Annotated in this window: 46 protein-coding genes and 1 tRNA gene; 10 read left to right on the top strand and 37 right to left on the bottom strand. The window is 60.7% G+C overall.

Going from position 1 to position 43,405, the window contains the following annotated elements:
* The first annotated feature begins 120 nt into the window (after positions 1–120).
* Positions 121–1,053, top strand: a complete 933-nt coding sequence (locus J4E53_RS13040; RefSeq protein ID WP_103307972.1) for an AraC family transcriptional regulator — start codon at positions 121–123, stop codon at positions 1,051–1,053.
* A 21-nt stretch (positions 1,054–1,074) separates the two neighbouring features.
* Here J4E53_RS13040 and J4E53_RS13035 read toward each other — a convergent pair whose 3' ends face one another.
* The 4 genes from J4E53_RS13035 to J4E53_RS13020 all read right to left on the bottom strand — a co-directional run bounded on the left by J4E53_RS13035 (position 1,075) and on the right by J4E53_RS13020 (position 2,626).
* Entirely contained in the window at positions 1,075–1,302 is a 228-nt protein-coding gene (locus J4E53_RS13035; protein ID WP_060741313.1) for a hypothetical protein, read from the bottom strand.
* A 141-nt stretch (positions 1,303–1,443) separates the two neighbouring features.
* Positions 1,444–1,926 (bottom strand): nuclear transport factor 2 family protein, encoded by a 483-nt coding sequence (locus J4E53_RS13030; RefSeq protein ID WP_060741312.1) that lies wholly within the window; start codon positions 1,924–1,926, stop codon positions 1,444–1,446.
* A 257-nt stretch (positions 1,927–2,183) separates the two neighbouring features.
* The gene (locus J4E53_RS13025) at positions 2,184–2,417 is read right to left on the bottom strand and encodes a hypothetical protein (protein ID WP_237140765.1); all 234 of its coding nucleotides are present in this window, start codon (positions 2,415–2,417) and stop codon (positions 2,184–2,186) included.
* A gap of 119 nt (positions 2,418–2,536) precedes the next feature.
* A tRNA-Ser gene (locus J4E53_RS13020) sits at positions 2,537–2,626 on the bottom strand.
* Between the two features lie 307 nt (positions 2,627–2,933).
* Between J4E53_RS13020 and J4E53_RS13015 the strand changes: the two genes are divergently transcribed.
* The 3 genes from J4E53_RS13015 (at position 2,934) to J4E53_RS13005 (ending at position 5,767) form a co-directional block, all read left to right on the top strand.
* Entirely contained in the window at positions 2,934–3,623 is a 690-nt protein-coding gene (locus J4E53_RS13015) for a crotonase/enoyl-CoA hydratase family protein (RefSeq protein ID WP_060741273.1), read from the top strand.
* A gap of 315 nt (positions 3,624–3,938) precedes the next feature.
* On the top strand, positions 3,939–4,661 hold the full coding sequence (locus J4E53_RS13010) for a 1-acylglycerol-3-phosphate O-acyltransferase (RefSeq protein WP_103307973.1): 723 nt from the start codon (positions 3,939–3,941) through the stop codon (positions 4,659–4,661).
* Positions 4,662–4,795: 134 nt separating this feature from the next.
* Positions 4,796–5,767: a magnesium and cobalt transport protein CorA gene (locus J4E53_RS13005; protein ID WP_060741271.1), complete on the top strand. Its 972-nt coding sequence runs from the start codon at positions 4,796–4,798 to the stop codon at positions 5,765–5,767.
* Between the two features lie 131 nt (positions 5,768–5,898).
* Here J4E53_RS13005 and J4E53_RS13000 read toward each other — a convergent pair whose 3' ends face one another.
* From J4E53_RS13000 to J4E53_RS12990, 3 genes are all read right to left on the bottom strand, one after another.
* Positions 5,899–6,633, bottom strand: coding sequence for an amidotransferase (locus J4E53_RS13000; protein WP_060741270.1), 735 nt, complete (start codon positions 6,631–6,633; stop codon positions 5,899–5,901).
* An 88-nt stretch (positions 6,634–6,721) separates the two neighbouring features.
* Positions 6,722–8,866, bottom strand: coding sequence for a 3-hydroxyacyl-CoA dehydrogenase NAD-binding domain-containing protein (locus tag J4E53_RS12995; protein WP_103307974.1), 2,145 nt, complete (start codon positions 8,864–8,866; stop codon positions 6,722–6,724).
* A gap of 24 nt (positions 8,867–8,890) precedes the next feature.
* Complete coding sequence (locus J4E53_RS12990; RefSeq protein WP_103307975.1) at positions 8,891–10,096, bottom strand: acetyl-CoA C-acetyltransferase; 1,206 nt, start codon at positions 10,094–10,096, stop codon at positions 8,891–8,893.
* Positions 10,097–10,705: 609 nt separating this feature from the next.
* Between J4E53_RS12990 and J4E53_RS12985 the strand changes: the two genes are divergently transcribed.
* The gene (locus J4E53_RS12985) at positions 10,706–11,518 is read left to right on the top strand and encodes a cytochrome c (protein ID WP_103307976.1); all 813 of its coding nucleotides are present in this window, start codon (positions 10,706–10,708) and stop codon (positions 11,516–11,518) included.
* Between the two features lie 126 nt (positions 11,519–11,644).
* Here the strand turns inward: J4E53_RS12985 and J4E53_RS12980 are convergent, their stop codons facing one another.
* From J4E53_RS12980 to J4E53_RS12915, 14 genes are all read right to left on the bottom strand, one after another.
* Positions 11,645–12,451 carry a transglutaminase family protein gene (locus J4E53_RS12980; RefSeq protein WP_103307977.1) on the bottom strand — a complete coding sequence of 269 codons (807 nt, stop codon included), beginning with the start codon at positions 12,449–12,451 and terminating at the stop codon, positions 11,645–11,647.
* The gene (locus J4E53_RS12975) at positions 12,448–13,398 is read right to left on the bottom strand and encodes an alpha-E domain-containing protein (RefSeq protein WP_060741265.1); all 951 of its coding nucleotides are present in this window, start codon (positions 13,396–13,398) and stop codon (positions 12,448–12,450) included. Before J4E53_RS12975 ends, J4E53_RS12980 begins: the two co-directional genes overlap by 4 nt.
* A 9-nt stretch (positions 13,399–13,407) precedes the next feature.
* Positions 13,408–14,817, bottom strand: a complete 1,410-nt coding sequence (locus tag J4E53_RS12970) for a circularly permuted type 2 ATP-grasp protein (protein ID WP_060741264.1) — start codon at positions 14,815–14,817, stop codon at positions 13,408–13,410.
* A gap of 388 nt (positions 14,818–15,205) precedes the next feature.
* Positions 15,206–15,547, bottom strand: a complete 342-nt coding sequence (locus J4E53_RS12965) for a ribonuclease E inhibitor RraB (RefSeq protein WP_003179463.1) — start codon at positions 15,545–15,547, stop codon at positions 15,206–15,208.
* Between the two features lie 201 nt (positions 15,548–15,748).
* Positions 15,749–15,985 (bottom strand): hypothetical protein, encoded by a 237-nt coding sequence (locus tag J4E53_RS12960; protein WP_060741263.1) that lies wholly within the window; start codon positions 15,983–15,985, stop codon positions 15,749–15,751.
* 140 nt (positions 15,986–16,125) lie between these two features.
* On the bottom strand, positions 16,126–16,734 hold the full coding sequence (locus J4E53_RS12955) for an START domain-containing protein (RefSeq protein ID WP_060741262.1): 609 nt from the start codon (positions 16,732–16,734) through the stop codon (positions 16,126–16,128).
* Between the two features lie 53 nt (positions 16,735–16,787).
* Complete coding sequence (locus J4E53_RS12950) at positions 16,788–17,042, bottom strand: YkgJ family cysteine cluster protein (protein WP_060741261.1); 255 nt, start codon at positions 17,040–17,042, stop codon at positions 16,788–16,790.
* Between the two features lie 149 nt (positions 17,043–17,191).
* The gene (locus J4E53_RS12945) at positions 17,192–17,671 is read right to left on the bottom strand and encodes a hypothetical protein (protein ID WP_060743158.1); all 480 of its coding nucleotides are present in this window, start codon (positions 17,669–17,671) and stop codon (positions 17,192–17,194) included.
* 85 nt (positions 17,672–17,756) lie between these two features.
* Positions 17,757–19,199 (bottom strand): PLP-dependent aminotransferase family protein, encoded by a 1,443-nt coding sequence (locus J4E53_RS12940; RefSeq protein ID WP_060741260.1) that lies wholly within the window; start codon positions 19,197–19,199, stop codon positions 17,757–17,759.
* Positions 19,200–19,399: 200 nt separating this feature from the next.
* Entirely contained in the window at positions 19,400–20,209 is an 810-nt protein-coding gene (locus J4E53_RS12935; protein ID WP_103307978.1) for an OmpA family protein, read from the bottom strand.
* Positions 20,206–20,565, bottom strand: a complete 360-nt coding sequence (locus tag J4E53_RS12930; protein ID WP_003204190.1) for a DUF4398 domain-containing protein — start codon at positions 20,563–20,565, stop codon at positions 20,206–20,208. The genes J4E53_RS12935 and J4E53_RS12930 overlap by 4 nt, the downstream gene beginning before the upstream one ends.
* Positions 20,566–20,574: 9 nt before the next feature.
* Complete coding sequence (locus J4E53_RS12925) at positions 20,575–21,399, bottom strand: ABC transporter substrate-binding protein (RefSeq protein ID WP_060741259.1); 825 nt, start codon at positions 21,397–21,399, stop codon at positions 20,575–20,577.
* 92 nt (positions 21,400–21,491) lie between these two features.
* Positions 21,492–22,421 carry an electron transfer flavoprotein subunit alpha/FixB family protein gene (locus J4E53_RS12920; protein WP_103307979.1) on the bottom strand — a complete coding sequence of 310 codons (930 nt, stop codon included), beginning with the start codon at positions 22,419–22,421 and terminating at the stop codon, positions 21,492–21,494.
* 2 nt (positions 22,422–22,423) lie between these two features.
* A complete protein-coding gene (locus J4E53_RS12915) occupies positions 22,424–23,173 on the bottom strand; it encodes an electron transfer flavoprotein subunit beta/FixA family protein (RefSeq protein ID WP_014339477.1) in 750 nt (249 codons plus the stop codon).
* A gap of 544 nt (positions 23,174–23,717) precedes the next feature.
* Between J4E53_RS12915 and J4E53_RS12910 the strand changes: the two genes are divergently transcribed.
* Complete coding sequence (locus J4E53_RS12910) at positions 23,718–25,382, top strand: electron transfer flavoprotein-ubiquinone oxidoreductase (RefSeq protein WP_103307980.1); 1,665 nt, start codon at positions 23,718–23,720, stop codon at positions 25,380–25,382.
* Between the two features lie 183 nt (positions 25,383–25,565).
* On the opposite strand, the gene J4E53_RS12905 is transcribed toward J4E53_RS12910, so the two are convergent.
* Complete coding sequence (locus J4E53_RS12905) at positions 25,566–26,456, bottom strand: AraC family transcriptional regulator (protein WP_103307981.1); 891 nt, start codon at positions 26,454–26,456, stop codon at positions 25,566–25,568.
* Positions 26,457–26,633: 177 nt separating this feature from the next.
* Between J4E53_RS12905 and J4E53_RS12900 the strand changes: the two genes are divergently transcribed.
* A complete protein-coding gene (locus tag J4E53_RS12900) occupies positions 26,634–27,686 on the top strand; it encodes an NAD(P)-dependent alcohol dehydrogenase (protein WP_103307982.1) in 1,053 nt (350 codons plus the stop codon).
* A gap of 6 nt (positions 27,687–27,692) precedes the next feature.
* Here the strand turns inward: J4E53_RS12900 and J4E53_RS12895 are convergent, their stop codons facing one another.
* The 5 genes from J4E53_RS12895 to J4E53_RS12875 all read right to left on the bottom strand — a co-directional run bounded on the left by J4E53_RS12895 (position 27,693) and on the right by J4E53_RS12875 (position 32,863).
* Complete coding sequence (locus tag J4E53_RS12895; protein WP_060741254.1) at positions 27,693–28,496, bottom strand: IclR family transcriptional regulator; 804 nt, start codon at positions 28,494–28,496, stop codon at positions 27,693–27,695.
* A 59-nt stretch (positions 28,497–28,555) separates the two neighbouring features.
* Positions 28,556–29,866: an MFS transporter gene (locus J4E53_RS12890; RefSeq protein ID WP_060741253.1), complete on the bottom strand. Its 1,311-nt coding sequence runs from the start codon at positions 29,864–29,866 to the stop codon at positions 28,556–28,558.
* A 178-nt stretch (positions 29,867–30,044) separates the two neighbouring features.
* The gene (dgoD, locus tag J4E53_RS12885; protein ID WP_003179439.1) at positions 30,045–31,193 is read right to left on the bottom strand and encodes a galactonate dehydratase; all 1,149 of its coding nucleotides are present in this window, start codon (positions 31,191–31,193) and stop codon (positions 30,045–30,047) included.
* A gap of 49 nt (positions 31,194–31,242) precedes the next feature.
* Complete coding sequence (locus tag J4E53_RS12880; protein WP_003204208.1) at positions 31,243–31,863, bottom strand: 2-dehydro-3-deoxy-6-phosphogalactonate aldolase; 621 nt, start codon at positions 31,861–31,863, stop codon at positions 31,243–31,245.
* 19 nt (positions 31,864–31,882) lie between these two features.
* Entirely contained in the window at positions 31,883–32,863 is a 981-nt protein-coding gene (locus J4E53_RS12875) for a 2-dehydro-3-deoxygalactonokinase (RefSeq protein WP_060741252.1), read from the bottom strand.
* Between the two features lie 189 nt (positions 32,864–33,052).
* Here J4E53_RS12875 and J4E53_RS12870 point away from each other — a divergent pair, with 189 nt between their 5' ends.
* Positions 33,053–33,685 carry a glutathione S-transferase family protein gene (locus J4E53_RS12870; protein ID WP_092255838.1) on the top strand — a complete coding sequence of 211 codons (633 nt, stop codon included), beginning with the start codon at positions 33,053–33,055 and terminating at the stop codon, positions 33,683–33,685.
* 5 nt (positions 33,686–33,690) lie between these two features.
* Here the strand turns inward: J4E53_RS12870 and J4E53_RS12865 are convergent, their stop codons facing one another.
* Positions 33,691–34,173 carry a GNAT family N-acetyltransferase gene (locus tag J4E53_RS12865; RefSeq protein WP_060741250.1) on the bottom strand — a complete coding sequence of 161 codons (483 nt, stop codon included), beginning with the start codon at positions 34,171–34,173 and terminating at the stop codon, positions 33,691–33,693.
* 189 nt (positions 34,174–34,362) lie between these two features.
* On the opposite strand from J4E53_RS12865, the gene J4E53_RS12860 reads away from it, so the two are divergent.
* The gene (locus J4E53_RS12860) at positions 34,363–34,707 is read left to right on the top strand and encodes a hypothetical protein (RefSeq protein ID WP_060741249.1); all 345 of its coding nucleotides are present in this window, start codon (positions 34,363–34,365) and stop codon (positions 34,705–34,707) included.
* 36 nt (positions 34,708–34,743) lie between these two features.
* Positions 34,744–35,124 (top strand): Rho termination factor N-terminal domain-containing protein, encoded by a 381-nt coding sequence (locus tag J4E53_RS12855; protein ID WP_060741248.1) that lies wholly within the window; start codon positions 34,744–34,746, stop codon positions 35,122–35,124.
* Between the two features lie 245 nt (positions 35,125–35,369).
* Here J4E53_RS12855 and araH read toward each other — a convergent pair whose 3' ends face one another.
* From araH to J4E53_RS12815, 9 genes are all read right to left on the bottom strand, one after another.
* Positions 35,370–36,338 (bottom strand): L-arabinose ABC transporter permease AraH, encoded by a 969-nt coding sequence (araH, locus tag J4E53_RS12850; protein ID WP_060741247.1) that lies wholly within the window; start codon positions 36,336–36,338, stop codon positions 35,370–35,372.
* Between the two features lie 10 nt (positions 36,339–36,348).
* Positions 36,349–37,893: an L-arabinose ABC transporter ATP-binding protein AraG gene (gene araG, locus J4E53_RS12845; protein WP_103307984.1), complete on the bottom strand. Its 1,545-nt coding sequence runs from the start codon at positions 37,891–37,893 to the stop codon at positions 36,349–36,351.
* A 75-nt stretch (positions 37,894–37,968) separates the two neighbouring features.
* The gene (locus tag J4E53_RS12840; RefSeq protein ID WP_060741245.1) at positions 37,969–38,973 is read right to left on the bottom strand and encodes a substrate-binding domain-containing protein; all 1,005 of its coding nucleotides are present in this window, start codon (positions 38,971–38,973) and stop codon (positions 37,969–37,971) included.
* Between the two features lie 174 nt (positions 38,974–39,147).
* A complete protein-coding gene (locus J4E53_RS12835; RefSeq protein WP_103307985.1) occupies positions 39,148–39,966 on the bottom strand; it encodes an SDR family oxidoreductase in 819 nt (272 codons plus the stop codon).
* The gene (locus J4E53_RS30765; protein WP_256587133.1) at positions 39,959–40,090 is read right to left on the bottom strand and encodes a hypothetical protein; all 132 of its coding nucleotides are present in this window, start codon (positions 40,088–40,090) and stop codon (positions 39,959–39,961) included. The genes J4E53_RS12835 and J4E53_RS30765 overlap by 8 nt, the downstream gene beginning before the upstream one ends.
* A gap of 112 nt (positions 40,091–40,202) precedes the next feature.
* Complete coding sequence (locus J4E53_RS12830) at positions 40,203–41,078, bottom strand: SMP-30/gluconolactonase/LRE family protein (RefSeq protein WP_060741243.1); 876 nt, start codon at positions 41,076–41,078, stop codon at positions 40,203–40,205.
* Complete coding sequence (locus tag J4E53_RS12825; protein WP_060741242.1) at positions 41,075–41,821, bottom strand: FadR/GntR family transcriptional regulator; 747 nt, start codon at positions 41,819–41,821, stop codon at positions 41,075–41,077. Before J4E53_RS12825 ends, J4E53_RS12830 begins: the two co-directional genes overlap by 4 nt.
* A gap of 292 nt (positions 41,822–42,113) precedes the next feature.
* On the bottom strand, positions 42,114–42,674 hold the full coding sequence (locus J4E53_RS12820; RefSeq protein WP_060741241.1) for a DUF1285 domain-containing protein: 561 nt from the start codon (positions 42,672–42,674) through the stop codon (positions 42,114–42,116).
* A gap of 15 nt (positions 42,675–42,689) precedes the next feature.
* Positions 42,690–43,295, bottom strand: coding sequence for a DUF4823 domain-containing protein (locus J4E53_RS12815; RefSeq protein ID WP_060741240.1), 606 nt, complete (start codon positions 43,293–43,295; stop codon positions 42,690–42,692).
* Positions 43,296–43,405: the final 110 nt, after the last annotated feature.

Genomic DNA, 43,405 nt, shown 5'->3' with positions numbered 1-43,405 from the left:
ATCCTCGGGCTCCAGAAAATTCAGTCTCGGCACCCCGTCATCGTATAACGCCTTGAAAATCGGCCAGATGCACCGTCACAATCGTCGTCACCGCCATGCCCCGCAGAGGATTCCCAGGAGATGTCGTCACCGAGCCGAGTCCCCACCTATGTCATGCAGCAACGCAGCGAATTGACGGACTTCTACATCCGCGACAAAAAGGGCCGGCGCGCCGAAACCAGCCCGCATCGCCATGAGTACTTCCAGATCCAGATCAACCTCGGTGGTGACACCGTGCAACACATTGGCAACGTCGAGCGTCCGTTTCCACGCAACACCCTGGCCTTCATCCTGCCCCACCGCGTGCATGTGATTCCGCACCCGGCGGACAGCAACTTCATGGTGATCAACTTTTCCCAGACGTTCCTGTTGCCACATTTGCAGTGCGACCCGATGGACCTGGAAGAAGTCTCGATTCTGCTGGCGCCGGAACTCTCGCCGTTTCGTTTCCAGGAGCACCTGGACTTCATTCTCGGCGACGACGATTTCGCCAAGGTATGCGCGTTGATCACGCAAATGCGCGCACTGGACGAGAATCGACAATTCGGCACCCGCGAGATGCTCAAGGGCTTGTTACTGCAACTGATCGGCAGCGTCTGCGCCTTGTACGCCGAGCCGCTCAAGCGCTTGGCCGAAGAAAACGCCGCCGAAGTCAGCCGACGCGATGCGCTGGGCCGAATGTCCGAATACCTGCGCAAGAACATCGCCGACCCGGACCTCAACCTGATCAAAGTGGCGGCGGCGACCTACCTGTCGCCGACCTACCTGACCCACTGGCTGCGCAAGGAAATCGGCAAGACCTTTACCGAACTGGTGCTCGAACGTCGAATGCATGCGGCGCGCAATTACTTGCTCAATGGCACACGGCCTGTGGGCGAAGTGGCGAGATTGTGCGGGTTTGCCGACGAGGCTTATTTTTCCAGGCGTTTTCGCCAGATACATGGACAGCCGCCGGGGCAGTTCAGGCGCCAGCAGTTGAATCCGGACAGTCCGCAGTTGCCGTTGAATACATAAGCCGACAATCGCGAATACGGCTCACCGCAGGATCAACACCGCCGCCACCGCAATCACCGCCACCACGCCAAAGACCATTCGCGCGATCCACGGCGCGGTGAGCCAGACGCCGGTCACCCCGGCAATCTGCCCCACGTTCTTCTCGGTCAGACGGAAACTCGGCTCCCGGAAAGGATTGCCGCAATGTGGGCAGGCGTAGGCCTTGTCGGAGACTCGGGAAGCGCATTCAGGGCAATCGATCAGACTCATTGTGCGACCTCAGGGAGAGACGAACTTGGGGTACTGACAAAGACCACGCATTTCCGGTTTTTGTTCTGAATCGAGTAAACCTTTTGGAGAGCACGCTATGGAAAAGCGAACTGCTTCACAGCCAACAAGATAGCCCAGCCACTACTGCGGGGGTTTTACGCGCCGGATAAGATCGTTCAGCACGTAGGTGTCCAGAAAGGCTGTGACTTCAATGATCTGACCATTCTTGAGGGTCATGTGCCACAGGTAGGTGTTGTTGTAGGGTTTGTGATCAAGCGCCGTCGCTGTCCCTTCCCACAGAACAACCACGACATCATTCTGAGCAACGATGCTCTGCACCGAGGGGACGATCGGTGTTGCCAGTCTCGCGGTAATCGGCCGCACGACTTGGGCCAGCTCAGCCTTGCTGTTATAGACACCTGAAACAGGACTCGTCCCGGCCACGGTCCATTTCGCATTGGGCGCCAGCAGATCGAACACCGTGCCTTTGCCCTGCTGCCAGTTAGTGAACGCCTGGCGGACCAGAGTCGCATTCGCATGTTGGGTGTTTTCCGAAGCCCAGACGTTGTTCGTAAAAAATATTAAAGACAGTGCAAGAGCCTGGACGCGCCAAGCGAAATTCATCCATCTGGTCATGATGTTCTCTCACAGCAATGCAGTTGATAAGACGCTCTTCCAGGAGAACCTTAACGGCATGTGCCCAGAAACCTTTGCCTGATACTGCTGTGAAGTTGCCTGATGCTATTCAGTGGCGAGGCTGCACAAGCAGCCGCTCATCAAGCAATTTGCCGTGCCTTTCTACCTTCAGTCTTAGCGACCTTCTTGAACCTGTGCTCAAACTCCCCACACCGGGAAGCTATCGCACACCAGGGGAAATTTTTTCATTCCGAAAGAGAGGCTGATTTCCAGAATCGCCCGGCCAGCCAGCGACTGACACTCAAGACCCAGGCAAACAGAGCGATCAATCCGACACTAAGCAGCATCCCCTTCACGCCCGTGCTGCTGATGAGCTTTCCGGTGATAAAGGGAAACCCGAATACACCAATGAAGTAGGACAGGCTGAAAAGCGGCAGTGCTTGTGCGGTCAGTCCAAAACTCAGACTGGAAATTCGCACCTTTAGCGCTGACGGCGTATCACCTGGGTGCCATTGCCCCTATCGTCATTTTTCAGACAGCAGAAACCACAAAGCCCCTGGTTTTCTTGGAAAACCAGGGGCTTTGTGTGTATCGAATTTGGCGGTGAAGGAGAGATTCGAACTCTCGATACAGTTTCCTGTATACACACTTTCCAGGCGTGCTCCTTAAGCCACTCGGACACTTCACCGTATCTCGGCAAACTGTTCAGTCTGTCGAGGCGCGCTAATGTAGTCGAAAGCTTTTCCGATGGCAAAGGTTTTTTCAGAATTTTCATGCGGTTAAGCTTGGTTGGGCATTTCAAACCCGTCTGGGCAGGGCAAACCGGCCAATCTTCGGGGCTGTATAGGCAAGGCTCTATAGATGAAGGCTTGGCTGGATGGGCGAGCCAGGCTGTTTACGGGGCTTGGGGCTGACCGGTGAGTCAGTCACGGTGCTTTACCTGGCCTGCGGCGGTGGGTAACGTCTGCGACACTTCTCTTACAAGGAATAGCGTCATGAGCGACTTGATTGCCTACCATCTCGAAGACGGTATCGCGACCCTGACCTTGAACAACGGCAAGGTCAATGCCATCTCGCCGGACGTGATTGCCGCGTTCAACGCTGCGCTGGACCAGGCGACGGCGGATCGGGCGGTGGTGATCATTACCGGGCAGCCGGGGATTCTGTCGGGTGGCTACGATCTGAAGGTGATGACCGCCGGCCCCAAGGAAGCGGTAAGCCTGGTTACGGCCGGCTCGACGCTGGCCCGTCGCCTGTTGTCGCACCCCTTCCCTGTCGTTGTCGCTTGCCCGGGGCATGCGGTGGCCAAGGGTGCGTTCCTGCTGTTGTCGGCGGATTACCGCATTGGTGTGGAAGGGCCGTTCAGCATCGGCCTGAACGAAGTGCAGATCGGCATGACCATGCACCACGCCGGTATCGAGCTGGCTCGTGATCGCCTGCGCAAGTCGGCGTTTCACCGTTCGGTGATCAATGCCGAGATGTTCAATCCCCAGAGCGCTGTGGATGCGGGTTTCCTCGACAAGGTGGTGTCGGCCGAGGAACTGCAAGGCGCGGCCCTGGAAGCAGCGCGCCAGTTGAAGAAAATCAACATGTCCGCCCACAAGAACACCAAGCTGAAAGTTCGCAAGGCCCTGCTGGAGACGCTGGACACTGCGATTTTGCTGGATCAGGAGCATATGGGCTGACGCTTGTAGGAGCTGTCGAGCGGAGCAAGGCTGCGATCTTTTGATCTTTCGCTCCGGACTCAATTGCTAAGGGAAAGATCGCAGCCTCGCTCCGCTCGTCAGCTTCTACGGGCCCACAGATGTCCCCCTCCCCTAGAGCAGGGCTTTTTCCTACGCGCATCGTTTAAAAGTCCGCAACCGCTCTAGGCCGCTTCCGTCACGCCATGTGGAAACATGCGCTTAAACATCGTCCATTTCCTACCTCTATAGGGGCAATTGCCGAAAACAGTGCACATCCGTACACTGCGCCACCTTTTGTCCCGATGGGGCCCGTAGATGCTGTTTGTATTGCGTATGTTGTTGATGGGCCTGCACTTTGTCCTGGCGGGTGTGCTCGGGGTGATTCTGGGCCTGTGCAGACCGTTCAATCCGGACAACAGCCGTTTATGCGCAAGGCTGTACGCATTGCCGGCCATGTGCATCTTGCGCCTGCGGGTCCGGACGCAGGTCGACACGCTAGTGGATAAACCCAACGGCTGCGTCATCATCGCCAACCATCAGTCCAATTATGACTTGTTCATGTTCGGCAACGTGGTGCCGCGCCGCACCGTGTGCATCGGCAAGAAGAGCCTGAAATGGGTGCCGCTGTTCGGGCAATTGTTCTGGCTGGCAGGCAATGTGTTGATCGACCGTGGCAACGCGATCAAGGCGCGACAGTCAATGCTGACCACCACCCATACGTTGCAGCACGAGGACACCTCGATCTGGGTTTTTCCGGAAGGCACGCGCAATCTGGGCGAGGACCTGCTGCCGTTCAAGAAAGGCGCATTCCAGATGGCAATTGCCGCCGGAGTCCCGATTATTCCGGTGTGCGTCAGCAGCTACATCAAGCACATGCACCTCAATCGCTGGCGCAGCGGTGAAATCCTCATACGCTCGTTGCCGGCGATTCCTACGGCCGGATTGAGCATGGATGACATGCCCCGGCTCATCGCCCAATGCCGTGAACAAATGCGTGAATGCATTGCAACAATGGACCGGCAGTTACAAGCCGCGTAATGGAAAACCCGCCCCTTGGCGGGTTTTCTTTTGCCGCCGAACTCCGCAGATTTTGCTGACTCTCAAGCTACAGGGCGCGCTAAGCTGGACGTTGCCTGCCACTGCCATTTTCCAATAAGAAGTGAACCACCATTATGGGTAGAGTCGTTGCTGCTGCGGTTTACAGCGCCGGTAAGAAAATCACCAACATCACCCTCGACGAAGGCAGCGCCTGGGCTGCCAAACCTGGTCATTTTGTGTGGATCGGTCTTGAAGAGCCCAGTGCCCTGGAGCTGACCAACCTGCAACGTCAATTCAACCTGCACGAATTGGCCATCGAAGACGCCATGGAGAAACACAGCCGGCCCAAGTTGGAAACCTTTGGCGATGCGCTGTTTATCGTCACGTATTCGCCAATACGCAAGGACGGCAAGCTGCAGTTCATCGAAACCCATATCTTTGCCGGCAAGGGCTACATCATCACCGCTCGCAACGGTCATTCAGCCTCCTACGCCCACGTCCGACAGCGCTGTGAGGCTCGACCTATCCTGCTGGAGCACGGCGAAGATTTCGTGCTCTACGCCATCCTCGATTTCGTGATCGAAAACTACCAGCCTGTGGGTGAAGCCATTCACGCCGAGATCGATGAGCTGGAGCGCAACGTGCTGTGCAGCGCCCTGAATGAGCGAGACATCCAGAACCTGCACAGCCTGCGCCGCGATGTATTGCGCCTGCGTCGTTACGCGGCGCCCATGGTGGAGATCAGCGAGGAACTGCAGCGGCTGGACTTCCCCTTTATCGACAAGAATATGGGGCCGTACTTCCGCGACGTACAGATCCACGTCACGCGGCAAATGGAAGACTTGGCCACCCTGGCGGACATCGCCAGCCAGACCATTGAAATCGGGGTGCTGCTGGAAGCCTCGCGCCAGAGCGTGGTGCAGCGCAAATTTGCAGCGTGGGCGGCGATTCTGGCATTCCCCACCGCGGTGGCCGGGATCTATGGGATGAACTTCGAGAACATGCCGGAGTTGACCTGGCACTACGGCTACTTTCTGGTGCTCGGATTCATCGGGGTGGGATGTACGGCTTTGTGGGCGAGTTTCAAGCGGTCGGGATGGTTGTAGGCCCGCTCCCCACCGCTCATCCTCTGTGGGAGCGAGCTTGCTCGCGATGACAGCGGCACCTCCGACATCAACGCCAGCTGATCCACCGCTATCGCGAGCAAGCTCGCTCTCACATTGGAGAGTGGTGATCTTTAGCCTTGGGTGGTTTCGGCCTGCGGCTTGTGTGCAACGAAACGCATCATCCACTCCGCCACCGTGGTGCCGTGGTGCTCGTGGGCCAGGCTCGCCATGCCCTGGCTGTAGATCTGTTCGCCGAGGTGTTGCTGACGAATCTCCAGCAAGGCCCGGGAATAATCGTGGATGAACTCCGGGTGGCCCTGGAAGCACAGCACCTGGTCGTTGATATGATAGGCGGCGAACGGGCAGAAATCGCTGGAGGCGATGACGGTCGCGCTTTCGGGCAGTTGGGTGACCTGGTCCTGATGGCTGATCAGCAAGGTCAGCTCTTCCATCACCGGGCTCATCCACGGCGCCTTGGCGGCGAGTTTGTAGCGATGGGTGCCGACACCCCAGCCTTGGGTGGCGCGTTCGGTCTTGCCGCCCAGCAACAACGCCAAGAGCTGATGGCCAAAGCACACACCGAGCAATTTATCGCCCCGCTGGTAGCGCTCCAGCAGGTAGGTCTTGAGGGTTTGAATCCAAGGGTCGGTGCCGAAGGAGTCAGCCTTGCTGCCAGTCACCAGGTAAGCGTCGAACTGCTCGTCATCGCTGGGGTAATGCCCCTCCATCACGTTGTACACGATGAATTCGGCCGCGATGGGCTGCTGTGAAAACAGGCGCTGGAACATCTGCCCGTAACCCTGATATTGGTCGACCAGTTCCGGACGCAGGATATCGGTTTCCAGAATGCAGATGCGTAGTGACATAAAAAATACCTGACACGATGATGGGAATATTGCACACCCCAGAGCCTGCCCTGAAACACGGTTCCAAGGCAAGCCCCTCCCCAGTCTGTCAGAACAGTTCGTGCCGGGCGGCTTTCTCCAGCAACAAGGCCGGCGGTGAGAAACGCTCACCGTATTGCTCGGCCAGATACTGGGCGCGACCGACAAAGTCCTGCAGGCCATACTGGTTGATGAACTGCAACGCACCGCCGGTCCAGGCCGCGAAACCAATGCCAAAGATCGAGCCGATGTTGGCATCGGCCGTCGACGTCAGCACCCCCTCCTCCACGCAGCGCACGGTCTCCAAGGCCTGGATGAACAGCAGGCGATCACGGATATCCTGGGGCGAAATCTGCCCATCGGCTTGCTCGAAGCGGCTCTTCAGTTGCGGCCACAGGTACTTCTGCCCGTTGGCCGGGTATTCATAAAAACCGGCGCCGGCAGCCTTGCCCGGCCGCTTGTATTCGTTGAGCAGCAAGTCAATCACGGCGAATGCCGGGTGCTCAATCGGCGTTTTCCCTTCTGCGTGCAGGTCCTTGGCAGTTTGCGCGCGGATATGGCTCATCAGGCTGAGGGAAACTTCGTCAGAGATCGCCAGAGGCCCGACCGGCATCCCGGCCTTGCGCGCTTCGGTCTCGATCATCGGCGCACTCACGCCCTCGCCGAGCATGGCGATGCCCTCATTGGTAAAGGTACCGAACACCCGCGACGTGAAGAAACCGCGACTGTCGTTGACCACAATCGGCGTCTTGTTGATCTGCAGGACAAAATCGAAACCCCGAGCCAAAGTCGCGTCACTGGTACGCGCCCCCTTGATGATCTCCACCAGCGGCATTTTTTCCACCGGGCTGAAGAAGTGCAGGCCGATGAACTTCGTCGGGTCCGGCACGGCCATGGCCAGGCCGGTGATGGGCAAGGTCGAGGTGTTGGAAGCGATCACCGCGTCGTCCCCCGCCACCGCCTGGGCCGCAGCCGACACGCTGGCTTTCAGGACGCGATCCTCAAACACCGCTTCGATGATCAGGTCGCAACCGGCCAGGTCAGCATCGCTGTCGGTGGCTTGAATCCGCGCCAGCGTGGCTTCGCGCTGCTCGGCCGTGAGCTGGCCGCGGGCGACCTTTTTATCCAGCAACGCCGCCGAGCGGGCCTTGCCCTTCTCGGCTGCCGTCAGGTCGACGTCCTTGAGGACCACGGCAATGCCGGCCACGGCGCTGACATAGGCGATTCCCGCCCCCATCATGCCCGCACCGAGCACGCCGACTTTTTTCGTCAGATAAGGCGCCACACCTTGTGGGCGAGAGCCACCGGCCTTGATCTCGTTGAGTTGGAACCAGAGGGTGCCGATCAGGTTCTTCGCCACTTGGCCGGTGGTCAGTTCGGTGAAGTAGCGGGTTTCGATCAGGTGCGCGGTGTCGAAATCCACCTGGGCCCCCTCCACCGCCGCGCAGAGGATTTTCTCCGGTGCCGGCAGGCAGCCCTGGGTCTTGTTGCGCAGGATCGAGGGAGCGATCGCCAACATCTGCCCGACTTTCGGGTCGGACGGCGTGCCGCCCGGGAGCCGATAGCCCTTTGCATCCCAGGGTTGCACGACGCTGGGGTTGGCCAGAATCCAGGCCCGGGACTTGGCCAGCAATTCCTCACGATCCTTGGCCAGCTCATCGATCAACCCGGCCTGCAGCGCTTGCTTTGCACTGACCTTCTTACCTTCGAGCAGATACGGCAGGGCCTTTTCCAAACCGAGCAGGCGCACCATCCGCACCACCCCACCGCCCCCCGGCAGCAGCCCGAGAGTGACCTCCGGCAAGCCGAGCTGCACCGATGGCTGCTCCAGCGCCACGCGATGATGACAAGCCAGGCAGATCTCCCAACCACCGCCGAGGGCCGCGCCATTGATGGCCGCCACCACGGGCTTGCCCAGGGTCTCCAAGGCTCGCAGTTGCGCTTTAAGCAGCAGGACCATGTCGTAGAACGCCTTGGCATCGGGCTTGCCGACCTTGACCAGTTCATTGAGATCACCACCGGCGAAGAACGTCTGCTTGGCCGAGGTGATGATCACACCGGCAATCGCGTCCTTTTCAGCCTTCAAACGGGTAACGCAAGCGGCCATGGCCTCGCGGTAGCGCGCATTCATGGTGTTGGCGCTCTGGCCCGGCATGTCCAGGGTCAGGACGACGATCCGGTCCTGGCCGGTTTCGTAACGGATGGCAGCGGTCATGAAAAATGTTCCTTGAAGTCGGGCTCAGAGGCGTTCGATGACGGTGGCAATGCCCATGCCGCCGCCGACACAGAGGGTCGCCAGGCCATAGCGCAGGCGACGCGCCTCCAACTCGTCGAGCAACGTGCCAAGGATTGCGCAGCCGGTAGCCCCCAAGGGATGCCCCAGGGCGATGGAACCACCGTTGACGTTGACCTTGGCGGGGTCGATGGCCATGTCCCGGATGAACTTGAGCACCACCGAGGCGAAGGCTTCGTTGACTTCGAACAGGTCGATGTCCTCCACCCGCAGCCCGGCCTTGGCCAGGGCCTTGCGGGTGGCCGGCGCCGGGCCGGTGAGCATGATGGTCGGGTCGGTACTGGTGACGGCCGTGGCGACGATCCGGGCCCGGGGTTGCAGGCCCATGGCGCGTCCCTTGGCTTCGGAACCGATCAACATCAGCGCCGCGCCGTCGACGATGCCGGAACTGTTGCCCGGCGTGTGCACATGATGGATGCGTTCGACATGGCTGTAGACCCGCAGCGCCGTGCCGTCGAAGCCCATCTGGCCCATGGCTTCGAAACTCGGCTTGAGCTTGCCCAGGCCTTCGAGCGTGGAGTCGGCGCGGATGAATTCGTCGTGGTCCAGCAACACGATGCCATTCTGGTCCCGCACGGCGACCAGGGATTTATCGAACGAACCGTCGGCCCGGGCGCGTGCCGCTTTTTGCTGGGAGTGCAGTGCGTAGCGGTCGACGTCCTCGCGGCTAAAGCCTTCCAGGGTGGCGATCAGGTCGGCGCCGATGCCCTGGGGAATGAAGTGACCCTGCAGGTTGGATTGCGGGTCCAGCGCCCATGCACCGCCATCGCTGCCCATGGGCACCCGGGACATGGATTCGACGCCGCCGGCCACCACCAGGTCTTCGAACCCGGAACGCACCTTCATCGCCGCCAGGTTCACCGCTTCCAGGCCCGAGGCGCAAAAACGATTGAGTTGCACCCCCGCCACGCTGATATCCCAATTGGCCACCAACGCAGCAGTCTTGGCGATATCGGCACCCTGCTCGCCCACGGGCGTCACGCAACCGAGCACGATGTCGTCGACCTGGCTGGTGTCCAAATCCATGCGCTGGCGCAAGGCACTGAGCAGGCCCCCCATCAGGTTCACCGGCTTGACGCTGTGCAGGGCGCCATCAGCCTTGCCCTTGCCACGAGGCGTGCGTAATGCGTCGAAAATCAAAGCTTGGGTCATGACATCCTCGAAACCACGGGGTAATGCGACGCCTCCAACCATAAGCCCAGCGGCGCCGGATTCAATGACCACAGCGCTCAATGGCGTTGACGGCCACGCTCAGACGAACGGTAGCGAGCTATCGGGTTAACCGATTCAGGAGGGCAAGCTGTCTAGCAAAAGGGCCGGCAGGAAGGTGGCAATAGGCCTCATGCCGTTTTAATAGCGATAAATACCCAGTTGATACGAATTGGATCTAAGCCAAGGCGGCCGCGGCCCCTAATGTAATCCTTGTACAAGTTAGTCGTCGGGTTTTGCCGAGGCGCTTGTCGGAACAGGAAGTGCAACGCCAGCCATCATGGATATGCAGGCTGGTTTTCAGGACATAACAAAAAAGGCGGATCAGCCATGTTCAAACATTCGAAAGTTCGTCAAGCCGGACTCATTCTCTTTGCCACGACGCTGCTGTTGATTTTGCCGAATATCACCAAGGTGATTGGCTGAATCCTGCGCGGGGGCACCTGCTTCATCCAATACGTTGTGTCGCCAAAAAATGTGATGGGTCACTGTTCGAGCAGCGATGGCTGTGCCAACCTTTGCGGCCACCCCTCGACATGGAAAGCGATCGACTTGAAAGCTCTCATTGTGTTCGGGGCGTTGCTGCTCAGCACGCCCCTTTATGCCGCGCAACTGGTGCTGGAGTTGGGCGCGAGCACGCGCACCTGGCAAACCGAAGAACTGCTCAAGCATCCGGACGCTCAAACGGTCGAGATTGCTGAGGATGTTTCCTACAAGAAACCCATGAGTTATCGAGCCGTGCCGCTGACCTCCCTGTTGACGGGCATCCAGCCGGACGACCACCTGCAGGCCGTTGCACTGGACGGCTTCGCTGCCGAGATGCCCGCGGCGCCATTACTCAACAAGAGCGGGGCCCGGGCCTGGCTGGCGATCGAGGACCCGGCCAAGCCGTGGCCGTCGCTGGGGGAAGGCAAGTCCAGTGCCGGGCCTTTCTATCTGGTCTGGACCGACCCGCAGGCAGGCCGCATCAGCCCGGAACAATGGCCCTATGCGGTGGCGAGCATCAAGCGCCTGTCGGCGGTGGCTGAACGCTTCCCGGCCCTGCTACCAGCGCCCAACCTGGCCAAGGACGACCCGATCAATAAAGGTTTCGCGCTGTTCCAGAAGAACTGCCTGGCGTGTCATCGGCTCAATGGCGCTGGCGATGCACAGTTCGGCCCTGACCTGAACATTCCTTTCAATCCCACCGAATACTTCTCCGGGGATTTCCTCAAGCGCTACATTCGCGACCCGCAAGGCCTGCGACGCTGGCCCCAGGGCAAGATGCCCGGGTTCTCGGCGGCGGTGTTGCCGGATTCGGAGCTGGATTTGCTGGTGGGTTACTTGAAGCATATGGCGGGGCGCAAGCAGCCGCTGACTCCATGAGATCGCTTTTGTGGCGAGGGAGCTTGCTCCCGCCGGGCTGCACAGCAGCCCCTTGACGAGCTTGCGAGCGCTTCGCACTCGAGCGGGAGCAAGCTCCCTCACCACAAAAGCTTGTTCGCCAGGCGGTTACTGGAGTTGCACAGTGATCACTGGGGTGCCGGCGGTCTCGATCATCCTGGCATGCATCTGCTCGCCACCACCGCCACGACGCATGCCTCGCACCGGGCAGGCGTCCAGGTAATCCAGGCCCACGGCCAGTTTCAGGTGGCGCTCCGGGCGGGCCAGTTGGTTGGTCACATCGAAGCTGTACCAGGCGTCGTCCAGCCAGGCCTCTGCCCAGGCATGGCTCGCCAGGTGCTCGCTCTCTCCGCTGAACAGATAACCCGACACATACCGTGCTGGCACGCCCAGGCTACGAGCACAGGCCAGAAAGGCGTGGGTATGGTCCTGGCACACCCCGCTACGACCAGCGAACGCCTGGGCTGCACTGGTCTCGACTGCCGTGGTGCCAGGGGTGTAGATCATGTGCTGGTTCAACCCATGCATCAGGTCGATCAACGCGGTGCGGTCGCGACGCTGCTGGCATTGCTGCGCGGCGAAGGCTCGAAGGGCCTCGTCCGCCTCGGTCAGCCGGGTGAAGCGCAGGAATGGCAGCGCCGACTGGCTCTCGTGTTCGGCTTCGCGCAACGGATCGATATCCACCTGTCCACGGGCGCCGATGATGACCGTTTCGTGGGGCTCATCCAGGGTCAGCACGTGCAGGATGTTGCCAAACGGATCCAGTTGCGCCCGCACCGGCCGAGGCAAATCAAGCTGCCAGCTCAGCACATGCTGGCGTTCGCTGTCGTGGGGCGTCAGGCGCAGGTACTGGATGCTGGCGCGAACCTGATCTTCATAGTGGTAGGCCGTTTCGTGGCTGATCGAGAGTCTCATATGACCTCCAGGTAGGAACTGTGAATGGTGTTGCCCAGTTCACGGACCAGTGGGATGAATTCGGTGAGCCAGGCATGCAGGCCCCCGTCGAGGATTTCGTTGATGCCGGTGTAGCGCAGGCGTGCGTCCATTTCCGCCGCCAGCCGTTGCGCCTGCCGACCGTTGGTGCCCGGCAGGCTTGCGAGGATCTGGTCAATTTCTTCGGTACAGGCACGCAGCGAGCGCGGCACGTCGGCGCGCAACAGCAGCAACTCAGCCACATGGCGAGCACCCGGGGCCTCACGGTAGATCTCGGTGTAGGCCTCGAAGGACGACAAGGCCCGCAACAAGGCGCTCCATTGGTAGTAGGCGTGGGCCGTGCCGTCGCTGACTGCGTCGGCCTGGTCGCCGGCCATTTCGTAGCGGGCATCGAGCAAGCGCAGGGTGTTGTCGGCCCTTTCGATAAAGGTCCCCAGGCGAATGAACCGGAACGCGTCGTTACGCATGATGGTGCCGTAGGTCGCGCCACGAAACAGGTGCGAGCGCTCCTTGATCCACTCGCAGAAACGGCTCATGCCGTAGCGATTCAAGCCTTGCTCGCCGATACCGCGAATTTCCAGCCAGGTGGCGTTGATGTTTTCCCACATGTCGGCGGTGATTCGGCCACGTACCGCATGGGCACTGGCTCGCGCGGAACCGAGACAGCTGTAGATGCTGGCCGGGTTGGCCGCTTCCAGGGCAAAGAAATGCAGCAGGCGCTCGGCGTGCAGATCGCCGTGTCGCTCCCGGTAATCGTCCAGCGTGCCAGTGATCAGCAATGGCATGGCCAGTTCGTGCAGGCCGTCGCCACGCCCATCCTGGGGCATCAGTGACAACGAATAACTGACGTCGAGCATCCGCGCGAGGTTTTCCGCCCGCTCCAGGTAGCGCGACATCCAGTACAGGTCCGAGGCGGTTCTACTCAGCATGGCAGTTCCTCAATCCTCGACCACCCAAGTGTCCTTGGTACCGCCGCCCTGGGATGAGTTCACCACCAGGGAGCCTTCGCGCAGCGCCACCCGTGTCAGCCCGCCAGGGACCACGCGGGTCTCGCGACCGGCCAGCACAAACGGGCGCAAGTCGATGTGGCGCGGGGCGATGCCGTTTTCGACAAAGGTCGGGCACGTCGAGAGCGACAGCGTCGGCTGGGCGATGTAGGCGTGCGGCTTGGCCTTGATCCGCTCGCGAAAGGCATCGATTTGCGCCGTCGTCGCGGCCGGCCCCACCAGCATTCCATACCCGCCGGAGCCCTGGGTTTCCTTGACCACCAGGTCGGGAAGATTCGCCAGCACATGGGAGAGCTCTGCAGGATTACGGCACTGCCAGGTGGGAACGTTCTTCAGGATCGGCTCTTCGTCCAGGTAAAAACGGATCATGTCGGTGACGAACGGGTACACCGACTTGTCGTCCGCCACCCCCGTGCCGATGGCATTGGCCAGCACCACGTTGCCGGAGCGGTAGGAGGACAACAACCCCGGTACGCCGAGCATCGAATCCGGATTGAAGGCCAGTGGATCGAGGAACGCGTCGTCGAGTCGACGGTAGATCACATCCACCGCCTTCGGCCCGTCGGTGGTGCGCATGAACACTTTGTCATCTCGTACGAACAGGTCAGCGCCTTCCACCAACTCCACGCCCATCTCCCGGGCCAGGAAGGCGTGCTCGAAGAATGCACTGTTGAAACGCCCTGGCGTCAGTACCACGACGCTGGGGTCGTCCAGCGGACTGGAGCTTTTCAGAGTGTCGAGCAGCAGGTTCGGATAATGATCGATGGGGGCGATGCGCTGGGCGGCGAACAGCTCGGGAAACAGGCGCATCATCATCTTGCGGTCTTCGAGCATGTAGCTGACGCCGCTGGGCGTACGCAGATTGTCTTCAAGCACGTAATAGGTGCCGTCACCGTCGCGTACCAGGTCGACACCGCAAATGTGTGCGTAGATGTCACGGTGCAGATCGAGCCCTTGCATCGCCAGTTGGTATTGCTCGTTGGCCAGCACCTGTTCGGCGGGGATGATGCCGGCCCGGATGATCCGTTGTTCGTGGTAGAGGTCGGCCAGGAACATGTTCAGTGCCTTGACCCGTTGGATGCAGCCACGTTCGACCACCCGCCATTCGCTGGCCGGGATGCTGCGCGGGATCGTGTCGAACGGGATCAGGCGCTCGGTCCCCTGCTCGTCCCCATAGAGCGTGAACGTAATGCCGGCACGGTGAAACAACAGGTCGGCTTCGCGCCTGCGCTGCGCCAGAAGCTCGTCAGGCGTGTCGGCCAGCCAGCGGGCAAACGCCTGGTAGTGCGGGCGGACCTGGCCGTCGGCGTCGTACATTTCATCAAAACCGCTGCGGATCATGCCGTGCTCCTTGTCACCCTGGCAGCAAGGCTTCGCAAGCCCCGTGCCATCGGCATAAACGCTTTATGATCAACGGGTTGGAATCTCCATTGAGAGGCCGCGCACTTTTATAGTGCGGCAAATGCCCCCAACCCGCTGCCCCCGCTTCATTGCGACGCAGGGGCGTCGCTTTCCTGAGCATAGTCATGGAAAAACGAAGCGGCCTGGTCTGGATACAGTTAGGTACAAAACCTGGGGAAGTGATTGTGGTGTGTCAGCGGGTAAGATGTTGATCGTGCAGCCGCCATCGCGAGCAAGCTCGGCTCCCACAGGGACCCTCGGTTAGCTCACAGACATGAAAACGGCCGACACAAAGGTCAGCCGTTGCTGTGGTTGCGGTGAGTGACTGTCAGGCCTGCAGGCGCCGGATCTCTTGCTTGACGCCCCAACCCTCGATAACACCCCCCAAGGGTTCGACAACTGCCTCGAAGTCTTGCTCGAAGTCGCCAATATCATCGTAAGTGGCGTACATCACCCGGCTCAGTTCCAATGACCAAGCCCCGTCGTCCCGTGCACTGATCTGCGCGTTCAACGATTCGCCCCGAAAATGACCTGCCGCCCTGCGCGCCCGCTCCTCGTCCGGGAAAATGGCGTAGAACTCAATGGGATGGAATCGGGAAAAATCGAAACCGCCTTCTTTCATGCGGCGCAATACGCTGGTGCTGATGTCTTCTTGATAGGCTGTGCTCATGAAACGTCCTCCTAAAACCGATGGATAGACTTTCCGTCTTCCCGTGCGTGAAGCCTTCAGGCTGCAAGCGATACGGCATCAAATGGCCGTCGGGACACAAGCATGTAGCTGACAAGACCGGACCTTGGCGATCCTTTCGCTGATCTCAATTGCAGAGTAGCCGCAAGTGGTGGCCACTGCCAAGCGAGACCAGCCACCGTTTCATGAAATCGCTGTAATGCTGAGAATTTCGATACTGTTTTGGGACTTGAGGTTCTTGACTGTCGGGTCTTCGGTGCGGTCAACCAAGTCGTTGAGGTCCAATTGGCTGAGCACGGGTAGCAACCTTTCGCGGATCAGTTGGGCGGCCTGCTCCATGGTGGGTTTGTGGTCATAGTCGAACTGCTCGACGGTGGTTTCACCGTGATCGTCAATGAAAGTGATTTCCCACTTTTGCATCAGTGTCTCCTTGATCAATTCAGGGCAGGGCTTACCTTCATCTCGACATTGAGGGGCGGACAATCGTTCCGCTGGGTGCTTGGACGGCACACATGAAAAGACCGCCTCGGGGGCGGTCTCTCTTGTGCAGCCTTGGCCGATCACTTTTCGGCGCGTTCCTTCAGGGCCTTGAGCGTGTTGAACGGCGCATCCACCACGAACTTGTTCGCCAGCCAGGACGGCACGTCACCACCCGGTTCGGTGTGGACCTGATAAACGACCTCAATCTGGTCCGCACCCTTTGGCGTGAATTTCCAGAAGCCGTCGACCTGGGCCACCCGTACGAAACCTTGCTCCTCAGGCTGGTATGTCGGCACGCCCTTGAGCTTGCGGGTCAGGCTGCCGTCGGCCCCCTCCTCGGTGGTAACTTCCAGCACCGAGTCCCGGGGCGTCACCGGCCAGGGCGTATTGAACTGGGTATAAGTCCAGCTCTTGTCGCCTTCGTGCTTGAGCAGTTTCTGGCTCTTGCACTCATGAATCCAGGCGCAGGCACCGGGAACGTCTTCCTGCAGGGCCCGCAGCTTGGCCATGGTGGTTTTCATCACCGTCACGCCGCGATAGGCCTTGTACTTGGAGCCCGCCACTTCACTGAGGGAAACCTTGATACCCTCCTTCTCCTTGGCAACCTGCCAGTCCTCTGCCTGGGCGGTGGCCGTCGCCAGCAACACGGTCAACCCACACAACACAGCCATACGATGCAGCGAACCCATAGTTTTTTCCTTATTGTCCAAGTTCGTTCATTTCGGATCTGTTCATTGACCCATTACGCTGCCGTGACTTGCTCCCACCAACCGATCAAGCGGATGGCCTCTTCACGGCTGCCGCCGCACACCTCGATGTCGGCTTCGAACGCCGAGCACACCGCCGGACGCTCCGGCTGGCCGAAGATCCGGCACAGGTTATCGACCGACAGTTGCACACAACGTTCTCCCGCCGGTTTGCCTTGGGGCATGCCAGGGATAGGTGAGCTGATGGAAGGGGCGATGCAACAGGCGCCACAGCCTTCACGGCACTTCATGACGACAACATCCTCGCGGCGGGTAATGATGAGTAACAGAAGACAGAGTAACGGCTAAAACACTCGTTTTAAATTACCGTCTGCGTGTTTTTTTGCCGTTGGCCAAATGACCGAATGGTCAGCGACGAGCTGCATGCCCTATGGAAGGCTTACTGCTTGAATTCAAAATCCAGCGCTGCGCCTTCCACCTCGTTGCGCTCCTGATTGCGCAGCGGCAGTTGCATTTCATTGCTCAACAACCGGCCATTGAGCTGGAACGGTCCGGGTTTCTCTCCGAACATTGACGGCAAGAGCGGTTCGCGCTTGGGCGGCGCTACCTTACCTGGTGGCTGCAGTTGCTCGACCATGTCGTGGGGCAGGCTGAGGTCCAGCTTGGCCGGCGGCAATGGAGTCTTGGCGACCTCGTGGGCTGATTTGCTTTTGGAAGCAATGGGCGCACGCTTTTTTTTCTTCGCCGCAACCGCCTTTTTAGCGGACGGCTTCTTGGCCACTGCGGTTTTTTTCGGCGCATTCTTCGTGGCACTGACGGCCGGTTTTTCCTGCGCCGGAGCCGCCACGACGACGCCTCCCATTTGGAAGACACTGAACAGGCCGATCAAAACCCAGGCAACAGGAACATTGGCTCTCATAGACACAACGGCACTGACGGCAGAAAAGCCCATGCTCGCCTGATAATGAGGCGCTGACAAGCACATCAAGCTAAGCCGCTGATTCCTATAGAAACCCGTTGGCCGTTTCTTGGCACAATTGAGTCGCCAACAACCCCAGCGTCATCAAGGCCCGCTCTGCCTCACGGTTCCAGGGGGTACCGCAGTTCAAGCGAATGCAGTGGTTGAACTGCTCGGTGTTACTGAAAATCAGCCCTGGCGCGATACTGATGCCTTGTTGCAACGCCCGCACATGCAACTCCTGGGTATTGACCCGTCCCGGCAGGCTGACCCACAGGATGAAACCGCCGTTGGGACGGCTCATTTGCGTGCCTTCGGGGAAGTGCTGTTGCACCGCCAGCTGAAAGGCGCTGAGGTTCTTGCGATACTCCTGGCGGATATAGCGCAGGTGCCGGTCATAGCCACCGTTTTCCAGGTACGCGGCAATGCCCATCTGCGTAACGCTGCACGCCGAGTGAGTGCTGAAGGTCTGGAGCCGCTGGATTTCCTGCTGGAATTTCCCCGCGATCATCCAACCGATGCGCACACCCGGCGACAACGTCTTGGAAAAACTCGAACAGTAGATGACCCGGTCCAGCCGATCGTAGGCCTTGAGGGCCTTGGTGCGCCCCTGCTCGAACATCAGCTCGCCATAGATATCGTCTTCGACGACCTGGATGTCGAAGTCCGACGCCAGGCGCAGCAGTTGCTTTTGCCGCTCCTCGGGCATGGTGCCGCCGAGGGGATTGCTCAGGCGCGTGGTCAGTACCAGCGCCTTGATCGACCACTGGTTGGCCGCCAACTGCAAGGCCTCCAGGCTCATGCCGGTGACCGGATCGCTGGGGATCTCGATGACCTTGAGGCCCAGCAGATCCGCCAGTTGCAGCAAGCCGTAATAGGTCGGCGACTCGGCGGCGATCAGGTCCCCCGGCCGCGTCAGCACCCGCAAGGACATCTGCAGCGCATCGACGCAACCGTGGGTGATCACCACCTCGGAAGGGTCCACCACGACACCGGCATCGCGCATGCGGATCGCCACTTGGCGCCGCAAAGGCTCGAAGCCCGGGCTGAACATGTAGCTGAACGCCCGTGGGCTGTGGAAACGCGTGACCTTGGCCAACTGCTGATGCAGGGCCCGGACAGGCAGGTAGTCGACACTCGGCACCGCCGCGCCCAGGGGAAACACGCCTTCGCGGCGCGACTCGACCAAGACCTGCTGGATGATGCTGCTGCGCGTCACCAACCCCGGGCGCTCTACCCGGGCAATGTCCGGCGTCGGTGCGGTCAGGGCCGGTGTCTGGTGCACGTAGTAGCCCGATTGCGGCCGTGCGCGAATCAGCCCCTGGTCTTCAAGGTTCGCGTAGGCCTGCAACACCGTGGCGTGGCTGACGTTGAGCTGCGAGCTCATCTTGCGCACCGAAGGCACGCGTTCACCGGGCTGATACACACCGCGCCGGATGTCTTCAGCCAGCTGTTGCGCAATACGTTGATAGAGCAGGAGGTTGGTCATGACGCAGCACTCGATTTCACGGGCATTTTATTCTTGTCGGAAACGATACCGGAACAGTTTAGAAGTGTACTGGGACAGTTGCCAGATTACTCGACAGTACAGTGGAGTGACAGCTCTAACTGTACTCATCCTGCATCGATTGCAGGGCTAAAAAAACCCGGCGCCTGCTACAGGGGCCGGGTTTTCCAGTGACGCAACCCTTAGCGGGCGGCGCCGAGCTGGCCTTTTTCGTCGGAGAACACAATTTCAACGCGACGGTTCTGGGCCCGGCCCCGCTCGGAAGCGTTGACGTCCACCGGGTACTCATCACCGTAGCCTTCGACCTGGATGCGCTTTTCATCAATCCCCAGGTCCACCAGCACATCCGCGACCGCTTGCGCGCGGTCGCGAGACAGCTTGAGGTTTTCCTGCTTGCCGCCCGTGCTGTCGGTGTATCCCTCGATACGCACCACGCGCTTGGGATTGAGCTGCAAGAACTGCACAATCTTGAGCACCACCCGGTTGGCCGAATTTTTCAGTTCCGCTTCGCCAGTGTCGAACAGCACGTCGCCCAGGGTCATCACCAGGCCGCGATCGGTCTGGGTGGTCGCCATCGCCATGATCTGTTCTTCGAGCCACTTGCCCTGCTGCTGCACACTCAGCAACTTGGATTCGCGCAGGGCCAGCTGCAGGCGCTGGCGCTCCAGTTCGAGCTTCGCCGCGCGTTCTTCGTTGAGCACCTGATTGCTGTGCTCCCGGGCGATCGCACTGTAGCGCTGGCTCAGGTAAGCGTAATGCTGCACATCCTCGCCGCTGCCCCAATAGCTGGACAAGCGATCGGCACGGGCCAGGGATTCACCGGCGCGGATCACGTCCCGGGGCGCGGCACGCAATACGTTGGCGTCTTCCTTGACCTTCTGGAAATCGGTGCTGGCCTGCTCGATCGCCGCTTCGCTGCGTTGGCCGGCACAGCCATACAAGCTGGCCAGGCCGGCGAGGACCAGACCGCCCAATACGTGGGAGTGCTTCATTGGGCATCCTCCCTCAGCTGTTTGCGCAAGCGCTTGATGCGGGTGTCGAGCACGTTCAGTTGCTCCTGGCTCTTGAGGGTCAGCACCTTCGCTTCGGCCAGGCGGGCGTCGAGTTCAGCCTGTTCGGCCCGCATGCGCGCCTTCTTGTAGGATTCGTCGGCCATGTTGGATTTGGCGCGAGCGAATTTTTCTTCAGCCAGTTTCAATTCGGGCACTTCGTCGGCGGTGGCGCCAACGGCCCGGGCCTGTTCCAGTGCCTGTTCGGTCAGGCGGATCTGTTCATTCGGCGCCGGATCGGCTGCGCAGCCCGCCAGAGCCAGAACGGCCAGGGCAGCGAAAAGAGGTCGAATAGTCACTAATGTTCCCTACTGTTTTGGGGCACTGACAGGCGGCTGCAACTGTGTTTTCCAGCGCTCGAGATTGCGCTGCAACACAGCCTCCGTCAGACCGGACGCGGCCAATTCTGTCATCTTTTGCGCCAGCTGTCCGCGTAACCATGGGTCATTGCAGGCGGAGTTATGGGAAACCGCGAGGAACAGCCCGGGTTTGTCCACCGGTTGCGGTGCGGCTTGCAGATCGTTGGCCATGCCCAGGGTCTGCGCCATCGCCAGGCCCGAATAGCGACCCGCCAGGACATATTCCACCTCTCCCAGCAGCAATTTCTGAAAGGCCTGGGTCAGGTTGGGTGTGCGCACCAAGGCCAATTTCTGCTCGGCAAAAACGCCAAATCCCTGGGTCATACGCGCCTTTTCCGACAGGGCCCCGGGATGTCCTTGGAGGTCTTCGGGCTGGTTGATGACCAGTGTCGAATCCTTGCGGGTCCAGACCAGATAATCGTTTTCCAGCAATGGCGGGTGGACGTAGTCCAACGCTTCAAGCCCCGTGCTGGTCAGTGGCGCATCGGTGAGCAGGTCCATGCGCCCACTGCGCACTTCATCCAGTGCCTGGGCGCGCTTGCCCGCGTAAAGCAGCTCGATCTTGATCCCCAGTTCGCCTGCCACTTGCGCCAGCAGGTCTGCGCCAGCGCCGATCAGGTGTTTGGGGTCCTGAGGGTCTTGCCAGAGGTAAGGCGGTGCGTCCGGGCTGCCGGTGGCGATCAGGCGTTCACATTTGCCGGCGGCGACAGACAGGCCCGGCATGATCGCCAACGCCCACAGCAACGACCAGCCGGTCAAACGACGCAGATCCATGGCGATACGCTCCCCTTGCAGCGAAAACAATCAGTGCGAAAAATAAAAAGCCCGGCCAAAGGGCCGGGCTCTTTATAAGTGAAGACGCCGGATTAGACCAGCTTCTCCAGCTCAGGGATGGCTTCGAACAAGTCCGCCACCAGGCCATAGTCAGCCACCTGGAAGATCGGCGCTTCTTCGTCCTTGTTGATCGCAACGATCACCTTGGAGTCTTTCATGCCGGCCAGGTGCTGGATCGCGCCGGAGATACCGACGGCGATGTACAGCTGGGGGGCAACGATCTTGCCGGTCTGGCCGACCTGCATGTCGTTGGGTACGAAACCGGCGTCGACCGCGGCGCGGGAAGCACCGACGGCAGCACCCAGTTTGTCGGCAAGGGCGTACAGGTGCTTGAAGTTGTCGCCGTTCTGCATGCCACGGCCGCCGGAAACGACGATCTTGGCAGCGGTCAGTTCAGGACGATCGGACTTGGCCAGCTCCTCACCAACGAAGCTGGAGATCCCAGCGTCGTGGGCAGCAGCAACAGCTTCGATGGCAGCCGAGCCACCTTCGGCGGCAACCGGGTCGAAACCGGTGGCGCGGACAGTGATGACCTTGACCGATGCGTTCGATTGCACGGTGGCAATGGCGTTACCGGCGTAGATCGGACGCTTGAAGGTGTCGGCGCTTTCTACCGAGATGATCTCGGAGATCTGATCGACGTCCAGCGCAGCGGCAACACGCGGCAGGATGTTTTTGCCGTTGGAAGTGGCGGCTGCCAGGATGTGGCTGTAGCCCTTGCCCAACTCGGCTACCAGCGGCGCGATGTTCTCCGGCAACTGGTGTGCGTAGGCGGCGTTGTCGGCCGACAGCACTTTTGCCACGCCAGCGATTTTCGCAGCGGCTTCGGCAACGGCGCTTGCGCCCTGCCCGGCCACCAGGACGTGCACATCGCCACCGATTTTGGCGGCAGCAGCAACGGTGTTCAGCGTGGCCGGAGCCAGCACCTTGTTATCGTGTTCGGCGATTACCAAGATAGTCATGTTTAGATTACCTTCGCTTCGTTTTTCAGTTTCTCGACCAGTTCAGCCACCGACTTGACCTTGATGCCCGCGCTGCGTGCAGCCGGCGCTTCGACTTTGAGGGTCTTGTTGGTGGAGGCGGTGGAAACGCCCAAAGCGTCAGGCGTCAGCACTTCAAGCGGCTTCTTCTTGGCTTTCATGATGTTTGGCAACGACGCATAACGCGGCTCGTTCAAACGCAGGTCGGTGGTAACGATGGCCGGCAGTTTCAGGGAAACCGTCTGCGCGCCGCCGTCGATCTCGCGAGTCACGGCAACGCTGTCGCCGGACACTTCGACTTTGGACGCGAAGGTGCCCTGACCGTAGCCGCTCAATGCCGCGAGCATCTGGCCGGTCTGGTTGTTGTCGCTGTCGATGGCTTGCTTGCCGAGGATCACCAGCGATGGCTGTTCCTTGTCGACAACGGCCTTGAGCAGCTTGGCCACGGCCAGGGAAGTCAGGTCTTCGGCGGATTCGACGAGGATGGCGCGATCGGCACCCAGTGCCAGCGCGGTGCGCAGTTGTTCCTGGGCGGTGGTCGGGCCGATGGAGACGACGACGATTTCCGTTGCCACGCCTTTCTCTTTCAGGCGTACGGCTTCTTCCACGGCGATTTCGCAGAAGGGGTTCATCGACATCTTGACGTTGGCGAGGTCGACGCCGGAGTTGTCCGCCTTGACGCGAACCTTGACGTTATAGTCGACCACTCGTTTGACAGCTACAAGAACCTTCATGGATTCCTCGTTACTCTCCGGTGAAAAAAAGTCGCCTAGGCGAACCTGGCGGTTGATGCTCATGGGCGCAAGGGCACCTCTAAAAACGCCGGCATGAACCACACATGACCCTGCTCACGGGAGTGAAGACCATTCGTCAGTGATGACCGATGAGTCATTCATTATCGCGGCGTGTAAACTGCGCCTCGGAACCGCGCAATACGTCACTTTGTGCTGCCTTCGCCCTGTCTTTAGAGGTGCTCTTGAAACCAACAGTCAGCCTACGGCGAGCGCAAAACCGCCCGTATCTTGACCGGAACACCTATTCCGGTCAATACGGCAAAATGGTCAGTCATAAGCCGTACGTCAGTGATTTATCTGGGCTGCGGCAATTTCAAACAAACGTTTGTATTGGACCCTGAGAGTGGTGTAGATATAATGCGCCGCTTAAGAGAGACCCGCGGTTCATCCATTGTCGCTTTCGTCGCTTTTCGCGAAGGAAACAACGGATGCAACGCCAAACCTCCAATTAGAAAAACTGTGAGCCTTGAGTAGGAGATAGCCTGTGGAACGCGAATACATGGAATTCGACGTGGTCATCGTCGGTGCCGGCCCCGCTGGCCTGTCTGCCGCTTGCCGACTGAAACAGAAGGCCGCCGAAGCCGGTAAGGAAATCAGCGTCTGCGTGGTCGAAAAAGGTTCCGAAGTCGGTGCGCACATCCTCTCCGGCGCGGTGTTCGAGCCCCGCGCCCTGAACGAACTGTTCCCGGACTGGAAAGAACTCGGCGCGCCGTTGAACACGCCCGTCGTTCGCGATGACATTTATGTCCTGAGAAACGCCGAGGCTGCGAGCAAAATCCCTGACTTCTTCGTGCCCAAGACCATGCACAACGAAGGCAACTATATTATTTCCCTGGGCAACCTGTGCCGCTGGCTGGCCCAGCAGGCCGAGAACCTGGGTGTGGAAATCTACCCGGGCTTCGCCGCCCAGGAAGCGCTGTTCGACGAGAACGGCGTGGTGCGCGGGATCATCACCGGCGACCTGGGTGTCGACCGTGAAGGTCACCCGAAGGAAGGCCTCTACACCCCTGGCATGGAACTGCGCGGCAAATACACGCTGTTCGCCGAAGGCTGCCGTGGTCACATCGGCAAGCAGTTGATCAAGCGTTTCAACCTGGACAGCGAAGCCGATGCCCAGCACTACGGCATCGGCCTGAAGGAAATCTGGGAAATCGACCCGGCCAAGCATCAACCCGGCCTGGTGGTGCACACCGCTGGTTGGCCGCTGGACATCATGGGCACCGAGAACACCGGCGGTTCCTTCCTCTATCACCTGGAAAACAACCAGGTGGTGGTCGGCCTGATTATCGACCTGTCCTACAGCAACACCTTCCTGTCGCCGTTCGACGAGTTCCAGCGCCTCAAGCATCACCCGGTGCTCAAGCAGTACCTGGAAGGCGGCAAGCGCGTCAGCTACGGCGCCCGTGCCATCTGCAAGGGCGGTCTGAACTCGTTGCCGAAAATGGTCTTCAAGGGCGGTGCGCTGATCGGTTGCGACCTCGGCACCCTGAACTTCGCCAAGATCAAGGGCAGCCACACCGCCATGAAATCCGGCATGCTCGCCGCCGAGGCCGTGGCCGATCGCTTGTTCGCCGAGTCCGAAGGCGGTGATGAACTGACCGCCTACGTCGACAATTTCAAGAGCAGTTGGCTGTACGAAGAACTGTTCGCCAGTCGCAACTTCGGTGCCGCGATCCACAAGTACGGCGCGATCGTCGGCGGTGGTTTCAACTGGCTCGACCAGAACATCTTCGGCGGCAAAATACCGTTCACCCTGCACGACAACAAGCCGGACTATGCCTGCCTCAAGCTGGCGGCCGATTGCAAGAAGATCGACTACCCGAAACCGGACGGCAAGATCAGCTTCGACAAACTCAGCTCGGTGTTCATCTCCGGTACCAACCATGAAGAAGAACAGCCCTGCCACCTGAAGCTGACCGACCCGAGCATCCCGATCGGCAAGAACCTGCCGCTGTACGACGAACCGGCCCAGCGCTACTGCCCGGCTGGCGTGTACGAAGTGGTGACCAAGGAAGACGGCGAGAAACGCTTCCAGATCAACGCCCAGAACTGTGTGCACTGCAAGACCTGTGACATCAAGGACCCTGCGCAGAACATCACCTGGGTATCCCCGGAAGGCGCTGGCGGGCCGACTTACCCGAACATGTAAGCCGACACGCTGAACATCGAGGCTCCCGCAATGGGGGCCTTTTTGTTGCCTGCCATCCAAGGAGCACCGCAACCCAATGTGGGAGCGAGCTTGCTCGCGATGGCGATTTCTCATTCAACACAGATATCGACTGATACACCGCTATCGCGAGTAAGCTCGCTCCCACAGGGGAACATCGCAGGATCAGGCGGCGCGCTCTTCCCCGGGGTTGCGTTCGAAGTAGCGCTTGTACTCCCGACTGAACTGCGACGGGCTCTGATACCCCACCTGATGTGCCACCTGGGCCACACCCATACCGTCGATGAGCAGCAGCCGCTGCGCCTTGAGCAAACGCAAGCGCTTGAGGTACTGCACCGGCGACAACAACGTGCTGCGCTTGAAATGCTCATGAAAGGTCGATGCGCTCATGTTCGCGCAACTGGCCAGTGTCTCGACGTTCAGCGGCTCGGTGAAATGCGCATGCAGATGGCTCAGCGCCGCGGCAATCCGAGCGAATTGCCCATGCTGCTCCACCAACGCTCGCAATACGTCGGCCTGAGGCCCGCGCAAGGCGACGAACAGCAATTCTCGCAGTCGTGCCTGGCCCATGACCTGGCATTCCAAGGGGTCGTGCAAGCAGTGCAACAATCGCTCGACACACCCTCGCATAGCACCATCGAGCGCGGCGCTGGTCATGGATTCAGGCGTCTGCGCCGCCAGGCTTCGCCCCGGCGTCAACCCCATGGCCAGCACCAGTTCCCCCAGCATCGCCCGATCGATCGCCACGGAAATCCCGAGCAACGGAGCATCGGGCATGGCATAGGTTTCGCACTCGAACGGCACCGGCAGCGCCTGGATCAGGTAGTGCCCGGCGCCGTACTCCAGCGTGCGCGGTCCCAGGTAAGCCAGCTTGCTGCCTTGGGCAATGATCACCAGGCTTGGCTCGTAGAGCTGCGGACCACGGGCGATGTCCTCGCTGCACCGCAGGACTTGTACCCCAGGCAGCGAGGTCGGGATAAAACCGTCACGGGTCGCCAGAGGTTCGATCAGCGAAACCAGCGCCGCGTTGGCATCGAGATGGCGGGTCAACAACATGATGAAAACTTCACGAAAAAATGGATGGGAACATCATCGCAGGTCTGGCGTCACATAGAACCAATCCACGGCCAAGGGCGGAGGATTAGGCATGACACCCGTAGGAATCGTCATCGCCGTGCACGGACCGTACTCCCACAATGGAACCCTACCGTTCACTGCTTAGCGAGGTCCATCATGTACACAGCCATCGGATATGCCGCCCAGTCGGCCACCACTCCCCTCGCCCCCATGAAATTCGAACGTCGCAGCCCGCGAGCCGACGATGTGGCGATCGACATTCTCTACTGCGGCGTCTGTCACTCCGACATCCATCAGGCCCGCAATGAATGGGGCATCGCCGTTTACCCGCTGATGCCCGGCCATGAAATCATCGGCAAAGTCACCGCCGTCGGCGCGGACGTCACCCGCTATAAAGTCGGCGATCTGGTCGGTGTTGGCTGTATGGTCGACTCCTGCCGCGAGTGCGAAGCCTGTCATGCCGACCTGGAGCAATACTGCTACCAAGGCATGACCCAGACCTACGCCAGCCCTGATCGCATCAGCGGCGGCCACACCATGGGCGGTTACTCCAACAGCATCGTGGTCAAGGAGCACTTTGTGCTGCGCATCCCGGCAGCACTCGACCCGGCCAGTGCCGCGCCGATTCTTTGCGCGGGCATCACCACCTACTCGCCGCTCAAGCACTACGGCGTGAAGGCCGGCGACAAGGTCGGCGTGCTAGGCATGGGCGGACTCGGCCACATGGGCATCAAGTTCGCCAAGGCCATGGGTGCAGAAGTGACACTGTTCACCCGCTCGGCCAGCAAGGCCGAAGAAGCCCGTCGCCAGGGCGCCGACCATGTGATCGTGTCCACTGACGCCGAGCAGATGGCCGCCGCGGCCGGACGCTTCCACTTCCTGCTGGACACCATTCCGGTGCAGCACGACCTGAACCCCTACCTCAGTACCCTGCGATTCGACGGTGTACACATCCTGGTGGGCCTGGTCGAGCCGATCGATCCACCAGTCCATGCGGCCAACTTGATCATGGGTCGTCGCGTCCTGGCCGGCTCGTTGATCGGCGGTATCGCCGAAACCCAGGAAGTGCTGGACTTCTGCGCTGAACACAACATCAGCTGCGACATTGAAATGCTCGACATCCGCCAGATCAACGAGGCCTACAGCCGCATGATCGCCGGGGACGTGAAGTACCGCTTCGTCATCGACATGGCGACGCTCAAGGCCTGACGTTCGTCAGACCTTGGCGCCCAGTTCCGCCGACAGCCGGGCTGTGACCCCTTTGACCAGGGGAATCAGCTCGGCCATCTTTTCCAGCGGCATGTACGGCACAGTGCTGGCGATGCTGATACCGGCGACGATGCGCTTGCCGGCATCACGGATCGGCGCCGCCACACAGCGAATCGACGGTTCGTTGTCTTCCAGGTCGAAGGCATAGCCCCCCGCCACGTACTCCAGCATCCGTTGCTGGAACTGTTCCCAGGATTGCTCCTGATGCTGGGGCCAGAACTGATGCTTCCCACCCGCCGGCAGGCTGATTTCATACAGCCGCTGCCATTGTTCCTGAGTGTCATCGAGCATCAGCGCCTTGCCGATCCCGGTGCGTGCCAACGGCATGCGATGGCCCACGCGCGAGCGCATTTCCGGGCCGTTACGCCCCGGATTCTTCAGCAGGTACAAGACTTCGTCGCCCTCGCGAATCGCCAGGTGAACGGTGTCCCCGGTCAACGCCGACAGCTCGTCCAGGTACGGCCCCGCCAGGCTCACCAGTGGCAGTTCTTCCCGGGCCTGGAAGCCCAACTCGATCAACTTCGGCCCCAGCAGGTAACCCACTTGCGGCACCACGCGCAGGTAACGTTCGTCCACCAGGCAACTGGCCAGGCGATGGGTGGTGCTGCGGGTGGTGCCGATCAGCCGGGCGATTTCCTTCAAGTCACGGGCGCCGCTGGCGACCGCCTGGACCACGCCCAGACCACGCAGCAATGTCTGCGTGCCTGTTGGTGCGGCGTCCTTGGTGATTTTTGGATCGTCTTGCTGCATAGCCGGCCTTCAACAGTGAGCGGGGAACGGGCGGCATTATGGTCGCCCGCCCCGTCGGACTACAACTCGATGCGCTCGACCTTCCCGACCAGCAGGATGTAGGACAGCGCGCCAGCCAATGCCAGGACCGAGATATAGGTAATGGCCGGGGCGAACGAATCGCCGCTGGCGAGGAAGCCAATCACGATCGGCGTGGCGATGGCCGCCAGGTTACCGATGAAGTTGAACACCCCGCCGGTCAACCCGAGCAGTCGTGCCGGCGCCAGGGTCGACACCAGCGACCAGGTGATCGACGCCAGGCCATTGCCGAAGAACGCCAGGGCCAGGAAAGCGATCACCAGTGGCGTCGACTCGACAAAGTTGGCGCCGATGATCGAGGTCGAGATCAGCAACCCGCCAATGATCGGCAGCTTGCGCGCGAACCCCACGGTGGCGCCGCGACGAATCAACCAGTCGGAGAAGAACCCGGAGCACAGCACGCCGACAAACGCCGCGAGGAACGGCAACGACGCCAGCAAGCCGGACTTGATGAAGTCCATGCCGCGATACTTCACCAGGTAGGTGGGGAACCACGTCAGGAAAAACCACAGCGTGGAGTTGAGGCAGAACTGCCCCAGGTAAATGCCCCACAACTTGCGTTGCGTCAGGACGATGCCCAGGTCGGACCAACTGAATTTCGCCTTGACCTTGGCGGTATCGGCCTGGATATCCACCAGCCCGCCGCCTTCGCGGATCAGCTCGATTTCAGCGGCATTGGCGCCTTTGAAATCCCGGGGCTCGCGATACACCGCGTACCAGATCACCGCCCAGAGAATGCCCACCGCGCCCGTGGCGACAAACACCATGTGCCAGCCGAAGGCGTGTTGCAGCCAGGCCAATACCGGCGTCAGGAAGGCTAGCCCGACAAATTGTCCGGAGGTGTAAAAACCGATGGCCGTGGCCCGCTCGCGCTCGGGAAACCAGGTGGTCACCACACGGCTGTTGATCGGATAAGCCGGTGCTTCCAGGGCTCCGACCGCCATGCGCAGCACGAACAACGCGATGAAGCTGGCGGCGAACCCCAGCATCACCGTGGCCACCGACCACAACAGCAATGCCACGCTATAGAGAATGCGCGGCGGCACCCGGTCCACCAGCCAGCCACCGGGAATCTGCATGGCGGCGTAGGTCCAGCCGAACGCCGAGAAAATCAGCCCGACATGGATTGGATCGATACCCAGGTCGCTGGTCAGCGCGGGAGCGGCAATCGAGAGGTTGCTGCGGTCCAGGTAATTGATCACCACGGTGATGAACAGCAGGACCATGATGAAAAAACGCTTGCGGCTGGGCGTCACCAACGACGCCTGCGCGCTCAGGGTGTGCGCTTGCATGTGAGGTGCCTCTTTTTATATTTGTCGAATATGGCAAAGGTGGAGCAAGCCCCTGTGGAAGCAAGGCTTGCCCGCGATACAGGCGATGGGTTTTCCAGTCGGACCGCGTCATCGTTCATCGCGGGCAAGCCTTGCTCCCACAGGATTCCATGGCTTACACAGGGTGATCAGGCGTGACTCACCACTCGGCAAAACTGCCATCGGCATGGCGCCAGATCGGGTTGCGCCAGCGGTGGCCGATGGCCGCGCGTTCGATGACGTATTCCTCGTTGATCTCGATGCCCAGGCCCGGGCCATTGGGGATCTTCACGAAGCCCTTGTCGTAGTCGAACACCTGCGGATCCTTGATGTAGTCCAGCAGGTCGTTGCTCTCGTTGTAGTGGATGCCCAGGCTTTGCTCCTGGATGAACGCGTTGTAGCAGACCGCATCCAGTTGCAGGCACGCCGCCAGGGCGATGGGGCCCAGCGGGCAGTGCAGCGCCAGCGCCACGTCGTAGGCCTCGGCCATGTTGGCGATCTTGCGGGTTTCGGTGATGCCACCGGCGTGGGATGCGTCCGGCTGGATGATGTCCACGTAGCCCTCGCTGAGCACGCGCTTGAAATCCCAGCGGGAAAACAACCGCTCGCCCAGGGCAATCGGCGTGCTGGTCAGCGGCGCCAGTTCCTTGAGGGCTTCGTAGTTTTCGCTGAGCACCGGCTCTTCGATAAACATCAGTTTGTAGGGGTCGAGCTCCTTCATCAGCACCTTGGCCATCGGCTTGTGCACGCGGCCGTGGAAGTCCACGCCAATGCCGACGTTCGGCCCGACCGCATCGCGCACCGCCGCCACGTTGGCCAGGGCCAGATCGACTTTCTCGAAGGTGTCGAGGAACTGCAGCTCTTCGGTGCCGTTCATCTTCACTGCGGTGAAGCCCCGCGCCACCGCCTCTTTCGCCGCGCGAGCGGTGTCCGCCGGCCGGTCGCCGCCGATCCACGAATACACACGGATCTTGTCCCGCACCTGGCCGCCCAGCAGGTCGCTGACCGACACGCCCAGGGCCTTGCCCTTGATGTCCCACAACGCCTGGTCGATGCCCGCCAGGGCGCTCATGTGAATGGCCCCGCCGCGGTAGAAGCCGCCGCGATAGAGCACGGTCCAGATGTCTTCGATGTTGCGGGGGTCTTTGCCGATCAGGTAGTCGGACAACTCCTCGACGGCAGCCGCCACCGTGTGGGCACGGCCTTCGACCACAGGCTCGCCCCAACCGGTCACGCCCTCGTCGGTCTCGACCTTGAGGAAGCACCAGCGCGGCGGAACGATAAACGTGGTCAGCTTGGTGATTTTCATCTTGTTGTCTCTCTTGTCAGATGCAGCGCACGGGGCGCTGGAAAAGTCTTCAGTTCAAGGCATTCCATGCGGCCACATAGGCCTTGGCGCGCACCGCCACTTCATCCGCTGTCAGGCCCGGCTTGAACAATCCGGAACCGAGGCCGAAACCCTTGACGCCGGCTTCGACGAACACCGCCATGTTGTCCGGCGTAATCCCACCCACCGGCACCAGCACGGTCCCGGCCGGCAGCACCGCGAGCCAGGCCTTGACCACCGCCGGGCCCATTTGCTCGGCGGGAAACATCTTCAGCACATGGGCGCCCTCGGCCAGTGCGGCAAAGGCTTCGGTGGGCGTGGCGACGCCTGGCGACAAATACAAGCCCGCCGCTTTCGCCGCACGCAGCACCTTCGGATCGCTGTGGGGCATGACGATCACTTGGCCACCGGCGGCTTTCACCTGTTCCACCTGTTCCGGCGTCAGCACGGTGCCGGCACCGATCAGGCAATCGGCGGGCAAGGTACTGCGCAGGATGCGAATACTTTCGTACGGTTCGGGGGAATTGAGCGGTACTTCGATGACGCGAAATCCGGCGCTGTACAGGACTTCGCCGATGGCCGCCGCCTCTTCGGGACGCAGGCCACGCAGGATCGCGATCAACCCGTTGTGCGCCAGTGCTTGTGTGAGCATGTCAGACCTCCAGTCAGGTTCAGGGGGCGGTGGAATCGAGCAACCCGGCCGCCACGGCCAGTTGCCACAAACCGCGTTCGGTGGCCTGTTCGGCCAGGACCACCCGGGCGAAGCCGCAGGCGTCGAGGGCCCGTTGATAACGGACACAGAGTTGGGAGTTGCCGATCAGCACCACCGTCGGCAGGTGCAGGCTGTCGCGGCGTCGGCGTTGTACCTGGGCCAGCGCTGTCAGCTCATGGCCGATCAACAGGCCCGAGAGGTAGTCCGCTTGGGCGCTGGCGCCCAACTCGCCGGTCAAGCCCAGGCTGCGGGCGCTGAACACGGTGGACAACGGGCCGATCTGACCGTCCACCGACAACGCCACTTGCACGCCGCGATCAAAGGCCACGCCATCGAAGGTCACACTCCGTTGCTGGGTGCGACCGAGAATGCTGTGGTCACTGAGCACGGCGAAGATCTCGCCGGTCATGAAGGTATCGAAATGCACGATGCGGCCATCGGCCACTTCCACCCATTTCGAATGGCTGCCGGGCAGGCCGATCAGCACCGCTTCGTCCGGCAGACTGTGCAAGGCACCGAGCACTTGGGTTTCTTCGCCGCGCATGACATTGGGCAAGCGCGAACGCTGAATCACGCCTGGCACGATGTGCACATCGACACCGCGAAGGCTGCGAACGGTTTGTAGGGAATGTCCGAGATTGGCGACGTTGGCGGGTGTGTCGCAGTACGGCGCTTCACGCCAGCCCTGAGCACTGCCGACCATGCCACAGGCAATGACAGGCAAGCCTGGCTGGGCATCGAGCCAGTCGCCGCAGGCCTCGTCGAAGGCCAACTCGAAACCGTCGATGCACACCTGGCCGGCCACGTTTCGCGGCCCGGACGGCAACTGCATGATCCCCGACGACAGCGAACGCTGCTCGAGCACCTCGCCACCGGCAGCGAGTTTGTAAGCCCGTAATGAGGTGGTCCCCCAATCGAGCGCGATCAATTGCGCCTGCATCCGCTTCACCTGTTTTGTTTTTTGGCAGTGAGTGAGACGGACTATAAACCTGGGATCAACTAAATCTCAATATATAAATATCACTCCCATATATTGGGACAAAAATACATCACCTACAAAGCCAATCGCCATCCGTCCAAGACCCTGCTACGTTTTCTGGCCGGACGCCAAACAACTAGGGAAAAAGTGATGGGACAACTGCTGAAAATCCTCGGCCGCACGTCTTCGATCAACGTCAGAAAAGTGCTGTGGACCTGCCAGGAACTGGACATCGCCTACGAGCGCGAAGATTGGGGCATCGGCTTCGCCTCGACCCAGGACCCGGCGTTCCTGGCCTTGAATCCCAATGCCCAGGTGCCGGTGATCATTGATGAGAACGGCGTGTTCTGGGAATCCAATACCATATGCCGCTACCTGGTGGGCAAGCATGGGCCCAGCGATCTGCTACCTGTCGAGCCTGCCGCCCGGGCGCGAATCGAACAGTGGATGGATTGGCAAGCCACGGAGCTCAACCCGTCCTGGGGCTACGCCTTCCACGCCCTGGTGCGCAAGAATCCGGACTTCCAGGACCCACAGCGCATCGCCGCCGGCATCAAGGGCTGGAACGAGAAGATGGGGTTGCTGGAGCAGCAGTTGAACCGCACCGGCGCCTACGTGGCCGGTACGGCGTTTTCCCTCGCGGACGTGCTCATCGGCCTGTCCGTACACCGGTGGCGCCAGGCGCCCATGGAGCGTCCCGACTATCCAGCCGTGGCGGCCTACTGCAAACGCCTCGAGCAACGACCGGGGTTTGCCGAGTACGCGTCTGCCGCACACTCATGAAGTGCTCAGTGGCCGTTAGCGAAATCCCGTAGCACCTTGCCGTCCATTCGGTAGCGCACCCATTCTTCCTGGGGTTGCGCGCCGAGGGATTTGTAGAACTCGATGGCCGGTGTGTTCCAGTCCAGCACGCTCCATTCGAAGCGACCGCAATCGTTGTCGCAGGCGATCTTCGCCAGGTGGCGCAACAGCGTCTTGCCCGCCCCGCCACCGCGCTGCTCAGGCGTGATGTACAGGTCTTCGAGGTACAAGCAGTTACTGCCCAGCCAAGTGGAATAACTGAAGAAAAACACCGCGAAACCAATCGGCACGCCATCACGCAGGCAGATCAGCCCGTGGGCGGTCGCGCCTTCGCTGAACAGGCTGCGCTCGATGTCGGCCACACTGGCGATGACTTCGTGGCGGGCTTTTTCGTAATCGGCCAACTCGGTGATGAAGGCAAGGATTTGAGGCGCATCGCTGGGTTGCGCAGGACGGATCTCGATCGACATGAACAGGCCTTGTAGCCAATTGAAAGCGCCATACTAAGCCGCTGCGCGGCGCTCGTCACATACCGATCCAACTATTTGATCGTCGACGCGAGCTTCTTTCACAAGTGCCGTTCGTCGCGCCCGAGGCACCAACTCAAAACCACCACGGCCCAAGATCGGGTAAGCATTCTGAAAAATGGAGGCGACACCATGATCACTTCAAGGCTGACTGCATTCACACTCGCCACGCTGTTGTCTTCGGTGGCTTTCGCGGCGTCCACTTCCGGCACCGGCCCCACCGACCCGGTACAGGCGCCCAATTCTCCAGCCACGCAAGGCCTGCCCAAGCTGAACACCGACGGCACCGGCGGCGGCCTGAACAATGGCCAGCCACCTGCCACCGGCACCGATCCACGCGTGCAGGGTAATGACATGGGACGCCAGGGCGGCATGAATACGCCTGACTCCACCGCCCCTGACAACGCCGAGACCGGCGTGGGTTCGAAAACCACGACCGGTGGTTCGGGCTCCGAAGGTGGCGCTGCCAGCCAGTAAGCAGCTTCTGCCCGGACACTTGAGGAGGAAAATCCCATGCCTCGTGGAAGCAAAGACAAATACACCAGCGAGCAAAAGCGCAAAGCCGCGCACATCGAGCAAAGCTACGAGAAAAAAGGTGTATCGGAGAACGAAGCCGAGGCACGGGCCTGGGCGACGGTAAACAAACAGTCCGGTGGCGGCGAACGCTCTGGTGGCTCGGGAAAGACTAAACCGGCTGAGCAAAAGAAAACCGACCGCAAGGAATCGGCCCGCCGCGCCGCCAAGACCCGCGAAGGTCACCCGCGCAGCAGCAAGGCCTCCCATGGGACCCAGACTGTGGACAGCCTGATGAAGGAGGCCCGGGCGAAAAACATTCCCGGACGGTCGAAGATGCGCAAGCAGGAGTTGGTCGAAGCGTTGCGCAAAGCGGGGTGATTGTTGGCGTCAGGGAGGACGCCATCGCGAGCAAGCTCGCTCCCACATGGGATCGGCGCTGTGTCGCGATGTTGTGCCGGACACAAAAACCTGTGGGAGCGAGCTTGCTCGCGAAAGCGGTGGGTCAGCTTGCATCAATGCCGAATGTGCCACCGCCTTCGCGGGCAAGCCCGCTCCCACATTGTTGGGTCTGCATCAGGTCAAAAAACCGGGCTTGCCCGTGGGCAGCCCGGCCGACGCAAGCTTCAGCGCTGCTTCAACCGGTCAATCACCACCGCCAGCAACAGGATCGAGCCGCGGATGACGTATTGATAGAAGGTGTCGATGTTCTTCAGGTTCATCGCGTTTTCGATGATCGCCAGAATCAGCACACCCGCAATGACATGGCGAATCATGCCGATGCCACCGCTCAACGACACCCCACCCAGCACGCAGGCCGAGATCACCGTCAATTCGAAGCCCTGGCCGATCATCGGCTGGCCCGAGGTCATGCGCGACGCCAGGATGACCCCGGCCAAGGCGCCGATCAAGCCATGCACGGCGAAGATGATGATCTTGGTGCGATCGACGTTCACCCCTGCCAACAACGCCGCTTCCTGGTTGCCACCGATGGCCATGGTGTTGCGCCCGTAGGTGGTGTAGTTCAGCAGCCAGCCGAAAAACAGGAAGCAGGCGATGGTGATCAGGATCGGCACCGGCACGCCGAACAATTGGCCGTTGCCGAACACGAAGAACGATTCCTGCGAGACACCCACCGCCTTGCCGTTGGCAAAGATGTAGGCCAGGCCACGGACGATCTGCATGGTCGCCAGGGTGGTGATCAAGGCGTTGACCCGCAGCTTGGCGATGACGATGCCGTTGATCAGGCCAACGATCAGCCCCATCGCCAGCGCCGCGCTGACGCCGAGGAACACGCTGTTGGTGTCGCGCATCACCACCGCTGCGACCACGCCGGCACAGGCAATCACCGAACCGACCGACAAGTCGAAGTGCCCGGACGCCAGGCAATACAACATGGTGCACGCGGCGATGCCGGTGGTGGAAATCGCCAGGCCCAGGCCGCGCATGTTCAACGGCGACAGGAAGTTGTCGATCATCAAGGTGCAGAGCACGAAGATACCGATGGCCGCCAGCAGCATGACCCAGTCATCCAGGAAACGGCGCAGGTCCAGGGGTTTGCGTGCCGTCGGCAGTGCATTGTTTTGAATGGTCATGATTTACCTCTCAGTTCGCCGCGTCGGCAACGCGTTGGCGCGGCAGCGCCAGTTGCAGCAGGTTGGATTCGTTGGCCTGGTCACGCGACAGCTCGCCGCGCATGGCCCCTTCGCAAAGCACCAGGATTCGGTCGGAAATGCCCATCACTTCCATCAGGTCGCTGGACACCACAATCACCGCGATGCCATCGGCCGCCAGGTTGTGGATAATCTGGTAGATCTCCGCCTTGGCGCCGATATCGATGCCACGGGTCGGTTCGTCCAGCAGCAGGACTTTCATCGGCATCGACAGCCAGCGACCGAGAATCGCCTTCTGCTGATTGCCGCCGGACAGGTACATGATTTTCTGGCTGGCCGCCGGGGTCTTCACCTTCAGCGACTTGATCTGCTTGTCGGCATTGCCCCGCTCCCAGTCGCCGCGCAGCAGGCAGCCGAGCGCGGAATGGGCCGGACGGGCACTGATGTTGATGTTCTCGCCCACGCTGCCCAGTGGGATGATGCCTTCCTTCTTGCGATCTTCCGGGCACAGCAGCACGCCGGCGGCAATGGCATCCCGTGGCGAACGCAGCTTCAACTCCTTGCCATGCAGCAGGAGGCTTCCCTCGCTCTGGCGCTCCAGGCCACTGAGCAAGCGAAACAGCTCGGTACGACCGGCACCGACCAGCCCGAACAGTCCGAGGATTTCACCCTTGTGCACCTGGAAACTCACCGGTTCGCGCAAGCCCGGCCCCAGCAGGCTCTTCACCTGCAGCGCCACATCGCCGCGCTCCCGAGGGCGGTAATCATAGATGTCCTGGATATCGCGACCGACCATGCACGTGACCAACTGATCGTGGGTCAGCTCGCTCATGTTTTCGAAGGTCCGGACATAACGACCGTCCTTGAATACCGTCACCGCGTTACAGATACGGAACACTTCTTCCATGCGGTGGCTGACGTACAGCACCACTTTGCCCTCGTCTCGCAAGCGGGCGATGATCGCCATCAAACGGTCGATTTCCCGAGCCGACAGGCTACTGGTGGGTTCGTCGAAGGCAATGACGTGGGCGCCACGGGACAAGGCCTTGGCGATTTCCACCAATTGGCGCTGGCCGAGGGACAGGCGACCGACTTTTTCCTGTGGGTCGATTTCGTCGGCCAGGCCTTTGAGTAGCGTCAGCGCCTGCTGGCGCAGCACGCCACGGTTGACCAGGCCGAAACGCGCCGGCAAATGGCCGAGAAACAGGTTTTCAGCGACGGTCATTTCCGGCACCAGGTGCAGCTCCTGGTGAATCACCGCCACCCCGCTGGCGATGCTGTCGGCGGTGCCTTTGAAGGCCATCGTCTGTTCGCCGATCTGCAGGTCGCCGCTGCTCGGGATGTAGGCGCCACCGAGGATCTTCAGCAACGTGGACTTGCCCGCGCCGTTCTCGCCCATCAAGGCATGCACCTGCCCCGGATGCGCGACGAAACTGATATTGGCCAGCGCCTGCACGCCGGGAAAGGATTTGCCGATCCCGTTGAACCGCAAGCTGCCGCCGATGTTGTGTTGCCGTGTCGCTGTTTGCGCTTGCATAACCACCTCGAACTTACAGAGATCAAGCGACCCCGCCACTCATGTGGCCAGGGCCGCTTTTGAATCAACCGACCGTCAGTTCCACAGGCCGATCTTTTCCAGCTCCTGCTTGAAGTTCTCCCGAGTGATCAGCGTCACCTCGTCCATGGCGGTGTACTTCGGCGGTTCCTTGCCGGTGGTGATCCACTCGTACATCATTTCGGCGGTCTTGTAGCCTTCGATGTGCGGGCTTGGCAGCATCGAACCAAAGAAGCCGCTGTCAGGTTTCTTCAATTCACCGATGGCGTCGGTGCCGTTGATGCCGATGCCGATTACATTGGCCGCCTTGAACCCGGCCGCTTCGGTGGCGCGCACGCCGCCCAGCACGGTGTTGTCGTTCATGCCGCCGATGATCAGGTTTTTCGCAGCGCTTGGCAGCTTCACCAACGCCGAGTTGGTGGAGTCCATGCTACCGGGTACGTCGAGGGTCTTGAGCGCCGAATAAAGGATGTGGTCTGCCGGCATCCCGGCCTTCTTCAAGGCATCGACCGAACCGTCGGTGCGCTTCTTGCCGGTGTCCAGCTCGTTGAAGGTGTTGATCACCGCGTAGGTATCTTTCCACTCCCAGTTGCGCTTTTTCGCTTCGGCGGCCATGGCGGCGCCCTGCTTCTGACCCACCTCGAACGCGGCCATGCCCAGGTACGGCACGTCCTCCATGAATTTGCCGTTGGCATCGACGAACCGGTCGTCCACGGCAATCACCTTGAGATCGTTGAGCTTGGCCTTGGCCATGATGGCCGGGCCGAGGGACACGTCCGGCGGGCAGATCACAAAGCCCTTGGCACCGTTGGCGGCCAGGCTGTCGATGGCCGAGAGGGTCTTCTCGCCGTCAGGCACGGCGATCTTGATCAACTCGAAGCCTTTGTCCTTGCTCGCCTTCTCGGCGAACGCCCATTCGGTCTGGAACCAAGGCTCCTCGGCCTGCTTGACCAGGAAACCGATTTTTACGGGATCGGCCGCCAGCAAGCTGCTGCTGAGGCTGACCGCGGTGACCGCCAGGGCGGCGCGACACAGGGAACGGATCCCACGACGATGATTCATAGTTGACTCCTTGTTTTTTTTATTGAAAGCCAAACGTCCAGGGTCTGCTCCACCGACGGTGGAAGTGCGCAGGCTGGGCGGTTACATCAAGTTGCTACACAGCATAGGCCTAAATAGTCATATCGTATGATGATTGGATTACAGGCGAAGTTTCCCACTGCAATCCAGGAATATTCAGTCGTGGTACATGACCGAACGTCCTCCATCGATGGTGATGCATGAGGCATTGATAAACGGTGCTTCATCACTGGCCAGGAACACGGCCGTCATTGCCACTTCGATCGGTTGCCCGACGCGCCGTGGCGGGTGCAGATCCAGCGCACGCTGGCGTTCGGCATGGGGATCGGCAAAGCCGTTCCAGTAGTCGACGTTCAGTTGGGTTTCGATGTACCCCGGGGCGATGGCGTTGACGCGTACCCCTTTGGGCGCGTATTCGATGCCCAGGGCGCGGGTCAGGCCCAGCAGGCCGTGCTTGGCCACCGGGTAAGGAAAACAGCCGGGGATGATGTGGGACGAATGGACGGAGGCAATGTTGATGATGCTGCCCACGCCCTGCTCGATCATCTGTGGCAGCACCGCCTTGCAACCGTACCAGGCACCATCCAGGTCGATGGCGAAGCAACGGCGCCAGTCCTCTTCGGTCATTTCCAGCGGGTCACGGAAGACATTGACGCCGGCGCAGTTGACCAACACATCGATGCGGCCGTGCAGCTCGACGGCACAACGGGCCATGGCCTGCAAGTCCTGCTGCTTCGACACATCGGCCTGCAGTGCGTGCACATCGGCGCCGCGTTCACGCCAATGGGCGGCCACCGCCTCGACTTTCTGCGCCTGGATATCACTGATCACCAACCGGGCCTGTTGCGAAGCGAATGCCGCGACGATGGCTTCGCCAATGCCTTGGGCGGCACCGGTCAACAGCACCACCTTGTCCTTCAGGCGTTCGCCCTTGGGTGGCTCCGGCACGGGTGGCAAGACCAAAGGCTCAGCCATGGCTCAAGGCTCCTTTGCGCAGGCACGACAAAACCCGGGCATCCACCGATGACCGGCGCGAAGGCGTTTGAAAGAACAGTGGCCGGCGTACGCCGTCGGGGCGTACGGGGAAAGATCGTTGCATCACTTCACCTGTTTTGTTTTTTTAGTGTGAGTGCGTATTGCCGATGGAGCCGACTATAAACCCGGCTGCCAAATAATCTCAATATATATATTTACATCCCATATTTTGGGATTCAGCCAGCAAACCTTGTACAGGCCACGCCAGGCACGTCGACACGCATCGACAGCACGGCACCGTCCAGCGGATGACCCAATGGGCTCGCCGCGCTGGTGATGTACAACGTCTTGAGGTCTTCACCGCCGAATACACAACTGGTCGGGCGGCTGACGGGCAATTCGATCACCCGATCAACCTGCCCGTCCGGGGTCAGCCGCAACAGGCAACTGCCGTCCCAGCGGGCGTTCCAGATATACCCTCGGGCATCCATCGCCGAGCCATCCGGGCCGCCACGGGGGTGCGGACCGAACCAGACCTCGGCAGGCGCCAGGTTGCCTTCCGGGTAAATAAAGTGCCGATACACCGTGCCATCCAGGCTGTCGCCGAAATACACCGTGGTGCCATCGGGGCTCCAGAGCAGGGTGTTCGGGATGCCCAGCCCGCGCAACAAGGGCAGGACCCGGCCATCACTCCCGACGCGAAACAGGCCGCCGGACCGGTGCTCGATCGGCAAGTCCTCGCCTTCGGCACCGATGTTGTTTTGCATCGTGCCGAGCCAGAGTTGACCCTGGGGGTCGCAACGGGCCTCGTTGGCGCGATTGCCTGGCTGGGGGTCGGCCATGCACAGCAATGTCAGGCGCGGTTCCAGGCCCGGCGAATCAAGATCGAGGCGGTAGACGCCACTGCTCAGGGTCACCAGCGCGTCGCCACTTTGGGTAGGTATAAAAGCGGAAACATGCTCGGGCATCTGCCAGATCTCCACATTGGCGCCGATCAGCCGCAGGGCCTGCTTGCCGGCGATATCGACCCAATACAAGGCTTGGGTCGGCGCATCCCAGAACGGCCCTTCGCCCAATTTCGCCCGGTGTTCCGTCACAGCCGTCCACTTCATTGAAACCTCCCGTTCCCGACTTGCCCGGCGGCGTCTGTTCGACCCGCCATGACATTGGGGTAAAAGCGTTTGATCGCCAGGTCGGCGTTATCGATCAGCGTCATGCAGGCCCAGACACCCCGCGCCGCGTCACGGGCGGCGATGGCGTCGGCGATGTCCTTGTGGATGGGCAAGGTGCGGCGCAGTTCATCCGGGTCGGCCGCCGACACCTCGAATGACACCGCCAGCAGCGCCCCCAGGGCCGGGACCATTTGTTCGATGAATTGATTATGACTGGCGGCCAGAATGCACTCGTGGAAAAACTGGTCCGCGCGGTTGTAATCGGCGCCGCTGTCCACCGCCCGTTCCAGCGCATGGTAGGCCAGGCGGATCGCCTGCACCTGGTCGGCGGTGGCCCGCTCGCAGGCCCAGCGCACCGCCATCGGCTCGATGGTACGGCGCAGGTCCAGCAAGTCATCGACGAAGTTTTCCGGCAGGCCGCTGCGGGACAGCCAGCCCACCACTTGGGGGTCGAACAGGTTCCAGCGGCGCACCGGCAACACCCGCGTGCCGACTTTCGGCCCGACTTCCAGCATCCCTTTGGCCACCAGGGTCTTGATCGCCTCGCGAATCACCGTGCGACTGACGCCCAGTTGCTCGCCCAGGTCCGCTTCGACCTTGATGGTTTGCCCAGGCTTGACCTGGCCGGCGGCTATCCAGCCCCCCAGCCAATCGACGGTCGATGCATGAAAACTGCTGGACATGAAAACCCCGCGGGCCACTCTTATTGGAGGCCCACGCTAATCATCATATGATTGGGTGTCAATTTGAATTTCACTTGGCCACTGTAGGAGCGGGCTGGCTCGCGATAGCGGTGGGTCAGTCAAGAAGAGGCTGGATGTGCCGACGCCTTCGCGAGCAAGCTCGCTCCCACAGGGTCTGGTGGCGTACACAAATATTGCAGGCACCCCAAATTCACTGTGGGAGCGAGCTTGCTCGCGATAGCGGACGTCCAGTCAACACAGATATTGGATCAACCATCGCTCCCACAAGGGCTCAGGGTTCCAGGCCTATCGGGAAGAACACGCCACCACTCCACACGCCCAACCAGCGCTGCCCGTCGATCTCGCGACTGACCGCCAGCTCCACCAGCTGGTAGAACACATTGCGATGGACCAGCGCTTCGAGATTGCTGCGCACATGCACATACGGCGCCGGTTCCTGGGTCTGGGGATCGATCACCACCCGCAACGGGTGCTCGGCGCCAGCCTCAGTGGTTTCCTCGACATTGGTGGTGAAGCGCAACAACTGCCCTTCCCCCTGCCCTTCAACTTCGAGGGTCACGGCCACGAACGGCGCGTCATCGACCTTGATGCCGACTTTTTCCACAGGGGTAATCAGGAAGTAATCATCGCCGTCGCGGCGGATGATGGTGGAGAACAGCTTGACCATCGGTTTTCGCCCGATGGGCGTGCCCAGGTAGTACCAGGTACCGTCCCGGGCGATGCGCATGTCGATGTCGCCGCAGAAATCCGGGTTCCACAAGTGGACCGGCGGCAGGCCTTTGGTCTTGGGGATCTGCCCCAGCAAGTCATTGGCTTTTTGCGGTCCGCTCATGGTGACTCCTTGTGATTACTCGTCGCTCATCCCCAGCAGGCTGCGGGCATACTCACGCAACGGCGTGGCGATGAGGTCCTGGGGCTGTTTGTCGTGCAACGTCAGTAAACCGCCACGACTCTTGATCCGTGCAGTATCAATCAAATACTGGGTACTGGTCTCGATCAACATGATTTGAATCACGCTGGTATCGACACCGAGGCGATCCACGGCCTCTTCATCCTGCCATTCGTCGGTGTTGCCGATGCGGTTATCGGCCTTGGCGAAGCGGGTGTACAACAGGTAATGGGCACCGGCGGAACGGGCTTCGCCCATGGCCTGGTCGAGGCCTTCGGGAACACGGGCGCGACGGACCATGGGGAAATATTCGATGAAGCCATTGAAGGCTTCTTCGGCCACCACGTTGGGACGCGGATAGGCACTGCCCGGCGGAGCGAAGGCGCCCTGGGCGATGTAGATGAACGAGTCAGGCTGAATACGCAGGTTGTTCACACGACGGCTGTCGCTATGGTCCAGCAGGCCGGCGTCGCTCATGTGATAACGAACGCCCTCTCCCATGTCGCTGACATTCATACAACCGCCAAGCACCAAAACGGCCAGCAGCAAAACCAGGCTACGCATCCTACCCTCCAGAAACCGGTGTCGGAAAACCGGCGAATGGTCGTGGGATGCAGCTTTTGCGCCAGCTCATCGAGATGGGGTCAGATGTGCCCAGGGGAATGGGAAATTGC

Origin of the sequence: Pseudomonas sp. FW305-28, from assembly GCF_017351395.1 — a bacterium.
GTDB lineage: Bacteria > Pseudomonadota > Gammaproteobacteria > Pseudomonadales > Pseudomonadaceae > Aquipseudomonas > Aquipseudomonas fluorescens_AA.
This window is presented reverse-complemented; position numbering and strand designations above follow the sequence as displayed.

What these genes read in the sequence shown, in the direction of transcription:
- J4E53_RS12960 (WP_060741263.1), bottom strand. Translation starts at nt 15,985, where the DNA reads ATGCAAAAGTGGGAAATCACTTTCATTGACGATCACGGTGAAACCACC.
- J4E53_RS12925 (WP_060741259.1), bottom strand. Translation starts at nt 21,399, where the DNA reads ATGGATCTGCGTCGTTTGACCGGCTGGTCGTTGCTGTGGGCGTTGGCG.
- J4E53_RS13015 (WP_060741273.1), top strand. Translation starts at nt 2,934, where the DNA reads ATGAGCGACTTGATTGCCTACCATCTCGAAGACGGTATCGCGACCCTG.
- J4E53_RS12920 (WP_103307979.1), bottom strand. Translation starts at nt 22,421, where the DNA reads ATGACTATCTTGGTAATCGCCGAACACGATAACAAGGTGCTGGCTCCG.
- J4E53_RS12955 (WP_060741262.1), bottom strand. Translation starts at nt 16,734, where the DNA reads ATGGGTTCGCTGCATCGTATGGCTGTGTTGTGTGGGTTGACCGTGTTG.
- J4E53_RS12815 (WP_060741240.1), bottom strand. Translation starts at nt 43,295, where the DNA reads ATGCGTAGCCTGGTTTTGCTGCTGGCCGTTTTGGTGCTTGGCGGTTGT.
- J4E53_RS13040 (WP_103307972.1), top strand. Translation starts at nt 121, where the DNA reads ATGTCGTCACCGAGCCGAGTCCCCACCTATGTCATGCAGCAACGCAGC.
- J4E53_RS12890 (WP_060741253.1), bottom strand. Translation starts at nt 29,866, where the DNA reads ATGCAAGCGCACACCCTGAGCGCGCAGGCGTCGTTGGTGACGCCCAGC.
- J4E53_RS12940 (WP_060741260.1), bottom strand. Translation starts at nt 19,199, where the DNA reads ATGACCAACCTCCTGCTCTATCAACGTATTGCGCAACAGCTGGCTGAA.
- J4E53_RS12935 (WP_103307978.1), bottom strand. Translation starts at nt 20,209, where the DNA reads ATGAAGCACTCCCACGTATTGGGCGGTCTGGTCCTCGCCGGCCTGGCC.
- J4E53_RS13005 (WP_060741271.1), top strand. Translation starts at nt 4,796, where the DNA reads ATGGGTAGAGTCGTTGCTGCTGCGGTTTACAGCGCCGGTAAGAAAATC.
- J4E53_RS13035 (WP_060741313.1), bottom strand. Translation starts at nt 1,302, where the DNA reads ATGAGTCTGATCGATTGCCCTGAATGCGCTTCCCGAGTCTCCGACAAG.
- J4E53_RS12870 (WP_092255838.1), top strand. Translation starts at nt 33,053, where the DNA reads ATGGGACAACTGCTGAAAATCCTCGGCCGCACGTCTTCGATCAACGTC.
- dgoD (WP_003179439.1), bottom strand. Translation starts at nt 31,193, where the DNA reads ATGAAAATCACCAAGCTGACCACGTTTATCGTTCCGCCGCGCTGGTGC.
- J4E53_RS12895 (WP_060741254.1), bottom strand. Translation starts at nt 28,496, where the DNA reads ATGCAGCAAGACGATCCAAAAATCACCAAGGACGCCGCACCAACAGGC.
- araH (WP_060741247.1), bottom strand. Translation starts at nt 36,338, where the DNA reads ATGACCATTCAAAACAATGCACTGCCGACGGCACGCAAACCCCTGGAC.
- J4E53_RS12880 (WP_003204208.1), bottom strand. Translation starts at nt 31,863, where the DNA reads ATGCTCACACAAGCACTGGCGCACAACGGGTTGATCGCGATCCTGCGT.
- J4E53_RS12970 (WP_060741264.1), bottom strand. Translation starts at nt 14,817, where the DNA reads ATGATCCGCAGCGGTTTTGATGAAATGTACGACGCCGACGGCCAGGTC.
- J4E53_RS12990 (WP_103307975.1), bottom strand. Translation starts at nt 10,096, where the DNA reads ATGACCCAAGCTTTGATTTTCGACGCATTACGCACGCCTCGTGGCAAG.
- J4E53_RS12835 (WP_103307985.1), bottom strand. Translation starts at nt 39,966, where the DNA reads ATGGCTGAGCCTTTGGTCTTGCCACCCGTGCCGGAGCCACCCAAGGGC.
- J4E53_RS13030 (WP_060741312.1), bottom strand. Translation starts at nt 1,926, where the DNA reads ATGAATTTCGCTTGGCGCGTCCAGGCTCTTGCACTGTCTTTAATATTT.
- J4E53_RS12965 (WP_003179463.1), bottom strand. Translation starts at nt 15,547, where the DNA reads ATGAGCACAGCCTATCAAGAAGACATCAGCACCAGCGTATTGCGCCGC.
- J4E53_RS12980 (WP_103307977.1), bottom strand. Translation starts at nt 12,451, where the DNA reads ATGAGACTCTCGATCAGCCACGAAACGGCCTACCACTATGAAGATCAG.
- J4E53_RS12875 (WP_060741252.1), bottom strand. Translation starts at nt 32,863, where the DNA reads ATGCAGGCGCAATTGATCGCGCTCGATTGGGGGACCACCTCATTACGG.
- J4E53_RS12865 (WP_060741250.1), bottom strand. Translation starts at nt 34,173, where the DNA reads ATGTCGATCGAGATCCGTCCTGCGCAACCCAGCGATGCGCCTCAAATC.
- J4E53_RS12975 (WP_060741265.1), bottom strand. Translation starts at nt 13,398, where the DNA reads ATGCTGAGTAGAACCGCCTCGGACCTGTACTGGATGTCGCGCTACCTG.
- J4E53_RS12900 (WP_103307982.1), top strand. Translation starts at nt 26,634, where the DNA reads ATGTACACAGCCATCGGATATGCCGCCCAGTCGGCCACCACTCCCCTC.
- J4E53_RS30765 (WP_256587133.1), bottom strand. Translation starts at nt 40,090, where the DNA reads ATGCAACGATCTTTCCCCGTACGCCCCGACGGCGTACGCCGGCCACTG.
- J4E53_RS12820 (WP_060741241.1), bottom strand. Translation starts at nt 42,674, where the DNA reads ATGAGCGGACCGCAAAAAGCCAATGACTTGCTGGGGCAGATCCCCAAG.
- J4E53_RS12855 (WP_060741248.1), top strand. Translation starts at nt 34,744, where the DNA reads ATGCCTCGTGGAAGCAAAGACAAATACACCAGCGAGCAAAAGCGCAAA.
- J4E53_RS12950 (WP_060741261.1), bottom strand. Translation starts at nt 17,042, where the DNA reads ATGAAGTGCCGTGAAGGCTGTGGCGCCTGTTGCATCGCCCCTTCCATC.
- J4E53_RS12830 (WP_060741243.1), bottom strand. Translation starts at nt 41,078, where the DNA reads ATGAAGTGGACGGCTGTGACGGAACACCGGGCGAAATTGGGCGAAGGG.
- J4E53_RS12995 (WP_103307974.1), bottom strand. Translation starts at nt 8,866, where the DNA reads ATGACCGCTGCCATCCGTTACGAAACCGGCCAGGACCGGATCGTCGTC.
- araG (WP_103307984.1), bottom strand. Translation starts at nt 37,893, where the DNA reads ATGCAAGCGCAAACAGCGACACGGCAACACAACATCGGCGGCAGCTTG.
- J4E53_RS13000 (WP_060741270.1), bottom strand. Translation starts at nt 6,633, where the DNA reads ATGTCACTACGCATCTGCATTCTGGAAACCGATATCCTGCGTCCGGAA.
- J4E53_RS12945 (WP_060743158.1), bottom strand. Translation starts at nt 17,671, where the DNA reads ATGAGAGCCAATGTTCCTGTTGCCTGGGTTTTGATCGGCCTGTTCAGT.
- J4E53_RS13010 (WP_103307973.1), top strand. Translation starts at nt 3,939, where the DNA reads ATGCTGTTTGTATTGCGTATGTTGTTGATGGGCCTGCACTTTGTCCTG.
- J4E53_RS12905 (WP_103307981.1), bottom strand. Translation starts at nt 26,456, where the DNA reads ATGTTGTTGACCCGCCATCTCGATGCCAACGCGGCGCTGGTTTCGCTG.
- J4E53_RS12915 (WP_014339477.1), bottom strand. Translation starts at nt 23,173, where the DNA reads ATGAAGGTTCTTGTAGCTGTCAAACGAGTGGTCGACTATAACGTCAAG.
- J4E53_RS12840 (WP_060741245.1), bottom strand. Translation starts at nt 38,973, where the DNA reads ATGAATCATCGTCGTGGGATCCGTTCCCTGTGTCGCGCCGCCCTGGCG.
- J4E53_RS12825 (WP_060741242.1), bottom strand. Translation starts at nt 41,821, where the DNA reads ATGTCCAGCAGTTTTCATGCATCGACCGTCGATTGGCTGGGGGGCTGG.
- J4E53_RS12860 (WP_060741249.1), top strand. Translation starts at nt 34,363, where the DNA reads ATGATCACTTCAAGGCTGACTGCATTCACACTCGCCACGCTGTTGTCT.